Source organism: Arthrobacter sp. AIWTK1 (assembly GCF_056680535.1).
Genome location: NZ_CM155287.1, coordinates 3,529,265 through 3,585,835 on the forward strand (window position 1 = coordinate 3,529,265; position 56,571 = coordinate 3,585,835).

Here is a 56,571-nt window from a genome sequence, read left to right on the forward strand (position 1 = left end):
GCCGCACGATCGAGTCCCGGGCTGCATCGGGTGACCTTCCTGTCAAAATAGACGCGCTGCAAAGTGAGATGGGCCAGGGTCCCTGCCTCGACGCAGCCTATGACCAGCGCGTAGTGCGGGTTCCGGACCTAGGCAAAGACGAACGGTGGCTTGGCTTCACGCAGGCGGCCTACGACGTCGGCGCCCGCAGTATGCTCTCCATCCAGCTCTTTGTGGAGGGGGACAAACTGGGTGCCTTGAACCTTTACGGCCAGGATGTGAACGTCTTCGACGACGAATCGGAACAGATCGCGCTCCTGGTGGCTGCCCACGCCGCCGTCGCGTTCTCCGACGCCAAGGAGATCGCGCAGCTGACGCGGGCGCTGGACACCCGGGACCTGATCGGCCAGGCCAAGGGGATCCTGATGGAGAGGTTCAAAATCACGCCGCAACAGGCCTTCCTGGTCCTGACCAAGGCGAGCTCCGACTCGAACATCAAGCTGCGGGACGTGGCCGAACACCTCGCCAGCAGCGGGGAGATTCTCACGCGCCGGGGGTGACCGGAGGCGCACCCCCGAAAAGCCCCAAAAAGGACGGCGCCTAAACGTACCCGTCCACAATCGCGGCCGCGATTTCCTTGTAGGCGCGCCTCGTCTCGGGCTTGAGCACATCCAGGGTGACCAGGTCGCCGTCGGCCACTCCGCGGTCGTGGGGAACGGCGATCAGCTGCCGGCACATGCCGGAGAGGTGTTCCTCGATGGCGTCCTTGTCCACGCGGGAGGACACCTCGTCCTTGTCCGTGATCACCACAATCGCGTTGCGGGCCAGGTCCTCGTAGCCGTGGCTGGCGAGCCACTGCAGGGTGCTGCGGGCACGCTTGGCACCGCTCACCGCGTACCCGGCGGCAATCACCAGGTTGTCCGCGGACTGCAGGATCCCGCTCATCGCGTTGTGCGTGACTCCGGTGCCGCAGTCGGTCAGGGCCACGGAGTAGTAGCCGGAAATGAGCTTGCGGATGCGGAGGTATTCCTCGGCCGTGAGCGAGTCCGATACTTCCGGGTCCTGCTCCCCCGCGATCAGGTGCAGCCGCCCGGCGTGGTGCATGTAGCGGGCCAGCGCGGTGAGGGAATCAACGGATTCGATGTTCCTGAGCAGGTCCGTGATGGTGCGCGGGCTGGACTGCTGGTAAATGCCTTCGCCCAGCGCGCGCTCCACGAGGTCGCCCGAGTCCGGGTTGGCGTCGATGGCGCAGGGGGCGTCGCCGCGGAACTCGGCGAGAGTCAGGCCCACGCCCACGGTGGTGGAGGTCTTGCCGATGCCGCCCTTGAGGCTGAGCACCGCGGTGTTGTAGCTGCCCTGCAGCTGGCGGGAGATGCGCCGGCCCAGTTCGTCCTCTTCGCGCTGCCGGGGGCCGGGGCCCAGGTTGATGGCTCCGCCGGTCAGGGCGTAGAGGGCGCCGCGGAAGCCGCCGCGGGGGCGCGGTTTCTGTTCGCGGACAAAGGAACCGGGCGAGGTGATGAAGTCGGAGACGGGCGCGTCCGCTGCCGCCATTTTGGCGGCCTGGCGGGAAACGTTCGACGGCGGCGCGCTGGGTTCCGCCGGGACGGCGCCCCTGCGGGAGGTGGCCGGCTGCGCCGCTGGCTGGGCCGCCGGCTGGGCAGCGGGTTGGGCGGGAACCGAGGCAGGAACCGAAGCAGGAACGGAAGCCGGCACCGGGGCCGGAACCGCCGCGGTAGCCTCGGGAGTTGCTTCCGCTTCTGCCTGTGCGTCGGCGACGGCTGCCGCTTCGGCCCAGGAACTCCGCCGGGTGGGTGCGGTGCGGCTGTTGTTCGGGGTGGCAGCGGCGGGCATGTTTCCTGTCCGGGCGTCCGGAGACGCACCTGCCGGGCGACGGAGGTCGCGGCGGCGGCGCGGCTGGGGCTGCCCTGCATTGTGTGCAGTGGCGCGTGCGTTCTTATCGGCCGATTCGGGCATGTTCGTCCCCCCAGGACATTCGGCAAAGCGTGCAACGGCTCTTTAGGGCTTCGGTCAAACAGCAATTCTAGGCGCAATAGGCCAAAAGTCCCCCCATACACTGCCGGAAGAGAGGGAGCGCACAGTTGCTCCGGCGGGGCCCGCGCTCTACATTGAGGCATGGCCAACTCTCCCGAGCACGAACGCGTCCTGGAACTTCAGGACCTCATTGTCGGCACCCAGAATGTCGCCGAGTTCCTGGAGCGCCTGTCCGTCATGGCGGCCGGGGCGCTGAGCCGCGACACCTCCGTGAAGATCGAATGCGGCGTCACGCTGAAGCGGCGACGCCGGACCTTTACCGTGGCCGGGAGCAGCCCGAAGGCAGTCCTCCTGGACGAGATCGAGCAGCGCATCGGGGACGGGCCGTGCATCGAGGCGCTCAAGGTCAAGGAGCCGGTGCTGCTTGCCGACGTGGACAATGATCCGCGTTGGCCGGAATACCAGAAAGCGCTGGCGGACGAGGGCTGCCGGGCCACGCTGGGTGTGCCGCTGGAGCTCGGCGAGGACGCGGCCGCGGCCCTGAACTTCTTCGCGTTCGAATCGGGCGTTTTCACCCCCGCCGTCATCCGGGAGGCCGTGGAGTTTGCGGATCTTGCCGGCGGTGCCGTGCGGCTGTCAGTGAAGCTGGGCACGGCGCAGTCGCTAGCGGATGACCTTGCCGCCGCCATGGCGAGCCGCACGTCCATCGACCTGGCATGCGGTGTGATCATGGGCCAGAACCGGTGCACCCAGGCCGAGGCGATGGCGATCCTCACCAAGGTGTCCAGCAACCGCAACCAGAAGCTGCGCACGGTGGCAGAGGAGATGCTGGCCAACCTGACCGGCGACGTCCGGACCCACTTCGACGCGTAAGGCTTAACGCACGACGCCGGGCGGCGGGCTGATTGCCGCCCGCTTAGTTTGCGAGCGGCACCGCGGCGGACGACGCTCAGCGGACCGCCACTCCCCCGCCCGTCAGCTTCTCAGCGAGCCCGGAGAGCAGGATGCTGATGCCCTCGTCCAGCTCTGCCGCGCCGTCGTAGTCCGCCAGCACGGGCGCGAGCTCGCGCAGGTGGGGGAAGTCGCGCGCCGGGAGCCGGTGGAGGCCGAGCCTCAGCAGGGCCACGTTTTCTTCGGCGTCCACAATGAATTCCTGGAGTTCATTGAGGATGTGGCCGTACAGGAAGCCGTAGTACGCGCGGTAAACATGCAGGGCGCTGTTCGGCTCAAAGCCTGCCTCGATAAGCAGTCCCAGGATCTGTTCCAATGGCCGCAGTGTCCCCAGCGGCCGGAGGCCCAGCGGTGTGGACAGCGGACGCGTCACCAGCAGCGGCACAACATTGGGATGCCGGAGGGCCAGGAGCCGGAGGTCGTGCGCGATCCTGCGGAGCTGGGCCTGCCAGTCGGGGTCTTTCGGGAAGATTGCCAGCTCGTTAAGGACCAGTTCGGTGATCCCGTCCAGCAGGTCGGCGCGGTTGGCAGCGTAGCGGTAGAGGCCCATGGGGTCCCTGTCCAGGGCCTGGCCCAGCCGGCGCATGCTCAGGGCTTCGAGCCCCTCGGAGTCCACCAGTTCCAGGGCCGTTTGAAGGACCACCTCGCGGTTCAGCCGTCTTCTGGAATCTGTGTCCTGCGGGGCTGACATGGCGGTGGGTCCTTACGTCGGAGATGGTTGGCAGTGTGCAGCATATGGCTGTCCACTCTTGCTTAACCTGTAGTCTACGCCTAGAGTCTACGGTGTAGATGCATTCGTCGGAGACTATTTTTGGGCCCCCGGATGCGGCTCGTCACTGCCGCTAATCCAGGGCGTGGAAAACTTCAGGCCCTGTGCAGGTATCTGAGGTTCAGCTGCTGTAGCCGAATGGCGGCACTTGACGCACAGTACGGAAAAGAGCTACCCATGGGCGTTTCAAAAATTGACCGATTTCTCAGCGAAGCCACCACTCCGGACCAGGATGGCGACGCGTCGCTCAGGAAAGACCAGCTCTACGGGCTGTACACCAGCTGGTGCATGCTCAACGAGTTCACCCCGGCGTCCGCCGCGGACTTCTGGTCAGAGATGAAGACCCGCAGGATCAGGTCTACGGACAGCCGTCTGCGCATGACGGGGGCCGCCGCCGCGGACTACATCCTGGCCACCCGCCCGGTTCTGGTCTAGCGGACCTCAGTACCGCCAGAAGCACGACGACGAGAGGCCGGTTCGCGGTCAGCCTTGGGGGCTGACCCGGGAACCGGCCTTTTGCGCGCCTACCGGGGCAGCGCCCGCATCCCGCTCCTCGAAAGCGACGATCGCTGCCCGCAGTTGGAGCACGTGATGCGGTACGTGCGGGACAGGGTGAAGATCGGAACGAAGAACACCGTGAACTTGGAGGCCCGCTCCTCGAGGTGCTGCTCCACGTACTGGCCGCAGTAGCGGCACGCGGAAAGCCTGCCAGGCAAAGCCCGCAGGACGGTCTTAAGGCCGAAGAGTAGAAGCATTTCTGCCTTTCTGGGTTTCTCGACCCGGGATGGCGAAGCACTCTATTGATCAGGGTGCTTACCATCTAATAGTAATCATGCTTAGTATTAGGTGAGGTTTAACCAGCAGACCCAACACCGTGCCCCCAGCCGCGGTCTCCCGGAAGGCAGGTAATTCGCATATGGCTTTGGCCCAGCAGAACAGAGCGGCAGGGTGGTCCACCCACCGCCTATTGTCCACGGCGGCGCGGCTGGACGAGCGGCGGATCAACCGGCGGCTCGTCGGCCTGGGCCTCACGAAGTCGTCCTTCGATGCGTTGGATTGCGTGGAGGAGCTGGGCCCCGCCACTCAGAACTGCCTGGCCGACGAGCTCGGAATCACCGCCCAGAGCCTGGGCAAGATCCTGGACCGGTTGAAGGACCTGGGCCTGCTCACCAAGGAACGCGGCGCGGGTGACGGCAGGAGCCGGAGCGTCCGGCTGACGCCCCGCGGGCGGTCCGTGCTGCGGACTGCCGAAGAGCTGGTCCGCGGCCTCCCCCGCCCCGAGCGCGACGTCGAGGTGGATCTGCGCCGGCACCTCGAACAGCACATCGCGCACCTGGCAGACTCCGAACAAACAGACTCCCAGTAGGCCCAGGCCCAAGCCAGGGGCCAGCGTTGCATTCCCCCGTTACAGGAGTTACTGAAGTGAAAAAACAACCTTTAGTGAATCTTGATCATTTCTTTGAACCTGCTTGATTTTGCTCCCCGAGACTCGATTCATCGGAGCCGGCTAGGCCTCGAAGGTCTGCGGATACGCCGCACGAGTTCAAGGGGAACTGCAATGAGCAAAGTAGCTGGACGCAAAAAGCGCATCATCATCACCACCGCTGCCATGGTGGCAATCGGCGGCGGCGCGGCCTTCGCTTACTGGAGCGCCACGGGGATCGGCACCGGCGCGGCCTCCACCGGCGCGACGGTGGCGTTCAAGGTCCTCAGCTCACCGGCCACTGGCGAGGCCCTGAGCCCCGGCGGCCCCACCCAGACCGTTGCATTCACGGTCAAGAATGAAAACACCGGTGCGCAGAACCTGGCCAGCGTTACCGCCAAGGTGGCCACGGCAAACGGTTCGGACTGGGCTGCCGGAACCTGCTCTGCTGCGGACTTCGAGGTTGGCACACCGACCATCGCCAAGGGCCAGATCGTCGCAGGCGCCACCGTTCCGGGCACGGTCACCATCAAGATGGTCAATAAGGACTCCAACCAGGACGATTGCCAAGGCGTCACGGTACCGCTGTACTTCGAAGCAAAGTGAAGGGGTAGCGCGCTGTCGCTCCTCCTCAACACCGCCACCTTCATTCCCCAATGGTGAACGTGGCACCCCCCGCCACCCCCTGAGCCAATGTCGAGAAGGTGCGTATGTCCGGCAGGCGCAACACCAGCTCCCCCGAAAGCCCCCGCGGCTTCCGGCGGGGGCTGGTGGTGTTTCGGCGCCTGTTCGGCCGCATCATTGCGGCCTGTGTCTCATTGGTTCTTGCAGCACTTTTGGGCGCTCCGGCCGCGTCGGCGTATTGGCGGGCCACCGGAACTGGAAGTACGACGGCGGCAGTCGCCACCCTGGCGCCGCCCACCGGTGTGACTGTCCCGTCGAGCAGCAACTCAACTGTGGCGGTCAGCTGGACCGCCTCAGCCAGGGCTCCCGCCCCGACCGGCTATTACGTCACCCGCATCAGCGGCGTCACGTCCGTTCCGGCCTGCGGCAGCAGCCCGGCATCTCCAGTAACGGGCACCAGTTGCACGGACTCCTCCGTACCCGAGGGTACGCACAAGTATGTGGTGACTGCACTGCACCGTTCCTGGACTGCCGTCAGCACGGCCAGCGGAAACGTCACCGTGTCCAGCATCAATGGTCTCCGCTTCGGCATCCAACCTGCAGCCTCCGTAGTGGCAGGTACCGCCCTGCCGGCATTCACCGTGGAACTACGGACCGCCTTCGGGCTGCCCTTCTGGAAATCCGATGTCCCGGTGACCATTGGCCTGGCAAGCAACCCCGGCGGCGGCACCCTCTCGGGAACTGTAACAGCCAACACCAACGGCTGGGGTGAGGCCACGTTCAGCGGACTAGCCATCACCAAGGCCGGCACTTACACCCTGATTGCATCCAGCGCGGGATACTCGGGCGTGGTGAGCTCGCCGTTCACCATCACGGCAGCGGCTGCCACCAAGCTTGTGGTCTCGGGGCCAGCCGCGGGCACGGCGTCCGCAACCGCAACAGTCGGGCCGTTCTCAGTACAGCGCCAGGACGCCTACGGGAATCCCGTGGCCGCCGGCAGCACCACCCTCTCACTCGCGTCGAACTCCGCGGGCACCAAGGTATTCGCGGCGACTGCCGGCGGCGCAAGCGTCACCACGGTGACCATCCCGGCGGGGTCCGCATCGGCGTCGTTCTTTTATGGGGACACCAAAGCCGGGGCGCACCGCCTCACGATGGGCAGCAGCGGACTGGCCGGAGCTTCGGCTGCGGTCACGGTTTCGCCTGCCGTGGCGTTCAAGCTGACCTTCGATGCAACAATCGCGCCACTGAAGAACACCGTCATCGATCCGCCGGTCACTGTCAGTGTCCGGGACACCTTCGGCAACCTGACTGCCAGCACGGCGACAGTTACGGTGTCGTCCCAGTGCAACTTGAAGGGAACCCTGAGCGTCTCCGCGGCCGCCGGCGTGGCCACGTTCTCGAACCTGACGTTCAACGGCAACGGGTCCAACTGCACCGTCGTGGCCTCCAGCGCTCCGCTGCAGCCGGCCACGAGCATTACCTTCACCTACGGCTGATCCGGGCCGGTCGCCCGGGTGAAGCCGGTGTTCGAGAAGGATGCGTATGGGGCTGTTGATACGAGTGGTGTCAGAGGGGAAAACGGGTAGCTGGTACTCGTGCCCTACCGCGCCCCCGCCTTCTACAGTGGATTCATCGCAACCGTTCGGACCGAGGCCGCTAACTGGCCCAGGTGGTCCCGGTCCGGGACGGGCGATGCCAAGGGCCCGCTATTGGGTGGTGTAGGAGCTGAGCACTCTGCCCGCCCGACGGCGGGCCCTTTACACTGCTTGCGCTGGCACCGGCCGCGTGCTGGGATGTACGCAGGCGACCCGCCTCACCGGTTTTCGGGCCGGCCACGGATGCAAGGAGCTTCATCATGGCAAAACTCAGCAGCAAGTTCGACAAGGCATATGAGGACAAGAGCATCGAGGAACTCGCCAAGGCGCCTGTCGGCGCGCTGCAGGGCTTGTCGGACGCTGATGCCCAGAAGCTTCAGGATGCCCTGGGCATCAAAACGATCAAGGACCTGGGGACCAACAAATACTTTCTCTGGGCACAGGCTGTCGCCAAGCTGGCCGAGTAGCCAGCCGCCGCGGGCGTGCAGCAGTGGTGGCCAGTTAGACCCTGAACAGCGCCGCTGCCGCCACGCCCGCGGTGAGCACCAGGAGAACGCTGAGCAGCAGGTAATCGCGCCATTTGGGGCCGGAGCGGTGCGGGTTGATGTCTACGTATGGCATTACCGGCGGACCTTCAGGGGAACGGGCTTCACTGCGGCGCCGCGTTTGAGGCGGAGCAGCACATATAAAGCGCAGAACGGAATGAACAGGGTTCCCATTAATGCGCTCAGCGCAAAGGCGTAATCGGTCAGGTCCACGGAATTACCTCCAGGCTGCGTCGTTGCACTCGATGCTGGCACGCTTCGCGACAATCGCTTCGCATTACGGCCTGCAACGAACGGTGGGATCCCCCATGTCGGATCGCTCATCACCCTACGTTGGCCGCGCGGCGTTTGTCCAACTCAGTAAAGTGCACAACAAATCTTGTCAATTAAGTGCAGGTTTTTGTGCCTTCTGATTCGGCAGTCAGCGCTGCAGCGCCATCCACACCACGACGGCGGTGGCAACGGCCAGCGCCGCCAGCCCCACGTTGCCCAGCATCCGGAGGCGCCGCCTCCGCAGTTCGCGTCGCGAATCCCGCGCGGTCAGTCCCTTCACGTAATTCCCCATGCCCGCGATAGTAGCGGCACAATGTTTCAGGGAAACCAAGTCACTGGGTTTGTGACGTACGCTCACCTGATAGTCGCCGCTACGCTCAGGCATACGGCCATAAGGGAAGAACTGCCAGCCCGACGTAGGGTCGCCAGTGCCTTTTTGCGCCGCAGATTTCCGTACCGCAACACCTAGCGCCGGCTTCAGGCGGAGGAGCATACTTTTAACGCCGCCCCCAAATTGATGGATATTTTCCACCCGGGCGGCTCATTCACCGGCCTGCCACTCAGGCCCGCCGGCATCCTGGCGAAGGCGGGGCATCTCGCACCCCGCGCTTCGCATCCCGTACCGAACAAGGAAATCTCGGGTCTCAGAGGGTTGGAACAAAAAATGAGGAATCGCACCAAAACAGGACTGATGTCCATGGTCGCCGCGGCCGTCCTGGCCGTGGGGATGGCGCCCGGTACCGCCGTCGCGCACGAAGGCTCAGGGCACGGCGGCGGGTCGGACAAGAGTGATGACTGGAAGAAGAACTCCGAGCAGCGCAGGCTGGTGAAAACCCTGCGGGATGTCACTGACGATTACCGCTGGCTGGATAACGCAAAGAAGGACGGGTACAAGAAGATCACCGAATGCATCGACAAGGCCGGCGTCGGGGCCATGGGTTTCCATTACGCCAAGGAGTCGTTGATCGATGACAAGACGCAGGCCCGCAAGCCTGAGATCCTCGTGTACATGCCCAACGAGCGCGGCCGGATGAAGCTGGTGGCGGTGGAGTACCTGTCCACGGCAGCGGAGCGGCCGGAACTCGCCGGCGTGGACTTCGATAACGGGCCGTTCCCGGGCACGTTCGCGCTGCACGCGTGGGTGTGGAAGGACAATCCGGACGGTATGTTCGCCGCGTACAACCCCGCCCACAGCTGCCCGAAATAACAGCCGGCCTTCGTAGGTAAGGGTTGCTCGTGAAGTGTGGCGGCACCGCGGTTCGCCCGCGGGGCCGCCGCCCTTCACAACGTTGGCGGGACCTCAGCCCTTCGCGGTGATCAGGGCCTTCTGCAGGAGGGGAACCAGCTTGGTGTTGCGGCCCCAGACGGGGTCGAAGATCTGCAGTTCCCAGCATTCGGCCAGCGACTTGGCGAGCGTCTCGTTGGTCCAGTCGGTGTAGGTCTCGTGGGCGTAGGAGGGGCCGCCGGAGCTGCCCAGCCAGGTGAACTCCCTGGCGCCGTCAAGGGTCACGCAGATCTGTCCGGTGCCCGATTCGCCCGGAGGGAACACCAGCGCCACCAGGTCCGTTTCCACCAGCACCGCGGAAATTATGGCTGCCGACTGCTCGGTGCAGCGGCCGGTCACAAAGGCGCGCTGGCCGTGGCCGCCGGAGATCTCCGCCCCGGGCTGTGAGTCGTCGGTGAGGAAGCCAAGCCGGTTGATCGCGGCCAGGGCCTCGCTCATGGGGCCGTTCTCTCCGGCGTACTGCGGCGCGGCGTAACCGGGCACGTAGCTGAGGGAGCCCTCGAGCCAGCGTGCGGTCAGTTCACAAGCACCTTCGAGCGTGGTGCAGTTGCGCCACGCGTCCTCGTCGGGGACACCTTCAAACATGCACTGTCTCCTTTAGTTCCCCAATGGTCACTAGCAGAATGTATCACTGCTCACAGTGGTCACGCTTCGTCACTTCCGTAACACGTTGGCGAGGAGAGAGCTGCCGTCAGGGCTGGACTTTGTAGCGGTACATGAAGGCCGCCATCTGGTCCCGGAGAATGGACGCCGCCGGCCGGAACGTGGTGGATCCGTCCGTTTCCTTCCAGCCGTTGCTGATGCCCTGCTTGGCCAGCCAGGAGATCTCCTTGTAGAAGTTGTGGGTGACGGGGATGTCCGCAAAGGGGGACGTTGCGTCCGGGACGAAGTCAGGGGAACCCGGGTGCAGGTGGATGTAGTGGCGGTAGAGGAAGGCTGCCATCTGGTCACGGTTAACGGTGGACGCCGGCCGGAACGTCCACGTGTGGTCGGCTTCCTCCCAGCCCTTGCTGATGCCCTGCGTGGCCAGCCAGGAGATTTCCTTGTAGAAGTGGTGCGTCGTGGGCACGTCGGCGAACGGCGACTCCGCCGGCGGCACAAAGTCCGACGGGCTGCCTGCAAGCCGGTAGAGGAAGGCGGCCATCTGGTCCCGGTTCACTTGCTCTGCCGGGCGGAAGACGCGGGTGCCGTCGGTCAGCGTCCAGCCTTCCGTGATCCCGTTGAGGGCCAGCCAGTCGATCTCGGTGTGGAACGCCGACGCGGAGGTGATGTCGTTGAACACCACGGGGCTGAAGGTGAAGGTCCAGCTGGAGGCCTGGCCGGCCACCAGGGCGTAGCCGGCGGTGGCGCGGGCGGTCACGGTGACGGTGCCGCTACCGGGGTAGGTTCCGGCGGGAACCACTTTCCCGGCCATCAGGTACTCCACGCCGGTGGCCGAGGGCACCGTGTAGGTGTCGTCGGGGGCGCCGATCTTGTCCGTGAACTGCACCGGCCCCGGAACCGCACCCGTGGCCACTGTGGCTGTGGAAGCGCTGGTCCGCTGCGCGGACAGGTAGGCGTCCTTGGTGCCGGTGACCCGGACCGCGAGGGTCTTTCCCTTGTCGTCTGCGGTCACCGTGTAGGTGCTGGCCGAAGCGCCGGGGATGGGCGAGCCGGCGCGAAGCCACTGGTAGGACAGCGACACCGGAGCCGGCTGCCACACGCCCGGGTTCGCGGTGAGGACGCCGCCCACAATGGCCTGCCCGGAGATGACGGGGTCATAGGGTGCCGCCACGGTGGCGGGCGCCACCGCGACCGTGGGCGCGGACGTCAGCGAGACGCTCGACCCGAAGAACCGGCTCCCTGTCACTGTGACGGTCAGGGTGGCGCCAACGTCCGCGGGCTGCAGCTGGTAACCCACTGCCTGCGCACCCGGGATGGGGGTGCCGTTCCGCTTCCACTGATAGGCGTAAGTGATGTCGCTGGGCGTCCAGTTCTGGACGACGGCGGAGAGGTAGTTCCCGACGACGGCCTGGCCGCTGATAGTGGGGGTGGTCCCGGTGATGTTCCGGTCCGGCTGGAAGTTCAGCGCCGCTGTGGCGTCCAACGCTCCGCTGCCGCAGCCCTTGGTGGCACAGGCCCATGCGTAATTCTTGGCGGTCGATTTCATCCGGGTTTCCACGTTGGCCGGGGTGGCCAGGTCCCCCAGCCGGGACATGAGCAGCGCGGCAAGCCCCGAGGCGTGCGGGGCCGCCATGGAGGTTCCTTCCGAGGCGGCATAGGCTTCGGAGGCCACGGGCGTCGTGGTGCCGATGTTGAATGCCACCGCGATTCCGTCCTGCGACGTCTGGGTCATATCCCCGCCCGGTGCCGCGACGTCAACGGTGGATCCGTAGTTGGAGTAGGGCGCAAGGTAGCCCGTGCGGGCGACGGCGGCAACGGAGATCACGTTCCGGCAGTTGGCGGGGCTTGACGAGGAAGCCTGCATGTTCTCGTTGCCGGCTGCGGCCACCACGGCTGCGCCCGTGCCGTAGGCGAAGTCCACCGCGTTCTGGAACGTGGCGGAGCAGGGCTGGGTGGCGCCCAGGCTGAGGTTGATCACGCGGGCAGGGGTGGGGTTTGAGGGCAGTCCGGCGATGCTTCCGCCGGCGGCCCAGATGATGCCGTCCGTGATGTCGGAGAGGTAGCCGCCGCAGGGGCCCAGGGCGCGGACCGGCAGGATTTTGGCCTCAGGGGCGACCCCGGCGAGGCCCATGCCGTTGTTCGTCGTGGCGGCGATGATGCCGGCCACCTGGGTGCCGTGCCAGGAGGACTGGCTGGCCGGGATACCGTCACCGCACATGCCGGCTGCGGTCCAGTCACCTTCATCGCGGGGATTGGCGTCCCGGCCGTTGGAGTCGCGGGAGTAAGCGGGATCGGACATCATGTCGTACCCGGGGAGCACGCTGGCGTTCAGGTCCGGATGGCCGGTGATCCCGGTGTCCACCACGGCCACCACCACGCCGGCACCGTTGGTGGCCGTCCAGGCACCCGGCAACCTCATCCCGCCGGAGGCGTCCCCCAGCGCCCACTGCTGCGGGTAGAGGGGATCGTTCGGTGTGGCAGCCGGGTACATCTTGCTGTCCGGTTCGGCGTACTCGACGGCGGGGTCCGCCTTCAGCGCGGCCAGCGCCTTGCCGGTTTCCGCGGCATCGAGCGTGCGGTCCGCGCGCAGGACGCGGGCTCCCGCCGCCGTCCCGCGGACATCCGTCACAGGAATGCCGACGTCCCGGGCCAGCGCGCTGAAGGGTTCTTTGCGCAGGGCGGACCCGGGGGCGGCTGATTCCTTGAACTTCACAATGAACTGGTCCGTGGCGGCAACGCCGCTGGCAGCCGCACGAGCCTGCACCGGCGCAACGGGGAGCACGGGCGCGTCGTCGGCCACGGCCGGGAACGGAAGCGACGAGCCGCACAAGAGTGCCACGACACCGGGTATCAGGAGACGGGAAGACAGACGGGTGCGCAGAGCGTGCAGCATCGCGAAATCCTAGGGGCCAGGCGTCGACCCCCCCAGGAGCCGGACCGCGGGAAATAGAGACCGCGAAATCCGCGTCAAGCACGAGTGTAACAACGTTTGATTTATTGTCACGGACTTATTTCCAGGGCTGCCACAAGGGCTAAAAAATGGCCCGGCGGCGGCAGATCTGGTCTGCCGCCGCCGGGGTTTCATGCCTGTCGGGTCACGGCAGGTTGGCGTAGCGGTACATGAACGCAGCCATCTGGTCCCTCAGGATCGAGGAGCCGGCACGGAAGGTCTTGGACCCGTCGGATTCGGTCCAACCATTCGTGATGCCTTGTTTGGCCAACCAGGAAATCTGTTTGTAGAAGTTGTGGTTGGTGGGGATATCCGCAAATGGGGAGGTGGCTTCCGGCACATAGTCGGGCGAGCCCGGGTGCCGGTAGACGAAGTGCCGGTAGATAAAGGCAGCCATCTGGTCGCGGTTGACCGTCGCCGCCGGCCGGAACGTCCAACTGCCGTCAGCTTCCTTCCAGCCCTCGCTGATCTTGGCCGTCCACAGCCAGGAGATCTCCTTGTAGAAATTGTGGGTGGTGGGCACATCCGCAAAGGGCGACTGGGCTGGCGGGACAAAGTCCGGGCTGCCGGCCAGCCGGTACAGGAAGGCCGCCATCTGGTCCCGGTTCACCGGCTGTGCAGAGCGGAAGGTCCGGGAACCGTCCGGCTCGGTCCATCCCTGCGTCACGCCTGCTGTTGCCAGCCAGGAAATTTCCTTGGCGAACGCCGACCCCCCGTTGATGTCGCGGAACGGCGGTGCCGCTTCAACGGCTACGGGTGCGGAGTCCGCGGTCACCGCTTCGTACCCCGCTTTGACGCCGGTCACCCGCACGGTGAGGGCAGCCCCGACGTCGGCGATCGCCAGCTTGTAGGCAGCCGAGGTTGCACCGGCAATCTCGGCCCCGGAGCGGTACCACTGGTAGCTCAGCGAGTCCGGGGCCGGCGTCCAGCTGCCGGGTACGGCGGTCAGCGTGGAACCGACGGTGCGGCTGCCGGATATCGTAGGTGCGGGCGCCGAGAGCCCCCCTTGGAACGTAAACGTCCACTCGGCTGCAGCTCCCGCGGCAAGGACATAATCCGTCGTGGCCCGCGCCGTCACCGTGACCGTGCCGGAACCGGGGAACGTACCCGCGTCAACAATCTTGCCGCCCTGCAGGTACTCCACGCCTGTTGTGCCGGGAACCGTGAACGTGTCCTCGGCGGTTCCCTCCTTGTCGGTGAAGGTGACGGCTGCGGGGGTCACTGCGAGTGGGCCAGTCTTGAACGTGGCAGTCCATTGGGTGGAGGCGCCGGGAGCCAACGTGTAGCCGGCCTTCGGGGTGGCTGTCACGGTTACCGTGCCGGTACCGGGGTACGTCCCGGCGGCTTTGGCCTCACCGTTGGCCCTGTATTGCACGCCTTCCACGTCCGGGATGGTGTAGGTGGACGCGGCGAAAACGGGCGGTGCAGCAGTGACGGTCACCGGATAGGCGGCAAAGTTCGCTGTTGCGTAGTACGTTCCGGGGTATTCGCCCTGGAGGTTCGCCTGGAACGCGTATCCGATGCCGATTTCTTTGAAATCCGCATTGAGCATGGCGAGCCGGTGCGGTTCGGAATTGACCCAGCTGATGAATATTGATTCGGGGTCGTCATTTGCGGCGATGTTCTCCCCGCAGGTTAGCCACCCCGGAGGAATTTGTTTCCAGAAATCGGGATTGTGCTTGAAACCTCCGGCGTCGGCAGTGGTGGTGGACCAATTCTGTGCGACGGCAGCGATGTCCGGGTTCACGGTGAGCGGTTTGAGGCCGTTCTCTACCCGGTAGTCATTTATAAAGGTGAGAAGTGCAGTCTTCTCGGCTTGGTACGGGTCCGCTGCCAGCGCAAGATTGGCTGTTTCGCGCGGCACCCCCGAGGCAGCGTACCCGGGGACTAACATTCCGGACAACAGAATCGAAGTGGTCAGAAAGACTCCGCCAACCCTTAACAATATGGACTTATTCATTCGCTACCCCCAGTAGAATCCGATGGAACCTGAATGAATGTAACTCATCGGTCTTCAGCTGGTGAAAAGGGCGCCTTGCGAATGGATTTACGGTGTGTACTTGATGCTTTCAGTACTGCGCGCTAACCGGCTTCCTAGTGGTGCGCCTGCGGGAAGGCGTTCTCAAGGGACGGGTGGCCGCCTCTTCCAGCAGGTCGCCGGAGTGCAGGGTGGTGAAGCGCCCCCAGCAGGTTGCTCCCGGTCCGGGTTAAACCCACCTCCTGCGGCTGTTTGCGCCCACCACCGTCAACACGGCCTCTTGCGGGAGCAAAACCAGACTTGGCCCACGAGTTCATACTGGACTGAAAGGGTTCTTATGGCATGGGAGATCGCCAATAAGCCGGGCCGTCGGATTCATTCGTAGTAGGAGTAGTCCAGGTCGTCGCCTACGCAGCGGCTTGGAAGCATGGCCCGCGCCGCGGTACTAATCCCTATTGCGGGGAGAAGGATTATGGCGCCGACGATGGAACAGCCTGTCAACGCCACATCCCATAAGTTAGGGCGGTTAGGCTGCGGTCGTCGCCACGGATCGTTGTGCATCAAGGTCATCATGTACCGAGGCTAGGGTTACAAATTGCTCCGCGCCTGAGTGGTGGGTACCTGTTTTTGACGTGACAATACTGGCGTCCAGACGAATATGCACGGACCTTCAGCGAGTATGCGGAAAGCCGCCTTCGCCGCTGCTGGAGTCCCTAGTGGTGTGCCTGCGTCTCCTGCAGCCGTTTGATGAACCAGCGGGACTGTTCCGGCCCGTACGGCAGCACCGGGATAGCTTTGGTGGCGTCGCTGGGGGTGTCGCGGATGGACTGGATGGCCTGGCGGACCGCGGTGGACATGGTATTGGCCATGGTCTTCACGAACTGGTCGCTGCAGGGTTCGCCGTGGCCAGGGATCAGGAATTCGTAGCGATGCCGCAGCGCCGAGATGTGCCGGAGGGCGTCCGCCCACTCCTCCGGGAAGGCGTCCTCGAAGGACGGGTGCGAGCCCTGCTCCACCAGGTCGCCGGCGTAAAGCGTGGTGGAGGTGCCTACCAGCAGGTCGCCGTCGGTGTGGCCGCGGCCCAGGTAGAAGAGGGTGACGGTCTGGCCGCCGAGGTCCACCAGGACCGGCTGGTCTTTCACAATGGCGTTGGGGACCACGAGTTCGGCGTCGGCACCTTCGCCTGCTGCCATTTCCGGTTCCAGCGTGGCGACCATGCGGCGCTGCCGGTCCCCGTTCTCCTCAATTTCGCGGGCACAGTTCTCGTGCGCATAGAACTCCGTGACACCCTCGTCCGCGAAGATGGCGTTGCCGAAGAAGTGGTCGTAGTGGGCGTGGGTGTTCACCACCACCAGCGGCAGCTGGGTCTTTTCCCGCACGGCGGCCAGGATCTCCCGGCCCTGCCGGGGTCCGCCGCCGGTGTCGATCACCATGGCGCGCTCGGCGCCGACTATGAGTCCGGTATTGAGCTTCGAGCCTTCGGTGGTCAGCACATGGTTGCCCTGGCCGACCTCCATCCATCGCGACATTCTGTTCTCCGTATTCATGCGTTCCGGCGATCGTAGGCCTCGATTCTACCCATGGCTTGCTGGTGGAAGCCTGAGGAAATGCCCGGGGCGGCGGAGCAAATAGGGAGCAGAATGGCTGCGTCAGGATCGATGAAACACAATACTGTCCCCAAGTATCCACGGATCGTCCAAACGATTCGTTTCCGGGCCGAAACCCACGCGAAACCTACGCCCGCTTACTATTTCGCTATGGCGACTAAACAACACAAGACATTCTGCGAACCATGTGGCGCGACAACGAACCACGTCACGTCCTACGCTTCGTCCGATCTCGGCGGTAGTAATTCACTGGTCGTCAGCATCCACTGTGCGGAGCACTCAGACCTAACTTCCTAACGATTCATGGATGCGCTGGTCTACATGTCAGCCAGCGCAGCCCCAGGGTTCTCGATCGCGTCCGCAACATATCTGAGGAACCCGCCAGCAGTGCCGCCGTCGCATACACGGTGGTCAAAAGTCAGGGTCAGCTCAGTAACTTTGCGGACGGCAAGTTGTCCGTCAACCACCCACGGCTTGTCGATGATCCGTCCGACGCCCAAGATCCCCACTTCAGGGTGGTTGATGATGGCGGCGGAGCCATCCACACCAAACACTCCGTAGTTGTTCAGCGTGAAGGTGCCACTGCCCAGTTCCGAAGGCGTCGCCTTACCATCGCGTACGACGACGGTCAGGCGGCGGATCTCGGTGTCCAGTTCGCGAGCGCTCATCTTGTCTGCGTTGCGGATGGATGGCACCATCAGGCCACGGTCCGTCTGTGCCGCGAAGCCAAGGTTGACGCCATTGAACGCGACGATCTCTTGGCTCTCGCCGCCTGCAGCGTCCTCCGTGGTGATGATTCTGCCGTTCAGTTCCGGATACTTTTTCAGTCCGGCGGTGACAAACCGCGCGATGAAAGCCAGCAATCCGGGTGCGTTGTGTGGGTCGGACTTCTTTAGAGCCGCCCGCATCTCCACGAGAGCTGTGGCATCCACGTCAACCCACACCGTGGCTTCCGGAATCTCGGAGCGACTTCGGGCCATGTTCGCGGCTACAGCCTTGCGGACTCCTCGGACCGGCGTTCGGGCTGTGATGCCGAGGCCCGTGCGAGAGTCGGTGTCCGGGCGGTGGGTGTCGACAGGCTCACTCACCGGTCGCGGCTCAACCACCGAACGGAGCTCGGTATCGGGCGAAGGAGCGATAGCAGCCTCGACATCCTTGCGCATGATCAGCCCGCTGGCTCCCGAACCCTGGAGCTCGCCCAAATCAACTCCGTGGTCACGGGCCATCCGACGGACGAGAGGCGAAATCACGGCTCCAAGCTTGCCTGGGACACGGGTGCGCATAAGAAGGAGATCGTCAGCGGCTTTCTCCGCGCTCGTGGTTTCGACAGACTCAAGCACCGGGCGGAGAGCCTCAACCACCGGGGTACGAGTTGCGACACCACCGTTCTCGATATGCTCGACCACCGGCTGCTTCCGCGGGCGCGTTCGGCGGGCTGCACCGTGGCCGCCGGGTGTTCCGTAGCCGATGAGGACGTTGCCGGAGCCGGCTTTTTCCTCTTCCCGGTAGGTTTCGGCCGCGGCAGTTTCATCGGGCTCGGATTCGGCCGGCTGGTTCTCCGCAGGCTCAACCACTCTCGCAGAGCCGATGGGGGTCACCGAAATCAGTGGCTTGCCGACGTCCAGGGTCTGGCCCGGCTCTCCATGCAGCACCGCGACGGTGCCGGCGTAAGGGGACGGGACTTCAACCACGGACTTCGCGGTCTCGACCTCGGCGATTGGCTGGTCCACGCGGATCTCGTCGCCCACGGCGACAAGCCAGTTCACGAGTTCGGCTTCCGTGAGGCCTTCGCCCAGGTCCGGCAGCAGGAATACTTTCGTTTCGCTCATCTGATCAGTCTTCCCACTGGAGGTCGTCAACGGCGTCGAGGATGCGGTCCACGCCGGGCAGGTAGTAGTGCTCAAGCTTCGGCGCCGGATACGGCACATCGAAGCCGGTTACGCGGCGGATCGGCGCGGCCAGGTAATGGAAGCAGCGCTCCTGGACCCTTGCCACGATCTCCGAGGACACCGATGCGAAGCCGTGGGCTTCGGCGATGACAACGGCCCTCCCGGTCTTGCGGACAGAAGCGCAGACGGTTTCGTCGTCGAACGGCACGATCGAGCGGACGTCGATGACTTCCAGCGAGCGGCCTTCCTCGGCCGCCGCGGCTGCGGCGGCCAGCGCGGTCGGCACAGACGGACCGTAGGCGATCAGAGTGGCATCGGTGCCGGGACGCGCGACGGCGGCGCGGCCTTCCGAGGAGCTCCCCCGTTCGGTGTTGGCGGCGTGCTCGGCGCGGAGCCCTTCCAGGTCCACCACGTCCTTGGACCAGTAGAGCTTCTTGGGTTCCATGAACATCACCGGGTCATCGGAGTCGATGGCTTCGCGGAGCATACGGTAGCCGTCCGCCACGGTGGCAGGGGTGAAGACCTTCAGGCCGGCTGTGTGGGCGTAGTAGGACTCGGAGGAGTCGCAGTGGTGCTCCACTCCCCCGATGCCGCCGGCGTACGGGACCCGGATGACGATGGGCAGCTTGACGGCACCTTTGGTTCGGTTGTGCATCTTGGCCACATGGCTGACGATCTGCTCGAAGGCCGGGTAGGCGAAGGCGTCGAACTGCATCTCGATCACCGGTCGCATGCCGTTCATGGCCATTCCCACGGCCATGCCGACGATGCCCGACTCGGCGAGCGGGGTGTCGAAGCAGCGGGACTCGCCGAAGCTCTTGGTGAGCCCGTCCGTGATGCGGAAGACGCCGCCAAGCATGCCGACGTCCTCGCCGAAGACCAGCACGGAGGGGTCTGCGTGCATGGCGTCGGCCATGGCGGTGTTCAGCGCCTTGGCGAGGGTGATGGTCTGCGGGCCGGTCGATTCAGCCGTGGCTGCTGCCTTGGCGGCGGCACGGGCGGTGGCCGCACTGACGTTGCCGTTGACCTCCGACGAGGTGGTGACTGTGGGGCTCATTTTGCGGCCTCGTCCCGGGAGATTTCGTCGGCGAGCATGGCGGACTGTTCTTTCAGCTGCGGGGTGGGTGTGGAGAAGACGTAGCGGAAGAGATCCTGCGGGTCGACGGGGACGTCCTCGCCCAGGCCTTCGCGGAGCTGCGTGGCAACTGCCTCTGCCTTCTCAGCGATCCGGGCGGCGCACTCGTCGTCCAGCAGTCCGCGGTCCGTCAGGTAGGTTTCCATCCGCTTCAGCGGATCCCTGGCCACCCACTGGGCCACTTCGCTGTCCTGGCGGTAGCGGGTGGCATCATCGGCATTGGTGTGGGCCTGCATGCGGTAGGTATGCGCCTCCACCAGGAGCGGGCCGGACCCTTCACGGGCCAGCTTGACCGCCCGGCCGAGCACGGCGAGGAGGGCGACGACGTCGTTGCCGTCCACGCGTTCGCCGGCCATGCCGTAGCCCACGGCTTTGTGGGCCAGCGACGGCGCCACGGACTGGTGGGCCAGCGGCACCGAGATGGCGTACTGGTTGTTCTGGACGAAGAAGATGACTGGCAGGTGGAAGACGGCAGCGAAGTTCAGGGCCTCGTGGAAGTCGCCTTCGCTGGTGGCGCCGTCGCCGCACATGGCCAGGACTATAGTGTCCTCGCCGCGGAGTTTCGCTGCGTGGGCAACGCCGACAGCATGGAGCAGCTGGGTGGTCAGCGGAGTGCACTGGATGCCCACCTTGTGCTCGAGGGGGTCGTAGCCGCTGTGCCAGTCGCCGCGGAAGAGGGTCATGGTCTGAACCGGGTCCACGCCGCGGGCCATCACGGCCACGGAGTCCCGGTAGGTGGGGAAGATCCAGTCGCCCTCGGCGAGGCAGAGGGCGGCCGCCACCTGGCAGGCCTCCTGGCCATGGCTGGACGGGTAGACGGCCATGCGGCCCTGGCGGACCAGAGCGGAGTTCTGGTCGTTGACGCGGCGGCCGACGACCAGCTGCTCGTAGGCAGCCAGCAGTTCGGCGTCGCCGGGCAGGGCGTATTCGTGGCCGGGCTGGGCGCCCTGCTCGGTGTGGGGATTCAACGTGCCGTCCTGGTCCACCATTTGGATCTGGTGACGGGCCGGCAGCATGTAGTCCTCCACCGTGATGCCGAACTTGCGCACAGCCTCGGCTGCTGCGCCTTCGCTCAGGTGGTCCCCGGCCGGCTGGTCCGGCGAGTCCTGCCCGAAGGCGGTGTGGTCCGCGGAGATCGTCATTGGTCCGTCCTTCTGTAGCCACTATTCGCTTCCAGTATGGTCCTGAAGGAACTTTCGTATCCAGTCCTGGCCGGAATCGTGGAGAAGTACGAAATTCTGCCCTAATCTGAAAGACGAATCGTAAGTGTGAGCCGCGTTACCCGTAGGAGTTGTGGACGAATGGCAGAAGCTGAGGTGGACCAGGTGGCGGTTCCGCTGGATGACGTGGACCGGAACATCATTGCGGAACTGACCCGGGACGGGCGGATGTCCGTGACGCAGGTGGCCGAGAACGTGCACATCTCGAGGGCGCACGCGTATACGCGGATCGCCAGGTTGACCGGTGAGGGGGTGCTGACCAAATTCACGGCGCTGGTTGACCCTATTAAGGCGGGGCTCAAATCTTCCGCCTACGTGACCCTGAAGGTGAGACAGCATTCCTGGCGTGAACTGCGGGAGCTACTGCGTGCGATTCCGGAAGTGCACCACATTGCCCTGGTGGGTGGGGACTTTGACGTCATCCTGCTGGTGCGGGCCGTGGACAACGTGGACCTGAGACGGGTGATCTTCGACCAGCTGCAGTCAATGCCGGGCGTGCTGGATACGCAGACATTTCTGGTGTTTGAGGATGTGGATACGCGGTAAGGACTGATCCTTATGTTCGGCACGTCTGCTGCCGATCTCAACCACACAAGTCGAATCTAGGTTTGTTGGATTCAAATCCTGCCTCCCAAAGGACAGCTAAGAACATAAAGCGCTCGGAGTCACGTTTCAGCTCGGCGTGAAGGCTCCGGGTAGTATTGGGACATCCGCACGAATATTGCCGTTCTGGAGGCACGCCGCCCGGCAGCCTCGGGCAGCCGAAACAGGGGGACTCCGGTTTGGATCTACGCGACTACATACGCATCCTTCGCCGAAATTGGATCTTGATTGTCGGTGTGACCCTGGTGGGACTTCTCGCCGGGGGAGCCTTCTCCATACTTACGAAACCGACTTATGTCGCAGAGACGCAACTATTCGTATCAATTCAGAACTCAGGTAGCGCTCAAGAGCTTCAGCAAGGAAACAACTTCAGTCAAGCTCGTGTTCAGTCGTATGTGAAGACGGTAGACTCCCCCATCGTTCTTCAGCCGGCGATTGATACTCTCGGTTTGACAGTCTCCGCCGACGAACTGGCCGGCAAGGTGGTCGCCAGCACAGAACTCAGCACTGTTTTGATCAACATTTCTGTATCGGATCAGTCCCCGGTCCAAGCAGCTGCGATCGCTCAGGCCGTCGCGAATAGCCTTGTTCAAGCTGTCGACACGCTCGAGAAGCCAAAGACCGGCGGTACCTCACCTGTTGGCCTATCCATAATTAAACCGGCGAAAGCTCCGGTCTCGCCCTCAGCACCAAATACAAGGCTGAATCTAATTATCGGATTGCTGGCCGGGCTCGTTGTAGGCGTCGGTGGATCTGTCCTTCGGTCTACACTCGATAGCCGAATTCGCGGGGAAGCGGACCTCAGAACAATTACCGATGCACCACTATTGGGTGGCATTTCGTTTGATCAAGATGCGGCACGAAAGCCACTGTTAACTCAAACTGCCCCTCAAAGCCCCCGAGCGGAGTCATTCCGGCAGCTTAGAACCAATCTCCAATTCGCTAACGTGTCGGGACACGCCAAATCAGTTCTGTTAACGTCGTCCCTTCCCGGCGAAGGTAAGAGCACCACCGCGACTAATCTCGCGATCGCCTTGGCCCAGGCTGGAAACTCCGTTTGTTTGATCGATGCGGACCTCCGCCGGCCGATGATCAACGAATACCTCGGGCTGGATCGAAATGCAGGGTTGACGACAGCGCTCGTCGGCGCAGCGGATGTAAACGATCTCCTCCAGCCTTGGGGCGATGAGAACCTTTACGTACTTACGTCCGGAGTGATACCGCCAAACCCAAGTGAGTTGCTTGGCTCTGCACAGATGAAGGACCTAATCCTAAGGTTGGAACACGCCTTCGATGCAGTCATTATCGATGCACCCCCGCTGCTTCCGGTGACTGACGCTGCTGTTCTCTCGCAACACGTTGGGGGCGTCGTCTTGGTAGTGGGTTCTCACAAACTCCGACACCACGACCTTGAAAAATCGCTCAATGCCCTTGAACTCGTCGGATCGAAAGTACTTGGCCTCGTACTGAACCAATTACCAGTCAAGGGTCCGGATTCATACTCCTACAGCTACTACAGCAATGATTCCGCGCCAAGCGAAAGATCAACATCAAGGACACGGCAAAAAGCGTTAGTGGTCGGTCCCGAAGCATCGAATGCTGCCAATGATTCGCCGTCGACCAACTTGACTCCTGAGCCACTGGAAACGACTGAAGCGCAGGCTGCGAAACGCCTTCCCATAAGCCGACTTACAAACCAGAAGTAGCGCATAGTTGCCATCAGACGATGGGTTCACTGCGCAGTTCCTCCCCCAGTTGAATGGCTCATCGGAGTCAACTGGAATGACGGCTGAGATATGCTGCCTTCCGCGTCGCTGCACCATCCATGGTCGGGCAGTCCGAGGTATCCTATGAGCACCTGCGTACCCGGGCCTCAAGCGCCCTTCTAGGGCGTGCTGGCACCAGCAGGAGAGAGGCCGCAGTGGGCCCTTAGCGGTCGATGGCATAGCGTCGCGCACACCGAGGGAACCAACGCACTTATATAGCCTGCTGTTCCCGATCCACTGGTGCGTTGGCGGCATTGTGACGTCGGAGCGGCGGTAACGCCGACGATGCCGCCGCATGTCAGACGCTGGCTTAACTGGCACTTAGATGAGCGCAAGACGCTGACACTGCCCCCCCTACACGGGGAACCGACGTAAAAGCCTTCTGAAACGTGCGTCGTCGCCACGGCATAGACCCGGCCCCTGGTATTTCAACAAACACGAGGGTGCTGTCTCTCGTCCATTACATCCACCGACCGTGCCGTGTCATGCCCGTCTCGCGGCCCGGCCACGCGACCAGCCAATTGACCGCATCCTCCGGGCGCACCAGTCCGTGTCCGTGACCCTGGCTAGGTTCGCGGTGCCCGGTGGATGGTCCGTGCCGGACCCAATGAGGCCTGCGTCCTGGCGCTGTTCGAAGTGGACGAACTCAGGCAACGGTTGCTGGGCATCGATGAGCACCGGCTCCTGTCCGTTGGAATTCCGTGCCGCCGACTCCAGCTCGTTGATCAGGCATGAACCGTGGATGACTGCCACAGCGGATTTGTGCACCTGCCAGGGGCGAGGTCGTTGACGGCCGGACCACGGTGCGTCGCGGATTTGCACTTCGCCCGCCCATCTGAGTGGCGGCGGGGCATGCGGATCTTGGCGACCGCCCCCGGCGGCAGCGTTCTGGAACGCTTTGAGGATACGACTGGCTTTCACCGCGCCTGCGGTCGCTTGAAATTAATGCGTACGGCAAAATCTTGGCGACCGGCCCCCGGCGGCAGCGTTCTGGAACGCGTTGAGACGACTGCCTTTCACCGCGCCTGCGGTCGCTATCTTTGATGCGTACGGCAAGACTTGCTGACGCCGTGAACGAGGCACCCTCCTGGATGGCGCCCTCTTTGATCTAGCACCTTCTGGATGCGAGACCTCTCGGCTCACGCGCAGACGTACGCGCAGACCGCCGAAACCAATCAGATCCAGGTTGACCAGGCATTCAAAGCCGTTACTTGCTAGGCGACAACACCTACACCGCCACAATAGGCCCACGTAATGCTTAGATCCATCCGGGACAGATTGGATGCAACTGCTAATCTGTCCCGGTGGGGAAACCAATAGAAACAGCGTTTAAGAAACAGGCAATAACACATCGCGTTACAGCGATAACCGGGACTCTTGCAGTGGCGCTCCTCTTGGCCGCCACCCGGTGGGGTTCCTATATCGGGTTTGCCCCTTTGTTCCTGACGGACGTCCTCATCGCCTTGGCTGTCGTGGACCGCGTAGTTCGAGCCAGGCACGGGCGTGCTCGACAACGTACCGGAACAGACCGGAACGACCCAGGACTGATAGTCCTTCTATTTCTGATGCTTGTAGTCGCCCGCGGACTCATGTCCTTCGATTATGCCTTCAGCCTCGTCTGGTTCCGCGACCTCACGCCGTTCCTCTACGGTGTTCTGTCGTTCGTTTCTGCATCAGCCTTAGCCAAGTCAACAAGGGCAGAACAGCACAAGTCGATGAAGTACTTGTGGTGGGCGCTCATTGCGCACCTTACTTGGGTAGCCGCGATAGTGTTTTCGGGCGTTGACACGGAGGCCTTCCCGAGATTTCCGGGCGCCGCCGTTTCGGTCTTCACGCTGAGACCTGACGTGGATGTGGCTGTGATTGGCGTGACCGCCGGTCTCGCAGTCCGGAGGATACTCCTGGGAGAGCGACGGACGACCGCACTGCTGCTTCTTGCGGCGTGTCTCGCAACGGCCACGCAGTTCGGTTCACGCGCCGGCCTTATCTCCGTGGCCGTCAGCATGACTGTTGGCCTCGTCGTCGCATACTCCTCGATAGCCCGCGGTCAATCGAAGCGGACGTTCATCGCGCTGCTGATCCCAGTCATCCTGTTCGGAGGGCTCGCAGGCCTAGCTCAGACGACGGCGGGGGAACGCCTCATCGCATCAACCCTCGGAGTGAGCACCTCAGACACCCATGAGCGTAACGCTCAGGGGACGCAACAGGCCCGCGAGATGGCGTGGGGCGGAATTATCGATTGGACCTTGGCAGACACGTCGAGAGCTTTGGTTGGAAGCGGCTTCGGCAACGACTTCCTCAGCGAGTCCGGGGTTATCCAGTTCCTCCAGGGAACTGACTACACCGGTGTCCGGAGCCCACATAATTGGCTTATGGGAGTGTTCGCCCGATTAGGACTTATCGGTGTGGCGCTTGCCGCTGGGATTCTCTTTCTGCTGATACGGGCAGTCACCCGAGCAAGGCAGCGGATCGGCGAGAACGAACTCCTGTCGGTCGCGTCCCTCATCGTTCTCGGATTCATGCCTATTGCGCTCTTGGGTGTGGTCTTGGAAGCACCTTTCGGCGCCGTACCGTTCTGGTGGGCCGCCGGAATCGTGCTTGCCCTTGGGAGGACAACTCCTCAGGCCAACAATTCCGGTCGGAGTAGGCCGAGGACCCGCCAGGCACGACGAGAAGCGTCGCTACAAAACAGCGGGCTGTAATAGTCCTTGGTCGAACCGCAATCATGAACACCACGACAGTGGATGACACACCTCGAACGGACCTAGGGCCAGTTGCGCCGCCCGCTATGCTTGGGCGCAAGTCGCTCAGATCACCGGGCAATTTCAGCTCAACATTCGATCAATTCCGCGTAATACTTGCTGCCAACGAAATTGCCCACCCTCGATAACTGCGTAGCCTGAATTCAATCAAGTACTCGTCCAACATAAAAACACGTAGCCGCCATGCATCAAACCTATCTAACACATGTATGGACATTGCGGGCCCGGGCGCGACCGTACGTGGGATCAAACTTATTAATGCGAAGGCTTACGCCATACAAAGCTCGGGGCAGCCGGACCTACGTGTCGAGGACTGCGAATTTAAATCGAATATCTCGTACGCTCTATTGAACGAAAGCGCCAGCGCCGTGCGCGCCATATTCAGCAATAATCTCGTCATAGGTAAGCGCGGTGTAGTGATGAAATCGTGCACAGACGGGGTGATCTCAAACAACATCATCGCCCTAGACGGAACGGGCGTGGGCATCGAAGTCTTTGGCGCAACTGCAGCGCGGGCAACTGTGACAGGGGACCTTGTCACCAACCCTTCAATTGGGATCAGCCTTGCCAGCGCCATCTCGTGCGCTGTTACGGGGAATACGGTGACTGGCGCGGCATCCGTCGGCATTGAGAACGCAGAAGGTGCTCCAGGAAATATCATCAGCGGCAACACTGTCGCAGATGGCGCCGGAGCCGGGATTGCATTAACATCTGGCACCGGGGGGCTTGAGCCCCACGTGGAAGTTGTTGTCTCAGGGAACACCATATGCACGATGGGTAGATACGGGATTCAAACGGAGTATGGGGGTAATACGAACATCAACGGCAACACCATTGTGGATACCGGTTCTTACCCCGTCTTCTGCAACAACAGCCCACAGTCAGCGTTGGTTGCGTCGAATGTTATCCGGCAAATCGTCGGTTTGGGGAATGGAGCCATCCGCCTCACCGGCACGGGTCCCCTAATCCGGCTCTTCTCGGTTCGTGGGGAAATTGATTCCCGGATGAGTGTCATGCCGCCGTCCGGACGGCACTTCTCATGAGGATAATCGATTTGTAGTTCCCGGCGTTTCGGTAGCCGCGGGCGGTGCGTTTGATGTGTTTGATGCTGGTGTTGTTTGCCTCGACCTTGCCGGTGGTGGCGCCGGTGACGATGAGGACTTCGATCTCGTTCCACCATCGGCAAACGGTGCGGTAGAGCTTGTTCGTTACCGGCCGTCCTGCCGCGTCCACGAGCACTTTCAGCTCCGCTTTCGCGGCGGCCGCGTCGGCCAGGGAGTCGGTGCGCAGCAGCGCCCTGAGCTGTTCTTTGACCTTCCACACCGCTTGCAGCTTGCCGGTCGCGTCGTCGGCGGCGAAGACCTCCTCCAGCCGGTGGGCTGCCTTCTCGGTGAGTGTGTCGCCGGCGCGCAGGAGCAGCATGCGGTGGGCCCAGGCTTTGTCCACGCCGCGTCCGCGGCGGCCCTTGACCTGCTGGGACAGGTTCTGGCGGGCCTCGGTCGTGGCCTGGTTGCCGAGGGAGACCAGATGGAAGGCATCGACCGAGACGGCGGTGCGGGGCAGCCACATCCTCAACGCCTTGCGGAACGCAGCTGACGGGTCGATCGCGACGACCTGCACTCCCAGCCGCCAGGCCAGCGGGCGGGCGAAGAGCCAGTCCCCGACGCCCCTGTGGTCCCGGCCGTCGACCATGCCTGGGACCTGCCCGGTGTCCAGGTCAACGATGGTTGTCATCCACGGCTCATGCCGGATCCACGTGCTCGACCCCGGGGTCGCGGAAGAATCGCTCGGACCGGAACCGGTGTTCATCGATGCCCAGCATGCGCGGGCTGAGCTCATCCACGTCCGGCGGGGTAAGAAGGCAGGCTTCAGTCAGCGCGGCGCGGACCATCCACCAGGACACCGCGAACGCAGCGGCGGTCTCGGACACGGCCCGACCGGAGCTGATGACCGCATCAACGACGTGGTCCCGGAGCCTGCCGGTGGACCGGGCACGGCGCGGGACCTGGGCAGTGGATTCGAAGAACGAGAGCCGGGAACACTTGGGTTCTTCGCAGTACCAGCGGTACTTGGACCAGAGCACTTCGAGGGCCCCGGCGACGGGGATGTCCCGGATCCGCTGGAAGCGCCGTTCCCCGAGAGGGTAATTCCATAACGGTGTCTTGCCCACGTCGTTGCCATCCCTAAGGCTGCGGCCAGCCGATACTTCGCGATGGTCCCTGGATGGACCCTGCGGAGCAAACAGGTGGCCGCCGCATCACGGCTTCTGGTTCAGTCGCTTTGGAGGATTTCTTGCGGGCTTTGGCCCGCGTGAACAGAGATTTATGGTATTCCCATTACCGTCCAGGAAAGTTCTCATCGCCATAGGCGCAACCACCGACGTTCACATGGCTACGCAGAGACTGTAGACTTCCTCTTTTGTTGGAAAGCCTCACGTAAATTTCTCACGCTCCAACTTTTTAGCGCCTTCAGATATAAGAACGCAGAAATGGGCGGCTCCGAAGGCAAATCTTGGAAGGCGTGACCTTTGGCCTTCAGCCGGAACCGAATCCTTGCCAGCTCGGCATATTGCTCATTGCGAAGTACATAGCGAAGGCTGATCGGTCGGTTCGTCCGATACATCACTAACGGTTCGCTCAGCGTCGCCAGTTTCGTTGTCTGTAACTGTAGGAAGAGGCTGTAGTCCTGAGCACGGCGGCACGACACATCATATCCGCCAGCCGCCAACAGCACGTCCCGTCGAAACATGACCGCAGGGTGAGGTATCGGCATCTTCAAACTTAGCTGCCTCGACACGATGTCAGAAGGATCAGTAGGCCAGCTGCCGAGGGCCGGGCCACCCCAGTCGCCGAATTCCAGCACCTGCGCTGAGACGGCGCCCAAGTCTTCGTCCTCTTGCAGCCGATCGAGTTGCATCCGGAGCCTCTCCGGCATAGAGATGTCATCCGCGTCCATTACTGCAATGAAATCACCCCGGGAGATATCTATGGCGCGGTTGCGGCATGCACCAGATCCCGAGTTTTGATCCATTCGCACCAAAGTTATTCGAGGGTCTCTAAAGCGTTCCGCGACAAAGTCTGCAGTACCGTCCGAAGACGCGTCGTCTACCACTATCAGTTCCCATGTATCCAAGGTTTGACCGAGGATAGATTCTATTGCTTCCTCAATGGCGAATCGGTCGTTGTAAGTGGGCATGATTACCGAAACTTGCGGCGTGGCGAGGCGGTTACTATTCGTCATTTCCCTGTAACGCCGCCTAGCAACTCGGCTTCGACCTGACTCCACATTCGCTCCACCTTCGACTGCATGTGAGCTCGTTGTGTGGCCAGCGCTTCATGTCCCGAAAACTGCAAAAGGTTTTCAAGTCGGCTGCCCACGGAGTCTGGGGCATCGGGCGGGGCGAGCCACTCTTCTACCCCAAATTGACGGAGAACTTCGAGGTACTTGTGCGACCACGAATGCGTAAGTACGGGCGTCCCCGTAGTCAAGGCAGCAATCACAGCGTGGTACCGCCCCGAAACGACAAGCGCGGAGGAAGCGATGTACTCTTTCGTCTCCCAGCCCGTGAGGTCGGCTTTGATCCCGAGACCCGTTTCGACGCGGAGCTGCTGCAATAGAGCCAGGTCCTTTCGACCCTCGTGCAAGACTCCTTCAACTTCCATTCCACGGAATTTCGCCCAGCGGGTCGCTTCAAGCAGGGACTGGAAGTATGCGCCGCGGTCCCCCCTCTCCGCGAGATTCCAGTTAGGGACGATAATCATGCGATTCTCGCGAGGCGCCTTGTGCCAACCAATAGGTTCGCCGATCGTGATGTCTGGCACCGGCTCCTGTACCGTGCCGTTGAGCCCCAGTCCGCGAAGATGTTCCGCTGACACCTCGTCTCGCGGAAAGATCACTTTGAAGTGGCCAAGTGCATCGCGGCACATCGAGGCCAAGGCCGGATCATTGAAAGCCCCGTAAGCCTGCGGCAGCGCAATAACTGGGAGACCGGCGTTGTCCCACTGCTTATACTTCCGAAGGAGCCACTTGGCAGTCTCTGTACCCCAGGCGTCGCCCAGTGCGAACCCCGATGCATCCAAGACGCCGGCGAGTCCTTTTATTCCGACAAACCGATTCGTACGAAACCCCGGGATTATTGAGTCAATCCTATCGATCCTCGGGTTCCCCACGTATTGGACAAGTCCCAATTCGCCAACAAGCGCCGGGTCCACCTGATTGAACGTAACCGCCGGCTGTAGGCCCATCGCTCTTAGCCTGGACGCTGTAGTACGCAGTAGGTGCTCCGCGCCCCGGTTTCCTACATGTCGGTCCCGAACTTCCGCACCATTTATCAGAATCGTTTTCAACGCCATTTAACCAAACCCTCCATAGAGCGTTTATGACTCCGCGGAACTTCCTGTCCCTCAATGCCATAACCGATAGCGATAAGCATGATGACCCGCTCGTCATCCCTAAGTCCCAATGTTTTCGTCATCGCGCGGTTCAGCCGAGGTATTTCCGGCCAGTTGATGCAGCAGGAGCTAAGACCGAGGCTTTCCAGAGCCAATATGAACCCAGTGCTGAACAGCCCACCGTCAACATAAATAGCATGCCTGTCCCGGTGGTGCTCATACCCTCGATGTTGTCCAATGAGAACGCCCAGTAGCGGGATCTGCTGAGAAAAACCTGCGGTACCCATCGGGATTGCAGCGGCAGCCTGGCGAAGAGATTCATCCTCCAGGAGTTCGATCCGGTAGCTCTGCCGATTGCAGGCGCTGGGGGCAGTCAGACCGACGGCTGCCGCTTGCTCCACTAGTTCCCTCGGCACCGGTTCTGGGCGAAACCAGCGCACTGATCTGCGGTGCTCGGCTGCACGGGCCAACGATACGAATGATTCCGTGCCGGACATGGGGGAATAAGGAAATGGAGACAAGTCGCCATCAACCACGGATCGGGCATGCTCGATCCCGTCCCAGCGGACACGAGCCCGGCTGATCCGCTCGTCTGTAGACGCGGCCGTCGCCTCGAAATAGCGAGACAACACATCCCGCGCCCACTGGGCCTCCCCACCATCTGTAATCGTTGAATCCAGAAGGTTGGCGTAGGTGCTGACGGTTCGTCCAATATAATCGGCCGCAAACGTCGAACGCTGGGGCTTAGATATGAGTCCCTTTTCGATCCTATGCACAGAACGGCGCAGGAACATCTGATGATTTCGCGCTTGCTCGCCTATAAAATGCAGAGAATTTCCAGCCAGAACGGCTTTCTTTTCATCGTTGAAGGCACCATTCAGGACGAAATATACGCCACTTCCTAAGAAGTTGGCGGTGGAATGAACTACTCGCGGAAGTATCCGATGCTTCTGTTTCCGAAGTGTGTCAATGAGCTTATGTTTCACTACTTATCGCCTTTCGAGAACAGACTTTTCGGTGGCCCGCCTTATAAACCTCAGAGGCAGAATCAGCGAGCCGAAAGATAATGCAAGGAGGCGGCGTCCCGTTTTGCTCGGTGCCATGCTTAACAATAAAGCGCAGGGATGCGAAAGTGCCGCCGCCAAGGCCGCCCCCAGAAGTCCATAGGTCGGGATCAGAACTATGTTTAGCGCAAGGCAGCAACCAAGCATTGCCAAGTTATTAAGCAAACTCAATCTATACGCTTTCTCAATGATGATAATCCGACTGAGAAATTGTCGTTGAAATAGAAAGAAGGTCGAGATCGCATAAATGGGGATGATACTGGCGGCCTCGGCGAATTCGTGACCATACAGGAAGATCAAAACCGGAGGACCCGCGACGGCCAGCGCTAGGGTCACGACAGCCCCGACAGCCCCAACCAGACGGGAGTTCGAGCGGCATTTCCGCGCGTAGCTATCGGCGCCCGAACTGGCCCTAACTAGCCCGTTGAATATGACAGCGATGAGGCTGTTTGCAACTATGACGGCAGCCTCCACCGGACGGCTGGCGGTGGAGTACTGACCGACTCCGGCTTGCCCAACCAAAAAGCCTACGATGAAAAGATCTGCCCGCTGAGCGAGGGCCGACATGATATTGCTGAGCCAAAGACTTCTTAGTTCCCAGATCTGAATCAAACCGGAACGAACGGAGCGAAAAGCGGCCGGCACGTGCCGGAACTTCGCGCCTGATCCTGGCAACAGCACGAGTTGCCAGAGAGCGGCCTCAATGCCCTGCCAAATCAGGACTCCCGCCAAATCGCCTTGGGAGGCTGCGAGGAGTTTTGGAAGTGCAACTGTGCCTATCAATGCTAATCTGAGCGTCCCGATTGATAGGAAGTGTCCTCGTGCGGTTTTCCCTAGCTCACCGACGTCGAAGCTGCCTATTGCATAACCGGCAAAAAAAACAATGAGTGCACTGAGGTCGATGTCGTTGGCAACATTCAATGCCACCATTGACACTCCACCGACCGCAAAAGTGATCGGAATGAGAATCAGCCGTGACGAAATGATAAGAACCATTGAGCGGCCGTTACCACTGCCGTCAAGAAGCAGGCGGTGAACTGCTGCCCCGGCCAGCCCCCCGACAGAGATCGACTGGAGAATTGCTGCGCCAGCAAGGAGAAGGGACAACGCACCAAGGACATCCGCCCCAGCGCTCCTTCCCAGGAAAATTGTTGCAGCAAACAGACTTACGAGTCGAAGAACGGTTCCGCTGGTTAGGACACCGACTTTAGCAGTGCCCTTTATGTAGACTTTTATGCCGCCGGCAGGCACTTCCTTGGCAGTGCCCGGCACGCTCTCTTTCGATAGCCCACCTCGCTCATCAGTTTTCACGTTGCGGACCAGATTTCACATGCGATTCCGGCTCCAGTAGCACGGGCCGCGAGCCTAAGACGCCGCGAATTCACGCGCCGGGTTTCCTGCCACAACGGCGCCAGCTGGGACGTCTTTAACAACCACAGCCCCTGCGCCTACTTTGGCGCCCTTGCCAATAGTGATGCCACCTATTAATACTGCGTTTGCTCCGACTTCCACACCATCTTCGATCACCGGGCAAGGTCCGTTAGCGACCTTGTTGCCTACTACAACGCCGTTTCGCAGCGTCACATTGGAGCCGATAATCGCGTGATCGTTGATGACTAGGCCAAACCCGTGGTAGATCGTCAGGCCCGGGCCTGTGAAAGTTTTGGGGCGCAGCTCCAAGCCGAGAAGGAATTCGGTCATAAACCTATACACAGCAACAAACGGTAAAGACCGATGCCGTGGTTTGTCATTATCGACCATTAGCCATTGACAACACCGGAAACCGAACATCACCATTTGGGATTTCGGATCATGGGGATTGGCGGCCCTGTCCGATAATATGCATGAACGCAGTTGGCGAATATTGTTTATTCCAAGATTCATCAGGCAACCTTTCGAGCGTCTACGGCGCGTCGATAAATATCCAAAATTCGTTCCAACCATACGTCCGGGGTATACGTTTTCATATAGCGCTCAGCAGAATTCGAGGAAAAGTCATTCCAGCAGCGGTTGACGTCGTCAATCGTCTGCGGCAGGCCATCAGGCTCGGCATAGGTAAGTCCATTCCCATACAGGAGGATGTCATCAGCTGCGCTGTTTCCCTTCCTGGAAACAACCGGCAATCCTACAGCCAACGCTTCAAGATATATGGTCGGCAATCCTTCGGCCCATTGACTCGGCAGGACTAGTCCTTTGGCCGAGGCCAACTCTTCCAGGACCACTTCACGGCGAACAGACCCAGCAAAGGAAACGTTGGGTCCGGCGAGGCTCTTCGCTGCTTCCATACATGGTCCATCGCCGAATACTTTCAGTTCAGCCTCGGCCGGCCAGTGTGTCAGAAGGTCGATGATTCCTTTTTCTTCTGTCAGTCGTCCGGCAAACAGCCAGGGGCCAGATCCAAGCGAGACCACGTTTCGGGCATCAACAAAATTGGGAACTATGGAGCAGTTATGAGCAGGAAGGCCTAGGTCTTTGTATGTTGAAAGAGAGCGCGCGGAGAGGAAAATAATTTCGTCGGCTCGCTTGAGGAGTGAATCATTGCGGAGGCCCTTCCGATTTCGAATAGCCAGCGGCAGTGTAGCGAGGCCTGAGCCCTTGTAACAGGCATTGATCACGGCGTGATGTTGCCCCAGGTCCGGACACTTAGTGCACGGCACGCCGGATCTGAATAGAGTTCCCGCGGCGCAAACCGGTCGAAAATTATGAACAGTTGCGATCATAGGGACAGTGCAATCTTCGAGCCACTTCGTTGAGAAGTTCGGAAAAAGGTTGTGCACGTGGACGACGTCGGGTTGGAAGCGGTCGATACTTTCCAAGGGGTCTTCACCACGCCCGGTGGCGACGTTCACAGCGGCTGTCAGCTTGTAGAACCGATTGCTGGCCAACGCGTCTGTGTGGACATCAATGAGTTCCACCTCGTGACCGGCATTTCGTAGCGTTTCAACTTGCATTTGAACGACGTTGTTCTCGCCACTAGGCACCGCTGAGGAATAGAAGCTATGGACGACCGCGATCCTCATCTGGACAAACCGTGTTTGGCTGCAGAAATGAGGAAGACAGAATTTCCCCAAAGATAGCGCTTCCATAGCCGACGCGGCTCGGACGCCAGTCTGTGTAGCCATTCAAGTCCAGCAGCAGACATCCACGCTGGTGACAGTGGCTTTGTGCCAGCTGAGAAATCAAAGGCCGCGCCGACTGCGGCAGCTGTAAACCCCTTGGAAGCCAGCCGCGCAGTTTCGAAGTCCTGCTTCGGAGTCCCTAGCCCCACCCAGACTATGTCCGCCCCTGACGATCTAATCTCATCGTCCTGCTGTTCGAGCTCGGACGTCGACATTGGGCGGAACGGCGGGCTGAATGTTCCAGCAATTTCGACACCGGGGAAACGTGATTCCAAGCTCGTCCGCAGCTTCTCGAGGGTCTCCGGCGTTGAGCCCAGAAGATAATGCTTGAGGGCGGCATCCCGGCCTCGATCCATGACATTTTCGAATAATCCAGGGCCACGCACTTGGTACAGACCCCGCCGAGTAATTGAGCTGAGAACAGAAATCGGCTTGCCGTCAGGGAAATTATAAGTAGCCGAAGTCACGCAGCTTCGGAACGCGGGATCGGTTTCCGCAAGCGCGACGCTGTACGCATTCAGGAAGTGGATATCCGCACCACCGCCCTTGCTGCTGGTGAGATCAATCACAAAGTCAGCTGCGGCGTCGGCGTCCAGCGCGCAGAACGGTATCCCCGCAAAACTCAGCTTATCCATTGTCTCCCCTAATACAGTGGCTGAGCCGGCATATTCGTGGCCAACGGGCCTAGTGCCTCAAGTGACGACCCGTCACGAAGCACCCGCGCTCTCGAATGATTTTAGTGTACCAACTAGCGACCACCAAAAAGTCTGACACGGTGCCCATCTCTAGATGACGGAGCTAAGTAGCGAATCGCATCCGTTGGTTCTGCGTGGGTACACTATGGCTGGGCAGACGTGGGGTAGGCCAGTGAAATCAGACTCCACCCGCGTCGAAAATCTGGCTTCTGATTCTAGGGGGATTCTGCATTGACTAAGCGTGCACTTATTACAGGTATTACGGGCCAGGATGGGTCCTATTTGGCCGAGTTGCTCTTGAGCAAGGGGTACGAAGTGCACGGCCTTATACGCCGGGCTTCCACCTTCAACACGTCGCGGATTGATCACATGTACGTCGATCCCCATGACCCGAAAGCCAAGCTCTTTCTTCACTATGGCGACCTGAGTGACGGAGCCCGCCTTGTGACGTTGTTGGCTGAAATCAATCCCCACGAGGTTTATAACCTCGCGGCCCAGTCGCACGTTCGTGTCTCTTTTGACGAGCCCGAGCACACTGCTGATACAACCGGCGTCGGGACGATTCGGCTGTTGGAAGCCGTCCGCATGTCGGGAATTGAAACGAAGTTTTACCAAGCCTCTTCGTCGGAGATGTTCGGAGCAACTCCTCCTCCCCAGAACGAAGAGACGCCGTTTTACCCTCGCTCGCCCTATGGAGCGGCGAAGGTATACAGCTACTGGATCACGAAGAACTACCGCGAAGCCTATGGAATGTTCGCCGTCAACGGGGTCTTGTTCAATCACGAGTCACCCCGCCGTGGAGAGACTTTCGTTACCCGAAAAATTACCCGGGCTGTGGCTGCAATCAAGGCGGGTAAACAGGACCTCCTGTACATGGGCAACCTCGATGCTGTCCGTGACTGGGGATACGCCGCCGAGTACGTCGAAGGTATGTGGCGCATGCTTCAGGCCGATGAACCAGACGATTTCGTCCTCGCCACCGGCGGGAACTACACGGTTCGGGATTTCCTGCAGATAGCATTCGAGCATGCTGGCCTCAACTGGGAGAATCACGTTCGGTTCGACGAACGCTACCTGCGTCCGACGGAGGTTGACGCCTTGGTAGGAGACGCTTCCAAGGCGCAGCAGAAGCTCGGCTGGAAGGCATCCGTACACACCCCGGAGCTGGCCAGGATCATGGTGGATGCAGACATCGAAGCCCTAAAACACGCCGGAAACCACTGGATTGACAGCGTAGACCTCGCTAGCTGGAAGAACTGATGACGGAGCTTACATCCTTCACGCCGGCCAGGCTCGATCGGTCGGCTACGTTCTTCGTCGCTGGTCACCGCGGTCTGGCAGGATCGGCTGTCTGGAGAAACCTCGAATCCGAGGGATTCGTTAATCTAGTCGGTCGTACCTCGCAAGAGCTTGACCTGAAAAATCGCGAAGCAACCTTCGATTTCTTCGCTGCCGTGAAGCCACGGTATGTCGTCCTCGCTGCTGCGAAGGTTGGTGGAATCCTAGCCAATAACACCTACCCCGTGGATTTCTTGAGTGACAACCTTAGAATTCAGGTGAACGTTCTCGACGCGGCACGGGAGCATGGTGTCGAACGGCTACTCTTCTTGGGATCATCCTGCATTTACCCCAAGTTTGCGGAGCAGCCCATCCGCGAGGACTCGCTGCTCACTGGACATTTGGAACCAACCAACGACGCTTACGCCATTGCCAAGATCGCCGGAATCATGCAGATCCAGGCTGTCCGCAGGCAATACGGATTGCCTTGGATTTCCGCAATGCCGACCAACCTATACGGACCCGGGGACAACTTCTCGCCCGAAGGTTCGCATGTGTTGCCTGCGCTCATCCGTCGGTACGACGAAGCAGCTAGGTCAGGGACCAAGACTGTGACCAATTGGGGTACCGGATCGCCCCGAAGAGAGTTCCTCCATGTCGACGATATGGCGGCTGCTTGTCTGCACCTGCTAGAGAACTATGATGGCCCGTCCCAGGTAAATGTAGGGACGGGAACAGATGTCACGATCAAAGAATTGGCTGCGTTCGTGGCTTCAGCAGTCGACTACGAGGGCGACATTTCTTGGGACGACACGAAACCGGACGGGACGCCGCAGAAGCTCCTGGACGTCTCCAAACTGGCTGATTCAGGTTGGTCAGCATCTATCGGTCTCGAAGAGGGAATCCGTGCGACTGTGGAGTGGTACCGCGAGAATCGCGCATCGATCCGGAGCTGACGGCATCAGCCGTTTGCAGTTCCGAACAAGGGAAACACAAATCGGGGGGCTCGGATGAGTGGAGACGCGGATTGGCGCATGCGGTCTTCTCGTCTTTTGGGGATTGTTGACGCGTGCGTCGTGGTTTGGGCAGTTGTCGGCGCCTTCATAGTCAGATTCGGGTTGGAGCCAGACTTCGTTGTTTCCGGGCAGGAATTCACTTATGCCTGGCTATCCGTGGCATTGGCCATTGTTTGGTGGTTCATGCTTGGTGCCTGGAACAGTCGTCAGAGTCGAATACTTGGGGCTGGACCTGACGAATACAAACGGGTGGCAGCAGCCTCGCTGTGGCTATTTGGACTCGTGGCTATTGTGTCGTACGTGCTGCGTGTGGACACTGCCCGCGGCTATGTCGGTATCGCTCTGCCAGCCGGTCTGGCCGGACTCCTACTCGCCCGCTGGCTCGTTCGCCAGCATTTGAACGTGCACCGGCAGTTGGGCCGGAGTATGTCACGTTTGCTTCTGCTGGGCGGGCCGAGTGCCGTCGCGCATCTGGCATCGTCTTTGGTCGGCGCCAAACATGCGGGATATCTTCCCGTAGCGGCTTATACGCCTGGGGCTAACGACGTGCTGTCGGTTGAACCAGAATCTGGACTTCCAGTTCTCGGATCAACAGCCGACACGAAGTCAATATTAAGGGCCATTGATGCCTGCCAGGCCGATGCTGTAGCCGTTTCGGCGGGAGTTCAGCTTCATCCCCAAACCCTGCGACATTTAGGATGGGAATTGGCCTCCCGCAATGTCGGTCTAATTATGGCGCCCGCGCTAACAGACATCGCGGGTCCTCGAATTCACACGCAGCAAGTCGCCGGACTACCTCTGATCCACGTCACAACACCCACCTTGGAAGGCGGGCAGCGAGTAGCCAAACGTCTGTTTGATGTTGTGGTATCGGGCGTCCTCATAGTTCTTTCAGCACCGCTCATGGCAATTCTTGCCATCCTCGTATGCATAGACAGCCGCGGACCAATTCTGTTTAGACAGGAAAGAGTGGGGATCGAAGGCGCTCATTTCGGCATGCTCAAGTTCCGTTCGATGGTAGTCGACGCTGAACAACGACTCGCTGAGCTCGCCGACCGCAACGAGGGCAGCGGCGTACTATTCAAAATCAAGAACGATCCGCGTGTGACAAGAGTGGGCGGATTCCTACGAAAATACAGCCTCGACGAACTACCACAGCTCTTCAATATCTTCGCCGGATCTATGAGCCTCGTTGGCCCGCGCCCTCCATTGCCACGAGAGGTTGAGGCATACGAGCACGACGTGCGGAGGCGTCTCTTGGTCAAACCTGGGCTTACGGGTCTGTGGCAGGTCAGCGGACGTTCCAATCTCTCTTGGCAGGACTCGGTCCGCCTTGATCTCTACTACGTTGAAAACTGGTCTCTGGCAGGCGACCTGGTAATCATCCTTAGGACCGTTCGCGCTGTGTTTCACAGCACAGGTGCCTACTAATCATTTTCAAAGCCGGACGATCGCCCTGTTTGGGAAGGAATTTTTCACCATGCGTATTTCAGTAATAGGTTGCGGCTATCTGGGAGCCGTTCACGCTGCATGTATGGCTCAGCTCGGCCATGACGTGGTCGGAATCGATGTGGACCAAGGAAAAATCGATGCCCTGTCAGACGCGAAAGCGCCGTTTTACGAGCCGGGTCTCGAGGCTCTCCTCGAAGAAGTGCAGGCGACCGGGAGACTTTCGTTCACGACCGATATGTCATCCGCAGCGGGCAGCGATATACATTTCATTTGTGTGGGAACACCACAGAAAAAGGGTGAGAACGCTGCGGACATGACCTACGTTGATGCCGCGGCAGCATCCCTCATGAAGCACCTCTCGCCCGGAGACGTCGTCGTTGGCAAATCAACGGTACCTGTGGGCACCGCCGCCAGGCTTGCAGGACTGCTGCGAACTTTCGAGCCCAGTGCTCACCTCGTTTGGAACCCCGAGTTCCTCAGGGAAGGCCATGCGGTGGCCGACACTCTGAGCCCTGACCGCTTTGTATACGGGGTCGAAGACGGATCTGAGGATCACCCGGCGGTCGCTGTTCTCGATGAGGTATATGCAGTTCCTTTGTCGGCCGGAACACCACGTTTGGTGACCGACCACCCCACCGCTGAACTGGTCAAGACCGCAGCTAATTCATTTCTAGCCACGAAAATCTCATTCATCAACGCGATGGCGGAGCTGTGCGAAGCTGCGGGGGCAGACGTTACGCGGTTGGCTGACGCGATTGGCATGGATGACCGTATCGGCCGAAAATTTCTAAATGCAGGAATCGGATTCGGCGGAGGATGCCTGCCGAAGGACATAAGGGCCTTCATGGCGCGGGCCGGCGAACTCGGCGCTGATCAGGCACTCACTTTCCTAAGGGAAGTCGATGCAATCAATATGCGTCGCCGTTCACGCGTCGTCGAACTGACCCGCGAGCTTTGCGGGGGCATGCTATTGGGTAAACGAATTACGGTCTTGGGTGCGGCTTTCAAGCCTGAAAGCGACGACGTCCGCGATTCGCCCGCGCTTAGCATCGCCGCGCAGCTCCAGCTTCAGGGCGCCGTCGTGACGGTGACCGATCCCAAGGCGTTGGCCAACGCCGCGAAGCGGTTCCCTGAGCTGCAGTACGAGGCGGATATCGACAAAGCAATCACAAATGCTGACGCCCTGCTTCTTTTAACGGAATGGCAGGAATATCGAAGCCTCGACCCATATGAACTAGGAAGTCGAGTTTCTTCACTGCAAATACTTGACGGTCGCAATGTGCTTGACCCAGCCAAGTGGCGAGCAGCAGGCTGGACGTATCGCGGTTTGGGGCGTCCCTGACGATGCCGCATTCTGAGGGCGAGACCGAGGCGCACCACCGCCGGGGCCAAACGAATAAAGGATCAAGCAGGAGGCGGCTTGGCCGTCGCGTCGCGGTCATGTCCGCTTTGCTAGTCACTATCGTGACGTTGGTCGTCGTTGCCGCGGCTTTGCTGGGTTCTAGGGCCAACACAGTCAAGAACGAGCTCGAAGCCACGACACAGCTGATACCGGTGCTGAAAGAAAACATCGCTGGTGATAACCCGGAAGAAGCTACAGCAACTGTCGGCAAGATTCGTGTCCACGCGGCTGCGGCACGTGAGGCAACGGGCGACCCACTTTGGACTCTTGCGTCTGCCTTGCCCGGATTGGGCACGAATTTCAGCGCAGTGACAGAAGTCGCCCGAGCCGCTGACGACGTTGCCACGCTGGGTGCATCCCCTTTGGTCAAAGTCTTCAGTTCGCTGAACTGGGACAGTCTGATTCCTGGTGCTGCCGGCACGAACTTGGAGCCGATTCAAAGTGCATCTCCTAGCGTTGCCTCCGCCGCTCACGCGATCCGAGTCTCCGCGGAGCGGCTGGAAAGGATTGATGCGGGGAGCCTGCTCCCCCAGGTCGCTGACCCCTTGACGCGAGCACGCGAGCAGCTTCAGGCTTTGACCGGAACACTGGATGCATCGGCGGACGCTTCCCAGGTGGCTCCTGGAATGCTCGGAGCCGATGGCCCCCGCAAATACTTGCTTATGATCCAAAACAATGCCGAAGTCAGGGCGTCCGGAGGCATCCCAGGAGCGCTAGCCGTTCTCACTGTCGACGACGGCAAACTCACTTTGGGTGAGCAAAGCAGTGCGAATGCGGTCGGCGTAATGTCACCAACGGTGCCCGTAGACGCGGAACAGCAACAGATCTATTCCGGACGCCTCGGTAAATACATGCAGGATGTAAACCTGACCCCCGACTTTCCCACGACCGCCACCACTGCGCAAGCCATGTGGGAGAAGAAAACCGGACATCGCGTGGACGGTGCTATTGCAATCGACCCGGTGGCTCTGGGCTACATTTTGGACGCGACGGGGCCCGTGAGACTAGCCAGTCCAGATCTTGTTGCGTTGGCTGGCAGTGGCTTGCCGACGGAACTGAACGGGAAAAACGTTGTCCCTACACTGCTCTCAGACGTTTATGCCAAGATTGAGCAGCCCGAACTTCAAGATGTGTATTTTGCTGGCGTGGCGCAGGAAGTCTTCTCTGCGCTGGCTGGGGGTCAGGGAGATGCGAAAGGTCTCATCGAAGGCATTGGTCGCGGTACGACAGAGGGCCGAATCCTCATGTGGTCTGGCAAATCTAATGAGCAGTCGGTTCTCAGCAAATACCCCGTGAGCGGTTCAGTTTTGGGTCCCAGGGTCTCGCCGGCACAGTTCGGGGTCTACTTCAACGACGGTACCGGTGCAAAGATGGATTACTACGTCAAGCGCACCGTCCAACTGGTTGAGGAATGCACCGGTGATGAGTACGGCCAGGTCAAGGTACGGGTTACGAGCACTAATACAGCCCCTGCGGACGCGGCGACATCATTGCCCGAGTACGTGACCGGCGGCGGCGCCTTTGGAGTCCCGCCAGGAGCCGTCCAAACGAACGTCATTGCGTACGGACCAGCTCAAGCAAACGTAGATACTGCAGTGGTCGACGGCAAAAAGACGGACTTCGCGGCGCACAGACACAGCAACCGGCCCGTCGGATCCGTAACTGTCACTTTAGCGCCGGGCCAGAGCAGCACCGTAGAACTGACATTCGGAAAGATTGTCCAACACACAGAACCTAACTTGGTTGTCACGCCGACTGTCCAGCCTGTCAAGGACGTAATACTGGCTACGGAAACTGCACAGTGCGTTCCGGGGAAGTAGACATCCCGTTAACAGTATGTAAAGCGACTGGATTCACTTTGGTAACAGGCGTCACTGGGTGCTACCTTTTAGTCGGGCACATCATCAGAGATTTCACCCAAGGTCAGTCGGGGACCGGAATCTCCACAAAATCACGCGACACACATCGTTTACGGTCTCAGGGGGACTCATGAAGAAATCATTCGCGGCAATTGCGCTTGCAGGATCCATCGCGCTTCTTGGCGCAGGGCCATCAATGGCGGCGCCCATGTACGCGGCCCCGCCGGCCAACGCCGCCGTATCTGACGGAACCGTCGGCCCGGGCGAGCAGTTTGTCTTCCGCGGCAATGGCTTCCTTGCCGGCGAAGGCCTGACCATCACCGTAACTCCGGGCAACCCGCCCGCAGCAAATGGCTCCAGCGTCTCCAACGGCAGCCGCACCGTGCCAACCAAGATCACCCTGCCGCTGGCACCGCAGAGCTTTTCCACCACGGCTGACGCCAACGGTGCCTTCGCTTTCCCGCTGACCATCAGCGAGGCCGGCACCTACACCCTGACCGCAACGGGCCAGACGTCCGGCAAGACCGCAACCGCGGTTGTCACCGTTGAGGGTTCAGCTGCAGGCACCGGCGGCGCACCGCTGGCAAATAGCGGCGCCGGCCTGGCCGACACCGGCGCCGACGCTAGCCTGCTGCTTTGGTCCCTTGTTGGCGCAGGCGCTCTGGCTGCCGGCGCAACCTCGGTAGTTGTGGTTCGTCGCCGCGCCAAGGCTGAGGCCGCAGCGTAAGGCTAAACCAACAAGCACCAAAGAGGGTGGGTGGCGCTCCGGAAACGGAGCGCCACCCACCCTCTGCTTTTAAGCTTCAACCCCCGGGCCCACGAAATATGCTGTTGAGACACCAGAACTACGGGGGACAATGATGCGGACCAATTACGCAGGGCGTTGGAAAAAGCCGGCCACCTGGCGGGGAGTCCTCGCAGCCATAATGGTGCCCCTGGCACTGATAGCCTTCTGGCCAACCCCCGTGGACCGGCCCGTCAGTAGTGAACTCGCCGCCTTCCTGAAATCCATCCACTCACTCGGATTTCCGCGCTGGATCAACTACCCCCTAATCGAGGCGACCGCAAACGTTCTGCTCTTCTTTCCCCTGGGCTCTGTTGCCGCACTGGCGTTCCCTACCAAGCGATGGTGGCATGTCGCGGCCTTCGGACTCCTCATATCAGGCTGCATGGAGCTGGGGCAACAGCTTTTTCTCCACGATCGGTTCGCAAGCCCGCTGGACCTTGTCACCAATACGGCCGGCTGTGTCATAGGTGCATTGGCAGTCCGGGCTGGCGCCCGGGTGCTAAAACGCCGACAGGCTCACCGCCAATTGACGATGAGCCTGCCGAAAAACAGTCTGTGATCTTGCCTATTCGTTCACGAATTCCTTCATCCATGCCTTGAGGTCTTCGCCGAAGTCGACGCGCTCCGAGGCAATGGAAATAACCGCCTTGATGTAGCTCAGCTTGTCTCCGGTGTCGTAGCGGCGCCCACGGAACACCACGCCATACACTCCCCCGCCCTCGCCGTCGGACGTTGCCAGAGTCTGCAGAGCGTCCGTCAGCTGGATTTCACCGCCGCGGCCCGGCTCAGTCTCTTCCAGCACGTCAAACACGGCCGGGTGCAGCACGTACCGGCCAATAACGGCGAGGTTGGACGGAGCTTCGTCCACAGAGGGCTTCTCCACCAGGCGGTTCACCCTAAAGTAATTCTCGCCTTCCACAGGAGTGATGTCCGCACAGCCGTAGGCGCTGATCTGCGACGGATCCACTTCGATCAGTGCAACAACAGAGCCTCCGGTCTTGGCGTGCACGTCGATCATGGTGCTGAGCAGCTCATCCCGCTCGTCTATAAGGTCATCACCCAGGAGGACAGCGAACGGCTCATCCCCCACGTGCTGGCGGGCGCACAGCACAGCGTGCCCCAGGCCCTTCGGGTCGCCCTGGCGCAGGTAATGCAGCGGGGCGAGGCTGGAGGCGTGCTGGACGGCCTCCAGCTTCTCCACGTCGCCCTTGAGCTCCAAGGTGTGCTCAAGGGCGGGCGCCCGGTCAAAGTGGTCCTCCAGGGCCCGTTTCTGGCGCCCGGTGATCATTAGGAGGTCCGTCAGCCCTGCTTTGACGGCTTCTTCCACCACGTACTGGATTGCGGGCTGGTCAACAACCGGCAACATTTCCTTCGGCATCGCCTTGGTGGCGGGCAGGAAGCGAGTTCCCAGTCCGGCAGCAGGAATGACGGCTTTTTTCACGGATTTCCCCAAAGTCATAGCTGAACCATACAAATCCTTTGTGGAAACTGGCAATTCATTGCTGAGATTACGCGGCTGATGGGTACCCCTGCCCATCGCGGTGCCCTCATCTTTCGTACATACTTCTGGTTGCAGCTTTCACAAATATTGGGGGACATCTTGAACAACGACCAACAGCCTGGCGAACCGCAGCAGCCGGAACACAACGGATGGCAGCAGCCCGGTCAGCAGGACCAGCCGGGATACCAGGGACCGCCGACACATGGCCAGCCGCCCTATCCCCCGCGCGCGGACCAGTACCACGTCAACCAGTCGCCCTACGGCGACCCCGGACAAGGCCAGTACAACCAGCCTCCGTATGGCCAGCCGGGACCGGGACAGTTCGGCCAAGCCCCGCCCAAGGGCGGCTTCCCCGTCTGGGGCTGGGTTGCAAGCGGCGTGGGTGCCGTGGCAGTCCTGGCAGTGGCCGGCGTGATGGTGCTCGGCGGCCTCGGTTCAAACAAACAACAAGAAGCGGCTCCTGGTCCCACAGAGACCGCGGGCAGTTCGGAGTCGGCCGGGGCCACCGATGGTGCCACTGGCGAATCTTCGGCCGCAGGCTCCGGCGAAGAAGACCTCTACATCTTCCAGGACGCCGACTTCACCTCGGCGCCGGTCTGGTCCACCAAAATGCCGGAAGGCTGGACCATGTCAGAGGTGAAAGGCGGGACCATTCAGTACCGCAGCAAAGAGAGCCCCTGCAACTTCACCACGCACCAGGCCATCCTGCCTCCCCGCGATGAAACCACTGACGAGGAAGCCACCAAAGCCTCGATGCAGCTCGAAATCGACGGCATCAAATCGACGGTGGGAAAGCCGGTCACCGTGGTGACCGACGCGGACTCGCTCTACACCAAGCTGCGGAATGCCGATGGCCGCGTCATCGAAATGCAGGAAGCGGAGCTTCGGTTCAAGAACAAGAGTGACGTGGACGTGGTGTACCGCATCGCCGTGCGCTCCATGCCGGCCGGCGACGGCCTCATGGAACTCATACTCGCCTGCCCGGCCAACCTGCCCACGGAATCAGACCTGTGGACGGAACTGACAGGCAGCGTCACCATGGTTGACGATCCGGCGGCTTAACATGAGGCTCGCTCCTAATTCCGAGCACTATTCATGAGTCTCGGCGCAGTATTGTCCTTCTTGTTCTACAAGAGCAAACTGTTCTGATTGGCGCCAGTCACTCTATGACGAGATCGGTATGGCATGAGCAGCAGTCCATTTCTTCGGTTCCGTGTCGCCTTCATTTTGTTTGGCTTTCTCCTACTGGCAGGTTGTGCAGGAGAAGCACCCGCACCCTCCGCTGATTCCACGTCAGCGCCCGTCACAAAGCCTTCAACGACTACTTCCGCAAATGCAGTCGCACCCGCTGATCAGAGCGCCGTGTGCGCGGTGGCAGCTGAACTCACGCGAGCTGGTAAACCTGAGGAGGCTCTAGCAACAATCAAGAGGCTTCGTGAGCTCGGCCCAATCAAGCCTCCACCATCGGAGCCGTCGAGATCCTCATCCCCGTCAGAAACAGCGGCGGCTCCAACGGGCCCAAACAAGCCCTCTGAGGCGCCCACGCCCTTAAATACTGCAGCCTCGACTGCGGCAACGCCAGTTATCGATCCGGGTGCCTGTCAACAAGAATTAGTGGATGCGCTACGCGCGTCCGGAATTGCCCAAAAACCCGTCCAGACCCGCGTTGATAAACTACAGAGTCCACCCGGCGCCTGGCTGCCAAACTGGACGGCACCATTTACAAGTGCAGCCCCGGTATTCGGCGGCATGCTATTGGCTACTATGCTTTTGACCCGGTTTTTGGCATCCACCGCCCTATTTTCCAGAACGTCGCTCGGCCTTGTTCCCAGCGCTGCCCGATTCGCCGTGTGCCTTGCTGGAATCGTACTAGCCGTATCCGGCTGCTACGTTTTCGTGGCCAAATCGGCCGAAGCACTGGACCCGTTCAGCGCGCCCCCGGACGGCTCGAACGATTTGCAGCCAACAGTCGGAGATGTGGCGGGATGGCTCCTCTTCTGGCTGTTTATCGCCGTCGTCGGTGCGGGTCTGTTCGCGCAGTTTCTGACAAGCCGGTTGCGCGTATCCGTAACCATTCGGGACAAGACAGGCAAGACCGACGACGCAGCGATCGACAAGGCCGTTTCCTACATGACAGAGCTGGGCGCCCTACCTCCACGCGGACTCCAAGTCCCCCGGGCGACCGACGTAACAGCCCTGTCCGGCGATGTCCTTGTCGATACACCGACGAACAAGATCCTCGCGGCCCTCAAGAAGATCGTTCAATCAGCCCTGCTTTTTGTCCCTTGGAACGTCAGCATCGACGAAACCGGCGATGACCAAACCACAGTGGTCGTGGCCAGGAACGGCTGGGTCAACAGGGCTGCCACTTTCACTACCAAAAGCCTGGGCTTTCCTGACCCCGATACTGACCCCCGAAAAGGGGACCCTTCAAGCCTGGCTGTGTCACCCCCTGGCGATCGCCGGCAGAAGGTGGCGGCAGCTGTTGTCATCTCAACCCTCGCAACCAAGCACCGGGGCTTTGAAGGCCTGTGCGGAGCAACGCACTGGCGAAGCATAGGGCTTCACTACATCGCCACCACGGAACTGGACCAGCATCCTACGCAAGCCGTCACGCTCCTGGCCCAGGCCCTAAACAACGATCCGCTCAATCTTCCAGCGCAACTGGCCAGCCAGTACTACCGGTACAAGAAATCGCGCACGGAACCCGACTTGCTCGCCTTCACCAATTGGCTCAACGCCCGAATAAAGGACCTACCGGACAAGAACGGCCGTCTTCCTAAAGGATACGAAGGGATTTACAGACGCCTGCTCCTGAACTACGTCTTGGCAATGCTCAACTTGCACAGCGTTCGAAAATCGGTCCACAACGAACTCACGGAAGCCGAGAAGAATGAGACCCTCCGTATTGCCCAACTGTTGACAGAAAGACTGACCAAGCGAGTTCTGCCTGCGGACGTGATGGGACAAGCCATGCGAGATGTGGCCAACATAGCGGAACGGGCCATAAAGGACATCAAGTGGCCGCCCACTACCGCTATCAACCAAGAGGAACAGCCGCCGGCCGCCACAGTAAACAAACCAGCCGATGCCCCAGGAACTCAGGCTAAGAAAACAGCGGACTACGGCCGTAAACCGGAAAAGGACTGGACGAAAGCTGAAAACATTCCCTTGGCGCCCAGCGTCGCGTACAACCTTGCATGCTATCTCGCCTCGCGCACTTCGCCAGCCGTCAAACCCAGCCCGGCGGAACAACCGCTAAAGGTCGCTTGCGAGGATGATCGTCTCCGTTCGTGGGCGAAGGAAGACCCAGTCCTCGCGGATTTCCACGGCGAAAAGTGGTTCCAGAAGCTGGTAGGCGCCAGCCCGCGACAAGCCTTCTTAGAAATAGCGCCGTTCAATGATTTCAAGGCCAAACTTGAAGCCATCGGCGCAACCACTCCAACGCGGCTACTGGCCGTTGCCCCGTGGCGGCTGAGAGAGTATCTGGACCTTCCCTCACTGCGAGCTGACCGAATCCGTCGCCTGGCCACGTTGGCTCAGAAGGTGGACAGACTCGCCAAGGGCCCAGACTTCAACTTCGCCAACGTCAAGGGCTATGAAATGGAGCTCCTCGAGTTGCTCATCAGCGCGGGTACCGAAGATGCGGCGGACATCCAAAACGACGCGGAACACAGGAGAGTGCTGACGACAAACCTCAAGAATCGGTGCCTTATCGAGATCCGCGACCGCGAACTCAGCGTGTGGCTTACGGCCCTGAAGCAGTAGGACGGCATAATTACAACGGGCTCGATCAGCGGCCCTTGAACTCCGGTGTCCGCTTCTCCTGGAACGCCTTGAAGCCCTCCGAATAGTCCTCGGACTTGCACAGCCGGGCCTGCTCCGCGTTCTCCTCCTCCATGGCCTCCCAGAGGCCAAGGCGCTGGTCGCGGATGTGGGCCACCAAGTCCTTGCTGGCGTTGAAAGCACCCGTGGCACCCGTGGCAACCTTCGCCACGATGCCGCGCGTGTTTTCCAGCAGCTCGTCCTTGGGCATCGCCCGGCTGAACATGCCCTGCGCTACGGCTTCAGCCCCGGTCATCAGCTCGGCCGTGTAGATCAGGTCCAGCGTCCGGTGCATGCCCAGCCGCTCCGTGAAGTACCAGTGGCCCCCGGAATCCAGTGTGGCGCCCAGCTTGGCGAACGGCGAGCCGAATTTGGCGTCCTCCGCGACATACACCACGTCCGTGGCCAGCAGCAGGCCCAGCCCCACGCCCAGGCAGGCGCCCTGCGCCGCCGCGAACGTTGGAGCCGGGAATGCGGTCATCTTCTTCAGCAGCGGCTGCAGCAGGCCGCCCAGGTACCCCTGCACGTCGTCCGTTTCCGGCGTCACGCCGGCGATGTCCCGGCCCGCGCAGAAGGCGCGTCCCTCTCCCCTGAGCAGCAGCGCCCGCACCTCACCGCGCGTGGCAGCGTCAGCGGCGTCGTCGTACGCCTGTGTTAAATCCTTCAGCGCCTGCTCGTCCAGTGAGTTCAGCTTGTGCGGCGCGTTCAGCACAACCTCGGCGACGCCGTCGGCGATGGAGAGGGAGATCATGGGGCTCCTGTTCGTGGCCGTGACAGCCGGGTTGAAAAGGCTTAGACGTCGAAGTCGACGGTGACTTCCGGGGTGGTGGGGTGCGACTGGCAGGTGAGCACGTAGCCCTTGTCCAGTTCATCCTGCTCCAGGGCGTAGTTTTCGTCCATGGTGACGGCACCCGTGACCACTTTGGCGCGGCAGGTGCCGCACACTCCCCCGGCGCACGCGAACGGCACGTCCGGGCGCACCCGCAGTGCGGCGTTGAGGAGGGATTCGCGGGCATGGGTGGGACTCTCCACCTTGCCCTCGAGGCCGTCCAGCTTGAACGTGATCTTGTAGGTGTCCTTGGACTCGTCCGCGATCACCGGCCGGCCGATGTTGCCTTCCGGGCGGTCCGGCTTGCCGGAGGTAAACAGCTCAAAGCGCACATGCTCGGGCTGCACGCCGCGGGCCGCGAGGGTGTCCCTGCATAGCTGCACCAGCTCGAACGGCCCGCACAGGAACCACTCGTCCACGTCGTCCGCGTGGATGGCGGTGCCCAGCAGCGCCTGGAGCTTCTCGGCGTCGATCCGTCCGCTCAGCAGCGGCGCGATGCGCTGCTCGCGGGACAGCACGTGGTGCAGGGCCAGGCGGCTCGGGTACTTGTCCTTCAGGTCCGCCAGCTCCTCCAGGAACATCACGTCCATGGCTGCCTTGTTGGCGTAGATCAGGTCGAAGCGGGTCTCCGGGTTCGCCGCCAGCAGCGTGCGGGCAATCGCGATCACCGGGGTGATGCCGGAACCGGCGGCGATGGCCACGAAGGAACCGGGCTCCCCCACCAAATCCTCCGGGTGGTTCATGGAGTTCATGACGTTCTGCTCCACGGCCTTGCCGTCGCGGCCGTGCTTGGACACGAACGCGCCCATGGGGCTCATCACGTCCAGCTGGTCGCCGGGCTTCAGCTCGGCATTGGCCCACGTGGAGAACAGCCCGCCCAGGTCCTTCTTGATGGCCACGCGGATCTCGCTGCTGCCGTCCGCGAAGCTGCGCGGCTCGGCGCAGATGGAGTAGCTGCGGCGCACCTCGTGCGGCTGGCCGTTCTCATCCGGCATGGTGGTGCGCAGGGCCACGTACTGCCCGGGCAGGTAGTCGTACTGGCCGGCAAGCTCCGCCGGGACCCCGAACGTCACCTCGATGGCATCGTCCGTGAGCCGGCGGACTTCCGCCACCGTCAGCGTGTGGAAGGACGCACGACGGCGGCCGGTGGCCGTGGCCTGTTCGGCGGCAGTCTGGCGGACAACAGTCATGGGAGCACCTGTTCCTTACAAAACTTTGAAGTAGTCGAACGGTTCCTTGCAGTCCTGGCAGACGTACAGCGCCTTGCAGGAAGTGGAACCGAAGCGGGTGAGTTCCTTGGTGTTCAGGCTGGAGCATTGGGGACACTTCACAGCCATTTGCAGGCGGATCGGGCCTGCGTGGCGGGCCGCGTCCGAGCGGCCGGTGGGCGGCGCGATGCCGTATCCCTTGAGCTTGGCCTTACCGGACTCGGTCATCCAGTCCGTGGTCCACGCGGGGCTGAGCACCAGCTCCACGTGCACGTTGGGGTAGCCCGCCTTGGCGAACGCCGCGCTGAGGTCATCGCGGATGGCGTCCATGGCCGGGCAGCCCGAGTACGTGGGCGTGATGGTGACCTGTACGGCGGGCACCATGCCGCCGTCGTCGAACAACTTCACATCCCGCAGGATGCCCAAATCCGCGATGGTGAGCACGGGGATCTCGGGATCGCACACCGTGGCGGCGAGGTCCCAGGCCTTCTGCTCCGGAGTTTTCACGGTGCGCGCGGTGTCGCTGTCCGCGGTGGGGTGGCTGACGTACATGTCCGGCATGGCTACCAGCTCGCTCCGGGGTGCTGGCGGGCCAGCACCTGCATCTCGGCCAGCATGTAGCCCAGGTGTTCGGAGTGCCTGCCCTGGCGTCCGCCGCCGAGGGCGGCCGGAACCTGCGGAAACTCGAGCTCCGCCTCGGCCAGGACCTCACCGGTGAGCCGGTCAAAGTCCGCGCGCAGGCTGGAAGGTTCGACGGCGGCACCCGCCGCTGCGAGGCGGGCGGTGAGTTCGTCGTCGCGGAACAGTTCGTCCACGTAGGGCCAGATGACCTTGAAGCCGTGGATCATCCTGCGGCGGGATTCGTCCGTGCCTAGGGCCAGGCGCAGCACCCACTGGGCGCTGTGGTCCCGGTGGTAATCCACTTCCTTGACGGCCTTGGCGGCGATGCCGGCCAGGGTGGGGTCCGTGGACTTGGTCAGCCGGCTGTAGAGCTCGAACTGGTAGTAGCTCACCACGAACTGCCGGGCAATGGTGACGGCGAAGTCCCCGTTGGGCTGCTCGAAGAGCTCGATGGAGCGGAATTCGTCCTCGGAGCGGAAGTAGGCAAGATCGTCCTCGCTCTTGCCGTTGAGGCCGCCGGCGTAGCTGAGGAACGACCGTGCGTGGCCCAGCTGGTCCAGGGCGATGTTGCCCAGGGCGATGTCCTCTTCCAGCTCGGGGGCGCGGGAGATCCAGTGGCCCAGGCGCTGCGCCAGGATCAAGGCGTCGTCGCCCAGGCGCAGCGCGAACTCGGCCACGTCCTCGGTGGGCTTGGCAGTGCCGCGGCTGACGGCGAGCGCGATATCCTCCGGGCGGAGGGCGTTGCCCGGCGTGATGCGGGTGGCGCTGGCGGTGGCGTCTCCGCTGGTGCCGGCGGTGGCGACGCCCACGGAGATGTCCCCGTGGCCGCCGTCGTGCGTTGTTTCTTCGGTGGTGGTTTCGGGTGAGGTGCTCACAGGTGCTTCACGCCCTCGCTCTTGGTGTAGTACGTCGCGTGACGGTAGTCCTTGCCCTGGGGCGATTCGAAGAAGGCGCCCTTGGCGTCCGGATCGCTGGAGGCGATGGCCTCCGCGGGGACAACCCAGATGGACACGCCCTCGTTGCGGCGGGTGTACAGGTCACGGGCGTTGCGCAGCGCCATCGCTGCGTCCGGCGCGTGCAAGGAACCGGCGTGCACGTGGGACAGGCCGCGGCTGGAGCGGACAAAGACTTCCCAGATGGGCCAGACGTTGCCGGCGGGGGTTTCGGGGCTCATGCTGCGGATTCCTTTTCTGCTTGCTTCCGGCTCTGCTTTTCCGCGTAGGCGGCGGCGGCTTCGCGGACCCAGGTGCCGTTGTTGTGTGCTTCGCGGCGCCGTTCCAGGCGCTGTGCGTTGCAGGGGCCGCGGCCCTTCAGGACTTCATGGAACTCGTCCCAGTCCAGCGGGCCGTGCTCCCACTTCTTGGTTTCTTCGTTGAAGCGGATGTCCTTGTCCGGGAGGGTGAGCTCCAGGACCTTGACCTGCTCCATCATCATGCCGACAAAGCGGTTGCGGAGTTCGTCGTTGCTGAAGCGCTTGATGTTCCAGGCCATGGACTGCTTGGAGTTGGGCGAATCGTCATCCGGCGGGCCGAACATCATCAGGGCCGGGGCATACCAGCGGTTCACGGCATCCTGGGCCATCTGCTTCTGCTCGGGCGTGCCGTGGGAGAGTTCCAGGAGGATCTCGAAGCCCTGGCGCTGATGGAAGGACTCTTCCTTGCAGACGCGGACCATGGCTCGGCCGTAGGGGCCGAAGGAGGCGCGGCAGAGCGGCACCTGGTTGGCGATAGCGGCGCCGTCCACCATCCAGCCGATGGCACCCATGTCCGCCCAGGTGCGGGCGGGGTAGTTGAAGATGGAGGAGTACTTGGCCTTGCCGTCCATCAGGTCCTGGTTCATCTGGTCGCGCGGCTGGCCGAGGGTTTCGGCGGCGGAGTACAGGTACAGGCCGTGGCCGGCCTCGTCCTGGACCTTGGCCATCAGGATGGCCTTGCGCTTGAGGCTGGGGGCGCGGGAGATCCAGTTGGCTTCCGGCTGCATGCCGATGATCTCCGAGTGCGCGTGCTGCGAGATCTGGCGCAGCAGTGTTTTGCGGTATGCCGGGGGCATCCAGTCGCGGGGTTCGATGCGCGAGTCATCCGCCATGACTTTGTCGAAGTATGCCTGGCCTTCAGCGTCACGCCGGGCCACATCTTCGAGGCTCTGTTCGTGCCGTGCCGCTGTGGGCTCTCCGGGCACTGACTGCAGGGTCTGCGCTGCCATGGTTGCTCCTATGCATATCCGATAAATAATTACCGACCGTTCGTTCAGGATATGCGGAAGCCGTGAGATGCGTCAAGCACCTCCGGTGTTTGGTGGGGTAGCTTCGCGGCGTGACGCAGCCCTTCTGCCGGCGCGCCAGCGGCGGCGCCGGTTACAAAATCCGCGTGTGTAGGCTGTGGGCATGACGGCACCGCAGATCTATGTCAGTTTCCCCGGCACGGCGCGCGAAGCACTCACCTTTTACCGTGACGTCTTCGGTGGAGAGCTATCGCTGTACAGCAAGGAGGACTTCGGCAGCAGCAACGGGCCGCCGGATCACATCGCCCACGGAGTCCTCAGCGGCACTGTCGCCCTGGCCGGATCGGACGCGCCAGCCGGCGGGAAGACGGTCCGGTTCGAAGGCCTCATGCTCTCATTGCTCGGGACCGCCGAACCCGAAACCCTCCACGAGTGGTTCGATAAGCTCGCCGTCGGCGGCCAGGTGGTGGACCCCCTCGCCCCCAAGCCGTGGGGTGCATCCGATGGCCAAGTGATCGACCGGCACGGACTTCACTGGCTCATCGGCTACGAACCCGGCGGAGCTGGCTGAGGTCTTTCACGATTCGGGGAACTGAACGTACAAACTTCCCCCATCTGGCCTTTTGTAACCGGAGCCGGCCGCGGAACGACAGGTCCGCATAGAGATTCCCGCTCAGGAAGACTTCCGGAGCCGGGAACACCGCGCGGAACAGCATCTTTGGTTTGTCCCGCAACGGGGCCTGGGCAATGGCGATGATCCGGGCGCTGCCCGGCTCCTTGGACAGCAGGCGGTTCCGCCACTCCGTGGACGCCTCCGGCCAGGCAACCGCCGTCGGCTCTTGAAGCAGGCCCTCGAGAAATGGACGCATGGCTGCCAGAGAGTCCGTGGCCGTGGAGATCTCCAAGATGGTGGTGGCGTGCGACTCCCGCTCCGTGAGGTCTCGGAGGAACTCTAGTTCCCGCTGACTCGTCGGCAGATGGGGAGAGCGAAGAGCATGCAGGGCAAGAATGAGGATTCCCAGCGCCTTTGACGGGACCCGCACCTCCTGCCCTGCAAGTTCAAGGGCCTCTGTGTGCGCCCACATCACCTCGAAGCAGTCAGCGGGGTCCAGTTCCATGCCGGGAAAACGGAAGTGGACGTCGATGCAGCAGGGCCAGGACGGATGGTCGATGGTGATGGAGTGCTTTGGAAAGGTCCTGCTGTCCGGGTCCACCGGCCGGCCCCGCCAGCCCCGCTCGCGCATCCCTGTCAGTAACGCTTCCAGGTCCGCCGGGGACACAAAGACATCAACGTCCACAGACATCTTGGGCAGGCGCAGCCCCTGGACCACGCCGGCCGGACCCTTGATGAAGAAGGCCCGGATTCCCAGGCTGTCCGCCACCCGCTGCACCAGGGCATGGCCCAGGAGCACGGCCTCGGGAATGCTCAGCTGCGCTTCATCGGCCGCGTTCTGCGTCGCGGGGTTCTGATTGGCTGGGTCCTGCATGGCTTGGTTCCGCACGGCCAGGCCTAGCCCCGTGCCCGGCGGCCGGCTGATGCGGGTTCCAGGACCACTTCGGCTTCGGTGTCCCACTGGGGTTCGTGCGCCGTGGCGTCGTGGTGCGCAAAGTCCGGCACGTCCTGCGTTTCAGGCGCGGACGTGTACGTCCCGTAGTAGGAGTAGGCGTCAGTGCCCTTGGTGGGCACATAGTTCAGGACGGCACCCAGGATGCGGCCCTTCACCTTGTCCAGGTTGCCGAGGGACTGGCCCAACTGCTCCTGGGTGGTCCTGCCCGTCCGGATCACCACGATGGCGCCGTCAGCCACGCGGGAGAGCACTGCGGCGTCCGTGACCGGCAGCAGCGGCGGGGCGTCGATCAGCACGATTGCGTTCTGGGCCAGCGTATTGAGCATGTTCTTCATGGCGCGGGAACCCAGCAGCTCGCTGGGGTTCGGCGGAACCCGTCCGGAGCCCAGGACGGAAAGGTTGGGCAGGGCACCCCAGGGCTGGAGGACGTCCTCCAGTTCGGCGGTGCCGGTGAGCACATCGGTGACCCCGACTCCCGGAACCAGGTTGAAAACGTCCACCAGCGTGGGGCGGCGGAGGTCGCCGTCGACCACTACGACATTCTCGCCGGCGGCCGCCATGGTGACCGCCAGGTTGGCCGTTACGGTGGACTTGCCTTCGGCCTGCATGGAGCTGGTGACCACGATGATCCGCGGCGGCTGGTCCACGTCCAGGAAGCTGAGGTTGGTGCGCAGTTCCCGGAGGGCCTCGGCCATCGCCCCGCCTTCATCCGCTTCGTGGAGCTGCGCAAAGGCGCCGGCTTCCAGGATGGTGCTCTTTTCGTCCAGGCGGTGGTCCACGGGGAGGGTGCCGATCACCGGGACGTCGAAGAGCCGTTCGATTTCGGAGGCGTTGCGGATGCGCCGGTCCAGGTGCCGGCGGACCAGCGCATAGGCCACGCCGAGGGCCAGGCCGATCAGCGCACCGAGCGCCAGGGTGAGCTTGACGTTCGGGGACACCGGGCTGCTGGGAAGGACCGCCTTGCCCAGCGGGAGGATCCTGACCGCGGAGGCCGTCGCCGCTGGTGCGGTGGCAGCGTCCGGCGCGGTGCCGGCGTCGGGCGTTGGCGTTGTTCCGTCTGCGTTCAATCCGGCTGCGCCGGGTGTGGCTGTTTCGATTGCCTCCACCTGCGCGGCGAGGCCGTTGACCCAGGCGTCCGCGACGCGCTGGGCGGTTGCCGGATCGGGCGACTGGGCGGTGACCCGGATCTCGGCCGTATCCAGCGGAACCTTCACGCTGATGGTGCCGAGCAGGGCGTCTGCGGTTGTTTTTAGCTCCAGGGACGCGATGACCCGGTCGGCCACGAGGCGGGACTTGGCCACGGACTCGTAGTTCTTGACCTTTGCCTTGGCCAGGCTGTCCCCGGCGAGGGAAAGGCTGACGTTGTCCGAGCCCGGCGTGACCACGATGCCGCTGGAATCGGACGAGTAGATCTTCGGCTGCAGGACCGTCCAGCCGAACGCCGTTAACGTGGCCAGCAGGGTGAAGGCGACGATTGCCTTCCAGTACACCCGCACCACCCGAAGGTAGTCGGCCAGGTCCAGGCCGGCAGGTGCTTCGGCGCCGGGCGCGATGTTGACGCTCATGGTGGTTCCTTCCAAGTTTGTGTGTTTTCCTGCCCGGTCTTCGTTGCCGGGTTACTGCTTACTGCTGCGGGCGGCCCCCCACCTTCGAGTGGTCCCCCACGCGGTTGGCGGCTAGTGCCGCCCTGCTTTAGTCGCCGCCCTGTTCCAAGACTGATTTCGCGATGAGCTGGCCGGCGGCTGCGGCGACGGCGGCCCGGTAGTCGTCCGGCCGGCCGTGAA

General features: G+C 61.9%; 54 protein-coding genes (2 of these 54 only partly in view). 23 read left to right on the forward strand and 31 right to left on the reverse strand.

Translation table 11 applies throughout. The features are described 5' to 3' along the window. Nucleotides 1-539, forward strand: partial view of a GAF and ANTAR domain-containing protein gene (locus AC1MDG_RS16175; protein ID WP_479805115.1) — the 3' portion only. It extends 202 nt beyond the left edge of the window; only the last 539 of its 741 coding nucleotides appear in the window; its start codon lies beyond the left edge, outside the window; it ends in the stop codon at nt 537-539. A 40-nt stretch (nt 540-579) separates the two neighbouring features. Here AC1MDG_RS16175 and AC1MDG_RS16180 read toward each other — a convergent pair whose 3' ends face one another. Beyond that, nucleotides 580-1,953: a MinD/ParA family ATP-binding protein gene (locus AC1MDG_RS16180; RefSeq protein WP_479805117.1), complete on the reverse strand. Its 1,374-nt coding sequence runs from the start codon at nt 1,951-1,953 to the stop codon at nt 580-582. Nucleotides 1,954-2,112: 159 nt separating this feature from the next. Between AC1MDG_RS16180 and AC1MDG_RS16185 the strand changes: the two genes are divergently transcribed. After that, complete coding sequence (locus AC1MDG_RS16185; RefSeq protein ID WP_479805119.1) at nt 2,113-2,844, forward strand: GAF and ANTAR domain-containing protein; 732 nt, start codon at nt 2,113-2,115, stop codon at nt 2,842-2,844. Between the two features lie 76 nt (nt 2,845-2,920). On the opposite strand, the gene AC1MDG_RS16190 is transcribed toward AC1MDG_RS16185, so the two are convergent. After that, nucleotides 2,921-3,613: a TetR/AcrR family transcriptional regulator C-terminal domain-containing protein gene (locus tag AC1MDG_RS16190; RefSeq protein WP_479805121.1), complete on the reverse strand. Its 693-nt coding sequence runs from the start codon at nt 3,611-3,613 to the stop codon at nt 2,921-2,923. A 255-nt stretch (nt 3,614-3,868) separates the two neighbouring features. Between AC1MDG_RS16190 and AC1MDG_RS16195 the strand changes: the two genes are divergently transcribed. Beyond that, nucleotides 3,869-4,126, forward strand: coding sequence for a hypothetical protein (locus AC1MDG_RS16195; RefSeq protein ID WP_479805123.1), 258 nt, complete (start codon nt 3,869-3,871; stop codon nt 4,124-4,126). A gap of 89 nt (nt 4,127-4,215) precedes the next feature. Here the strand turns inward: AC1MDG_RS16195 and AC1MDG_RS16200 are convergent, their stop codons facing one another. After that, complete coding sequence (locus AC1MDG_RS16200; protein WP_479805125.1) at nt 4,216-4,446, reverse strand: zinc-ribbon domain-containing protein; 231 nt, start codon at nt 4,444-4,446, stop codon at nt 4,216-4,218. A 167-nt stretch (nt 4,447-4,613) separates the two neighbouring features. On the opposite strand from AC1MDG_RS16200, the gene AC1MDG_RS16205 reads away from it, so the two are divergent. The 4 genes from AC1MDG_RS16205 to AC1MDG_RS16220 all read left to right on the forward strand — a co-directional run bounded on the left by AC1MDG_RS16205 (nt 4,614) and on the right by AC1MDG_RS16220 (nt 7,803). Then, on the forward strand, nt 4,614-5,057 hold the full coding sequence (locus AC1MDG_RS16205; RefSeq protein ID WP_479805127.1) for a MarR family winged helix-turn-helix transcriptional regulator: 444 nt from the start codon (nt 4,614-4,616) through the stop codon (nt 5,055-5,057). Between the two features lie 192 nt (nt 5,058-5,249). After that, complete coding sequence (locus AC1MDG_RS16210; RefSeq protein WP_479805129.1) at nt 5,250-5,720, forward strand: hypothetical protein; 471 nt, start codon at nt 5,250-5,252, stop codon at nt 5,718-5,720. 104 nt (nt 5,721-5,824) lie between these two features. After that, nucleotides 5,825-7,237 carry a hypothetical protein gene (locus AC1MDG_RS16215; RefSeq protein WP_479805130.1) on the forward strand — a complete coding sequence of 471 codons (1,413 nt, stop codon included), beginning with the start codon at nt 5,825-5,827 and terminating at the stop codon, nt 7,235-7,237. A gap of 359 nt (nt 7,238-7,596) precedes the next feature. Continuing rightward, nucleotides 7,597-7,803 (forward strand): hypothetical protein, encoded by a 207-nt coding sequence (locus AC1MDG_RS16220; RefSeq protein ID WP_479805132.1) that lies wholly within the window; start codon nt 7,597-7,599, stop codon nt 7,801-7,803. A 153-nt stretch (nt 7,804-7,956) separates the two neighbouring features. Here the strand turns inward: AC1MDG_RS16220 and AC1MDG_RS16225 are convergent, their stop codons facing one another. Together AC1MDG_RS16225 and AC1MDG_RS16230 are read right to left on the reverse strand one after the other, a co-directional pair. Beyond that, nucleotides 7,957-8,094 (reverse strand): hypothetical protein, encoded by a 138-nt coding sequence (locus AC1MDG_RS16225; protein WP_479805134.1) that lies wholly within the window; start codon nt 8,092-8,094, stop codon nt 7,957-7,959. Between the two features lie 208 nt (nt 8,095-8,302). Beyond that, on the reverse strand, nt 8,303-8,446 hold the full coding sequence (locus AC1MDG_RS16230) for a hypothetical protein (RefSeq protein ID WP_479805136.1): 144 nt from the start codon (nt 8,444-8,446) through the stop codon (nt 8,303-8,305). Between the two features lie 372 nt (nt 8,447-8,818). Between AC1MDG_RS16230 and AC1MDG_RS16235 the strand changes: the two genes are divergently transcribed. Beyond that, entirely contained in the window at nt 8,819-9,361 is a 543-nt protein-coding gene (locus AC1MDG_RS16235; RefSeq protein ID WP_479805138.1) for a hypothetical protein, read from the forward strand. Between the two features lie 93 nt (nt 9,362-9,454). On the opposite strand, the gene AC1MDG_RS16240 is transcribed toward AC1MDG_RS16235, so the two are convergent. The 7 genes from AC1MDG_RS16240 to pdhA form a co-directional block, all read right to left on the reverse strand. Further along, nucleotides 9,455-10,024: a DUF6919 domain-containing protein gene (locus tag AC1MDG_RS16240; protein ID WP_479805140.1), complete on the reverse strand. Its 570-nt coding sequence runs from the start codon at nt 10,022-10,024 to the stop codon at nt 9,455-9,457. Nucleotides 10,025-10,130: 106 nt separating this feature from the next. After that, nucleotides 10,131-12,935, reverse strand: a complete 2,805-nt coding sequence (locus tag AC1MDG_RS16245; RefSeq protein WP_479805142.1) for a S8 family serine peptidase — start codon at nt 12,933-12,935, stop codon at nt 10,131-10,133. Between the two features lie 202 nt (nt 12,936-13,137). Continuing rightward, nucleotides 13,138-14,856, reverse strand: coding sequence for a CAP and S-layer homology domain-containing protein (locus AC1MDG_RS16250; RefSeq protein WP_479805144.1), 1,719 nt, complete (start codon nt 14,854-14,856; stop codon nt 13,138-13,140). 827 nt (nt 14,857-15,683) lie between these two features. Further along, on the reverse strand, nt 15,684-16,499 hold the full coding sequence (locus tag AC1MDG_RS16255) for an MBL fold metallo-hydrolase (RefSeq protein ID WP_479805146.1): 816 nt from the start codon (nt 16,497-16,499) through the stop codon (nt 15,684-15,686). 395 nt (nt 16,500-16,894) lie between these two features. Further along, entirely contained in the window at nt 16,895-18,406 is a 1,512-nt protein-coding gene (locus AC1MDG_RS16260) for a dihydrolipoamide acetyltransferase family protein (RefSeq protein WP_479805148.1), read from the reverse strand. Nucleotides 18,407-18,410: 4 nt separating this feature from the next. Continuing rightward, nucleotides 18,411-19,523 (reverse strand): alpha-ketoacid dehydrogenase subunit beta, encoded by a 1,113-nt coding sequence (locus tag AC1MDG_RS16265; RefSeq protein ID WP_479805149.1) that lies wholly within the window; start codon nt 19,521-19,523, stop codon nt 18,411-18,413. After that, nucleotides 19,520-20,743 carry a pyruvate dehydrogenase (acetyl-transferring) E1 component subunit alpha gene (pdhA, locus tag AC1MDG_RS16270; protein WP_479805151.1) on the reverse strand — a complete coding sequence of 408 codons (1,224 nt, stop codon included), beginning with the start codon at nt 20,741-20,743 and terminating at the stop codon, nt 19,520-19,522. Before pdhA ends, AC1MDG_RS16265 begins: the two co-directional genes overlap by 4 nt. A gap of 159 nt (nt 20,744-20,902) precedes the next feature. On the opposite strand from pdhA, the gene AC1MDG_RS16275 reads away from it, so the two are divergent. The 5 genes from AC1MDG_RS16275 to AC1MDG_RS16295 all read left to right on the forward strand — a co-directional run bounded on the left by AC1MDG_RS16275 (nt 20,903) and on the right by AC1MDG_RS16295 (nt 26,995). Then, nucleotides 20,903-21,367, forward strand: a complete 465-nt coding sequence (locus AC1MDG_RS16275) for an Lrp/AsnC family transcriptional regulator (RefSeq protein ID WP_479805153.1) — start codon at nt 20,903-20,905, stop codon at nt 21,365-21,367. Nucleotides 21,368-21,603: 236 nt separating this feature from the next. Continuing rightward, nucleotides 21,604-23,130, forward strand: coding sequence for a tyrosine-protein kinase domain-containing protein (locus AC1MDG_RS16280; protein WP_479805155.1), 1,527 nt, complete (start codon nt 21,604-21,606; stop codon nt 23,128-23,130). A 648-nt stretch (nt 23,131-23,778) separates the two neighbouring features. Beyond that, nucleotides 23,779-23,925 (forward strand): hypothetical protein, encoded by a 147-nt coding sequence (locus AC1MDG_RS16285; protein ID WP_479805157.1) that lies wholly within the window; start codon nt 23,779-23,781, stop codon nt 23,923-23,925. 569 nt (nt 23,926-24,494) lie between these two features. Beyond that, complete coding sequence (locus AC1MDG_RS16290) at nt 24,495-25,892, forward strand: O-antigen ligase family protein (RefSeq protein WP_479805159.1); 1,398 nt, start codon at nt 24,495-24,497, stop codon at nt 25,890-25,892. A 269-nt stretch (nt 25,893-26,161) separates the two neighbouring features. Further along, entirely contained in the window at nt 26,162-26,995 is an 834-nt protein-coding gene (locus AC1MDG_RS16295; RefSeq protein ID WP_479805161.1) for a right-handed parallel beta-helix repeat-containing protein, read from the forward strand. On the opposite strand, the gene AC1MDG_RS16300 is transcribed toward AC1MDG_RS16295, so the two are convergent. The 9 genes from AC1MDG_RS16300 to AC1MDG_RS16340 all read right to left on the reverse strand — a co-directional run bounded on the left by AC1MDG_RS16300 (nt 26,964) and on the right by AC1MDG_RS16340 (nt 35,161). Continuing rightward, nucleotides 26,964-27,686 carry an ISL3 family transposase gene (locus AC1MDG_RS16300; RefSeq protein WP_479805163.1) on the reverse strand — a complete coding sequence of 241 codons (723 nt, stop codon included), beginning with the start codon at nt 27,684-27,686 and terminating at the stop codon, nt 26,964-26,966. The two genes, AC1MDG_RS16295 and AC1MDG_RS16300, sit on opposite strands and share 32 nt — an antisense overlap. A 7-nt stretch (nt 27,687-27,693) precedes the next feature. After that, nucleotides 27,694-28,122 (reverse strand): hypothetical protein, encoded by a 429-nt coding sequence (locus AC1MDG_RS16305; RefSeq protein WP_479805165.1) that lies wholly within the window; start codon nt 28,120-28,122, stop codon nt 27,694-27,696. Nucleotides 28,123-28,343: 221 nt separating this feature from the next. Next, complete coding sequence (locus AC1MDG_RS16310) at nt 28,344-29,192, reverse strand: glycosyltransferase family 2 protein (RefSeq protein WP_479805167.1); 849 nt, start codon at nt 29,190-29,192, stop codon at nt 28,344-28,346. After that, nucleotides 29,189-30,304: a polysaccharide pyruvyl transferase family protein gene (locus AC1MDG_RS16315; RefSeq protein WP_479805169.1), complete on the reverse strand. Its 1,116-nt coding sequence runs from the start codon at nt 30,302-30,304 to the stop codon at nt 29,189-29,191. The genes AC1MDG_RS16310 and AC1MDG_RS16315 overlap by 4 nt, the downstream gene beginning before the upstream one ends. Next, nucleotides 30,295-31,329 (reverse strand): nitroreductase family protein, encoded by a 1,035-nt coding sequence (locus tag AC1MDG_RS16320; RefSeq protein ID WP_479805171.1) that lies wholly within the window; start codon nt 31,327-31,329, stop codon nt 30,295-30,297. Before AC1MDG_RS16320 ends, AC1MDG_RS16315 begins: the two co-directional genes overlap by 10 nt. 3 nt (nt 31,330-31,332) lie before the next feature. After that, a complete protein-coding gene (locus AC1MDG_RS16325) occupies nt 31,333-32,718 on the reverse strand; it encodes a lipopolysaccharide biosynthesis protein (protein ID WP_479805173.1) in 1,386 nt (461 codons plus the stop codon). A gap of 54 nt (nt 32,719-32,772) precedes the next feature. Then, nucleotides 32,773-33,291, reverse strand: a complete 519-nt coding sequence (locus tag AC1MDG_RS16330) for a serine O-acetyltransferase (RefSeq protein WP_479805175.1) — start codon at nt 33,289-33,291, stop codon at nt 32,773-32,775. Beyond that, nucleotides 33,291-34,427 carry a glycosyltransferase family 4 protein gene (locus tag AC1MDG_RS16335; RefSeq protein WP_479805177.1) on the reverse strand — a complete coding sequence of 379 codons (1,137 nt, stop codon included), beginning with the start codon at nt 34,425-34,427 and terminating at the stop codon, nt 33,291-33,293. The genes AC1MDG_RS16330 and AC1MDG_RS16335 overlap by 1 nt, the downstream gene beginning before the upstream one ends. Further along, nucleotides 34,424-35,161, reverse strand: coding sequence for a WecB/TagA/CpsF family glycosyltransferase (locus tag AC1MDG_RS16340; RefSeq protein WP_479805179.1), 738 nt, complete (start codon nt 35,159-35,161; stop codon nt 34,424-34,426). The genes AC1MDG_RS16335 and AC1MDG_RS16340 overlap by 4 nt, the downstream gene beginning before the upstream one ends. A gap of 291 nt (nt 35,162-35,452) precedes the next feature. Here AC1MDG_RS16340 and gmd point away from each other — a divergent pair, with 291 nt between their 5' ends. From gmd to AC1MDG_RS16375, 7 genes are all read left to right on the forward strand, one after another. Continuing rightward, complete coding sequence (gene gmd, locus AC1MDG_RS16345) at nt 35,453-36,481, forward strand: GDP-mannose 4,6-dehydratase (protein WP_479805181.1); 1,029 nt, start codon at nt 35,453-35,455, stop codon at nt 36,479-36,481. Further along, nucleotides 36,481-37,455, forward strand: a complete 975-nt coding sequence (locus AC1MDG_RS16350; protein WP_479805183.1) for a GDP-L-fucose synthase family protein — start codon at nt 36,481-36,483, stop codon at nt 37,453-37,455. Before gmd ends, AC1MDG_RS16350 begins: the two co-directional genes overlap by 1 nt. A 54-nt stretch (nt 37,456-37,509) precedes the next feature. After that, entirely contained in the window at nt 37,510-38,946 is a 1,437-nt protein-coding gene (locus AC1MDG_RS16355; RefSeq protein WP_479805185.1) for a sugar transferase, read from the forward strand. A 49-nt stretch (nt 38,947-38,995) separates the two neighbouring features. Further along, nucleotides 38,996-40,309: a UDP-glucose dehydrogenase family protein gene (locus tag AC1MDG_RS16360; RefSeq protein ID WP_479805187.1), complete on the forward strand. Its 1,314-nt coding sequence runs from the start codon at nt 38,996-38,998 to the stop codon at nt 40,307-40,309. Between the two features lie 122 nt (nt 40,310-40,431). Continuing rightward, the gene (locus AC1MDG_RS16365) at nt 40,432-42,189 is read left to right on the forward strand and encodes a DUF4012 domain-containing protein (protein ID WP_479805189.1); all 1,758 of its coding nucleotides are present in this window, start codon (nt 40,432-40,434) and stop codon (nt 42,187-42,189) included. A 169-nt stretch (nt 42,190-42,358) separates the two neighbouring features. Then, complete coding sequence (locus AC1MDG_RS16370; protein WP_479805191.1) at nt 42,359-42,955, forward strand: LPXTG cell wall anchor domain-containing protein; 597 nt, start codon at nt 42,359-42,361, stop codon at nt 42,953-42,955. A 238-nt stretch (nt 42,956-43,193) separates the two neighbouring features. Then, the gene (locus AC1MDG_RS16375) at nt 43,194-43,574 is read left to right on the forward strand and encodes a VanZ family protein (protein WP_479805193.1); all 381 of its coding nucleotides are present in this window, start codon (nt 43,194-43,196) and stop codon (nt 43,572-43,574) included. A 6-nt stretch (nt 43,575-43,580) separates the two neighbouring features. Here the strand turns inward: AC1MDG_RS16375 and galU are convergent, their stop codons facing one another. Beyond that, a complete protein-coding gene (galU, locus tag AC1MDG_RS16380) occupies nt 43,581-44,474 on the reverse strand; it encodes a UTP--glucose-1-phosphate uridylyltransferase GalU (protein WP_479805195.1) in 894 nt (297 codons plus the stop codon). Between the two features lie 141 nt (nt 44,475-44,615). Between galU and AC1MDG_RS16385 the strand changes: the two genes are divergently transcribed. Both AC1MDG_RS16385 and AC1MDG_RS16390 read left to right on the forward strand, forming a co-directional pair. After that, nucleotides 44,616-45,578 carry a hypothetical protein gene (locus tag AC1MDG_RS16385; protein ID WP_479805197.1) on the forward strand — a complete coding sequence of 321 codons (963 nt, stop codon included), beginning with the start codon at nt 44,616-44,618 and terminating at the stop codon, nt 45,576-45,578. Between the two features lie 552 nt (nt 45,579-46,130). After that, nucleotides 46,131-48,284, forward strand: coding sequence for a hypothetical protein (locus tag AC1MDG_RS16390; protein ID WP_479805199.1), 2,154 nt, complete (start codon nt 46,131-46,133; stop codon nt 48,282-48,284). A 25-nt stretch (nt 48,285-48,309) separates the two neighbouring features. Here AC1MDG_RS16390 and AC1MDG_RS16395 read toward each other — a convergent pair whose 3' ends face one another. From AC1MDG_RS16395 to paaA, 6 genes are read right to left on the reverse strand one after another with little or no spacing between them, the layout of a single operon-like run. Beyond that, nucleotides 48,310-49,092 carry an enoyl-CoA hydratase/isomerase family protein gene (locus AC1MDG_RS16395; RefSeq protein ID WP_479805201.1) on the reverse strand — a complete coding sequence of 261 codons (783 nt, stop codon included), beginning with the start codon at nt 49,090-49,092 and terminating at the stop codon, nt 48,310-48,312. 41 nt (nt 49,093-49,133) lie between these two features. Beyond that, nucleotides 49,134-50,360 carry a 1,2-phenylacetyl-CoA epoxidase subunit PaaE gene (paaE, locus tag AC1MDG_RS16400; protein WP_011693041.1) on the reverse strand — a complete coding sequence of 409 codons (1,227 nt, stop codon included), beginning with the start codon at nt 50,358-50,360 and terminating at the stop codon, nt 49,134-49,136. Nucleotides 50,361-50,375: 15 nt separating this feature from the next. Next, on the reverse strand, nt 50,376-50,939 hold the full coding sequence (gene paaD / locus AC1MDG_RS16405) for a 1,2-phenylacetyl-CoA epoxidase subunit PaaD (RefSeq protein WP_479805202.1): 564 nt from the start codon (nt 50,937-50,939) through the stop codon (nt 50,376-50,378). A gap of 2 nt (nt 50,940-50,941) precedes the next feature. Next, entirely contained in the window at nt 50,942-51,874 is a 933-nt protein-coding gene (gene paaC / locus AC1MDG_RS16410) for a 1,2-phenylacetyl-CoA epoxidase subunit PaaC (protein ID WP_479805204.1), read from the reverse strand. Beyond that, nucleotides 51,871-52,173: a 1,2-phenylacetyl-CoA epoxidase subunit PaaB gene (gene paaB, locus AC1MDG_RS16415; protein WP_011693044.1), complete on the reverse strand. Its 303-nt coding sequence runs from the start codon at nt 52,171-52,173 to the stop codon at nt 51,871-51,873. Before paaB ends, paaC begins: the two co-directional genes overlap by 4 nt. Beyond that, nucleotides 52,170-53,201, reverse strand: coding sequence for a 1,2-phenylacetyl-CoA epoxidase subunit PaaA (paaA, locus tag AC1MDG_RS16420; protein WP_479805205.1), 1,032 nt, complete (start codon nt 53,199-53,201; stop codon nt 52,170-52,172). Before paaA ends, paaB begins: the two co-directional genes overlap by 4 nt. Before the next feature lie 181 nt (nt 53,202-53,382). On the opposite strand from paaA, the gene AC1MDG_RS16425 reads away from it, so the two are divergent. Then, nucleotides 53,383-53,790, forward strand: a complete 408-nt coding sequence (locus tag AC1MDG_RS16425) for a VOC family protein (protein ID WP_479805207.1) — start codon at nt 53,383-53,385, stop codon at nt 53,788-53,790. On the opposite strand, the gene AC1MDG_RS16430 is transcribed toward AC1MDG_RS16425, so the two are convergent. From AC1MDG_RS16430 to AC1MDG_RS16440, 3 genes are all read right to left on the reverse strand, one after another. Next, nucleotides 53,759-54,706, reverse strand: a complete 948-nt coding sequence (locus AC1MDG_RS16430) for a nucleotidyltransferase family protein (RefSeq protein WP_479805209.1) — start codon at nt 54,704-54,706, stop codon at nt 53,759-53,761. The two genes, AC1MDG_RS16425 and AC1MDG_RS16430, sit on opposite strands and share 32 nt — an antisense overlap. Before the next feature lie 23 nt (nt 54,707-54,729). Further along, nucleotides 54,730-56,352, reverse strand: coding sequence for a tyrosine-protein kinase domain-containing protein (locus AC1MDG_RS16435; RefSeq protein WP_479805210.1), 1,623 nt, complete (start codon nt 56,350-56,352; stop codon nt 54,730-54,732). Between the two features lie 127 nt (nt 56,353-56,479). Continuing rightward, a protein-coding gene (locus AC1MDG_RS16440; RefSeq protein ID WP_479805212.1) for an ATP-binding protein crosses the window boundary here: on the reverse strand, nt 56,480-56,571 show its 3' end. Its footprint extends 1,213 nt past the window's final position; only the last 92 of its 1,305 coding nucleotides appear in the window; its start codon lies off the right edge, out of view — the gene reads right to left on this strand; the stop codon is at nt 56,480-56,482.

Excerpts from the sequence above, each read along its gene's own strand:
- paaE (WP_011693041.1), bottom strand. The coding sequence starts at position 50,360 with ATGACTGTTGTCCGCCAGACTGCCGCCGAACAGGCCACGGCCACCGGC.
- AC1MDG_RS16215 (WP_479805130.1), top strand. The coding sequence starts at position 5,825 with ATGTCCGGCAGGCGCAACACCAGCTCCCCCGAAAGCCCCCGCGGCTTC.
- AC1MDG_RS16260 (WP_479805148.1), bottom strand. The coding sequence starts at position 18,406 with ATGAGCGAAACGAAAGTATTCCTGCTGCCGGACCTGGGCGAAGGCCTC.
- AC1MDG_RS16240 (WP_479805140.1), bottom strand. The coding sequence starts at position 10,024 with ATGTTTGAAGGTGTCCCCGACGAGGACGCGTGGCGCAACTGCACCACG.
- AC1MDG_RS16315 (WP_479805169.1), bottom strand. The coding sequence starts at position 30,304 with ATGGCGTTGAAAACGATTCTGATAAATGGTGCGGAAGTTCGGGACCGA.
- AC1MDG_RS16355 (WP_479805185.1), top strand. The coding sequence starts at position 37,510 with ATGAGTGGAGACGCGGATTGGCGCATGCGGTCTTCTCGTCTTTTGGGG.
- paaA (WP_479805205.1), bottom strand. The coding sequence starts at position 53,201 with ATGGCAGCGCAGACCCTGCAGTCAGTGCCCGGAGAGCCCACAGCGGCA.
- pdhA (WP_479805151.1), bottom strand. The coding sequence starts at position 20,743 with ATGACGATCTCCGCGGACCACACCGCCTTCGGGCAGGACTCGCCGGAC.
- AC1MDG_RS16300 (WP_479805163.1), bottom strand. The coding sequence starts at position 27,686 with ATGACAACCATCGTTGACCTGGACACCGGGCAGGTCCCAGGCATGGTC.
- AC1MDG_RS16265 (WP_479805149.1), bottom strand. The coding sequence starts at position 19,523 with ATGAGCCCCACAGTCACCACCTCGTCGGAGGTCAACGGCAACGTCAGT.
- AC1MDG_RS16230 (WP_479805136.1), bottom strand. The coding sequence starts at position 8,446 with ATGGGGAATTACGTGAAGGGACTGACCGCGCGGGATTCGCGACGCGAA.
- AC1MDG_RS16310 (WP_479805167.1), bottom strand. The coding sequence starts at position 29,192 with ATGACGAATAGTAACCGCCTCGCCACGCCGCAAGTTTCGGTAATCATG.
- AC1MDG_RS16245 (WP_479805142.1), bottom strand. The coding sequence starts at position 12,935 with ATGCTGCACGCTCTGCGCACCCGTCTGTCTTCCCGTCTCCTGATACCC.
- AC1MDG_RS16185 (WP_479805119.1), top strand. The coding sequence starts at position 2,113 with ATGGCCAACTCTCCCGAGCACGAACGCGTCCTGGAACTTCAGGACCTC.
- AC1MDG_RS16210 (WP_479805129.1), top strand. The coding sequence starts at position 5,250 with ATGAGCAAAGTAGCTGGACGCAAAAAGCGCATCATCATCACCACCGCT.
- AC1MDG_RS16430 (WP_479805209.1), bottom strand. The coding sequence starts at position 54,706 with ATGCAGGACCCAGCCAATCAGAACCCCGCGACGCAGAACGCGGCCGAT.
- AC1MDG_RS16285 (WP_479805157.1), top strand. The coding sequence starts at position 23,779 with ATGGTCCGTGCCGGACCCAATGAGGCCTGCGTCCTGGCGCTGTTCGAA.
- AC1MDG_RS16335 (WP_479805177.1), bottom strand. The coding sequence starts at position 34,427 with ATGAGGATCGCGGTCGTCCATAGCTTCTATTCCTCAGCGGTGCCTAGT.
- AC1MDG_RS16180 (WP_479805117.1), bottom strand. The coding sequence starts at position 1,953 with ATGCCCGAATCGGCCGATAAGAACGCACGCGCCACTGCACACAATGCA.
- AC1MDG_RS16190 (WP_479805121.1), bottom strand. The coding sequence starts at position 3,613 with ATGTCAGCCCCGCAGGACACAGATTCCAGAAGACGGCTGAACCGCGAG.
- paaB (WP_011693044.1), bottom strand. The coding sequence starts at position 52,173 with ATGAGCCCCGAAACCCCCGCCGGCAACGTCTGGCCCATCTGGGAAGTC.
- AC1MDG_RS16360 (WP_479805187.1), top strand. The coding sequence starts at position 38,996 with ATGCGTATTTCAGTAATAGGTTGCGGCTATCTGGGAGCCGTTCACGCT.
- AC1MDG_RS16235 (WP_479805138.1), top strand. The coding sequence starts at position 8,819 with ATGAGGAATCGCACCAAAACAGGACTGATGTCCATGGTCGCCGCGGCC.
- AC1MDG_RS16275 (WP_479805153.1), top strand. The coding sequence starts at position 20,903 with ATGGCAGAAGCTGAGGTGGACCAGGTGGCGGTTCCGCTGGATGACGTG.
- AC1MDG_RS16195 (WP_479805123.1), top strand. The coding sequence starts at position 3,869 with ATGGGCGTTTCAAAAATTGACCGATTTCTCAGCGAAGCCACCACTCCG.
- AC1MDG_RS16435 (WP_479805210.1), bottom strand. The coding sequence starts at position 56,352 with ATGAGCGTCAACATCGCGCCCGGCGCCGAAGCACCTGCCGGCCTGGAC.
- AC1MDG_RS16200 (WP_479805125.1), bottom strand. The coding sequence starts at position 4,446 with ATGCTTCTACTCTTCGGCCTTAAGACCGTCCTGCGGGCTTTGCCTGGC.
- AC1MDG_RS16350 (WP_479805183.1), top strand. The coding sequence starts at position 36,481 with ATGACGGAGCTTACATCCTTCACGCCGGCCAGGCTCGATCGGTCGGCT.
- AC1MDG_RS16295 (WP_479805161.1), top strand. The coding sequence starts at position 26,162 with ATGGACATTGCGGGCCCGGGCGCGACCGTACGTGGGATCAAACTTATT.
- AC1MDG_RS16330 (WP_479805175.1), bottom strand. The coding sequence starts at position 33,291 with ATGAATCTTGGAATAAACAATATTCGCCAACTGCGTTCATGCATATTA.
- AC1MDG_RS16395 (WP_479805201.1), bottom strand. The coding sequence starts at position 49,092 with ATGATCTCCCTCTCCATCGCCGACGGCGTCGCCGAGGTTGTGCTGAAC.
- AC1MDG_RS16340 (WP_479805179.1), bottom strand. The coding sequence starts at position 35,161 with ATGGATAAGCTGAGTTTTGCGGGGATACCGTTCTGCGCGCTGGACGCC.
- AC1MDG_RS16425 (WP_479805207.1), top strand. The coding sequence starts at position 53,383 with ATGACGGCACCGCAGATCTATGTCAGTTTCCCCGGCACGGCGCGCGAA.
- AC1MDG_RS16220 (WP_479805132.1), top strand. The coding sequence starts at position 7,597 with ATGGCAAAACTCAGCAGCAAGTTCGACAAGGCATATGAGGACAAGAGC.
- paaD (WP_479805202.1), bottom strand. The coding sequence starts at position 50,939 with ATGCCGGACATGTACGTCAGCCACCCCACCGCGGACAGCGACACCGCG.
- AC1MDG_RS16370 (WP_479805191.1), top strand. The coding sequence starts at position 42,359 with ATGAAGAAATCATTCGCGGCAATTGCGCTTGCAGGATCCATCGCGCTT.
- galU (WP_479805195.1), bottom strand. The coding sequence starts at position 44,474 with ATGACTTTGGGGAAATCCGTGAAAAAAGCCGTCATTCCTGCTGCCGGA.
- AC1MDG_RS16255 (WP_479805146.1), bottom strand. The coding sequence starts at position 16,499 with ATGTCGCGATGGATGGAGGTCGGCCAGGGCAACCATGTGCTGACCACC.